Here is a 55790-nt window from a genome sequence, read left to right on the forward strand (position 1 = left end):
AGGAACGGCCCGTTCATTGCACGCCCGGGGCGATCAAGGTGCCACCGGCCGTGCACCGGGCTACGTTCGGTCCATGGTGCTGCACAAGGGAACCGCGTCCGATCCGGACCGCAAGACCGGGGGCAATCCGCTGTACGCCGGGGCGTATCCCGCGCTCGCCGCGAACATCCGTCTCCCGCACGACAGCCTCGCCGAAGACCCGCTCCCGCCCGACACCGCGCTCCAGCTGGTACGCGACGAGCTGATGCTCGACGGGAACGCCCGGCTCAATCTCGCCACGTTCGTCACCACGTGGATGGAGCCGCAGGCCCGCGAGCTGATGGCCGAATGCGTCGACAAGAACATGATCGACAAGGACGAGTACCCGCAGACCGCGGAACTCGAGCGGCGCTGCGTCAACATCCTCGCCGATCTGTGGCACGCGCCCGATCCCACCGCGATCATGGGCTGCTCCACCACCGGTTCGTCGGAAGCCTGCATGCTCGCCGGCATGGCGCTGAAGCGCCGCTGGTCGAAGCTGGGCCGCACCGGCGGGCCGAATCTGGTGATGGGCGCGAACGTCCAGGTCTGCTGGGAGAAGTTCTGCGAATACTGGGAGGTCGAGCCGCGGCTGGTGCCGATGGACGGCGACCGCTTCCATCTCACCGCCGACGAGGCGATCGCCCGCTGCGACGAGAACACGATCGGCGTCGTCGCGATCCTCGGGTCCACCTTCGACGGCAGCTACGAGCCGGTCGCCGAGATCGCCGCCGCGCTCGACGGATTGCAGGAACGCTCCGGCTGGGACATCCCGGTGCACGTCGACGGCGCTTCGGGCGCGATGATCGCGCCCTTCCTCGATCCGGAGCTGAGCTGGGACTTCCGCCTGCCGAGGGTGGCGTCGATCAACACCTCGGGGCACAAGTACGGGCTCGTCTACCCAGGCGTCGGCTGGGTGCTGTGGCGTGACAAGGAGGCGCTGCCCGACGAACTCGTCTTCAACGTCAACTACCTCGGTGGCGACATGCCGACTTTCGCGCTGAACTTCTCCCGTCCCGGCGCCGAGGTGGCCGCGCAGTACTACACGTTCGTCCGGCTCGGCCGCGAAGGTTTCCGTGCCGTGCAACAGGCTTCGCGTGACGTCGCGACCCAGCTGGCGGACGGGATCGCCGAGCTGGGCCCGTTCCGGCTGCTGACGCGCGGCGATCAGCTGCCCGTGTTCGCCTTCACGACGAAGCCGGACGTCGAGGGCTTCGACGTCTTCGACGTGTCACGGCGGCTTCGCGAGCGCGGCTGGCTCGTCCCGGCGTACACGTTCCCGGAGAACCGGACCGACCTCGCCGTGCTGAGGATCGTGGTGCGCAACGGTTTCACCCACGACCTCGCCGATCTGCTGCTCGCCGACCTCCGCCGCCTGCTGCCCGAGCTCGATCACGGCCCGCGACCGCGGACCGCGTTCCATCACTGAGCCGGGTGCCCTGCGTCACGCCGGATTTCCCCGGGCCCTACCGGCGCGTAACGTCGGGGGCTATGGGAGTCGCCGGAGACGAACGTCGTGCGTTGAGCGAGCTTTTCGAAGAGGTCGGCCCGGACGCGCCGACCTTGTGCGCGGGCTGGAAGACGCGGGATCTCGCGGCGCATCTGCTGGTCCGCGAGCGGCGGCCCGACGCGGCGCCCGGCATCCTGGTGCCCGCGCTCGCTTCGTACACGCAGCGGGTGCAGGACTCCTACGCCGCACGGCCGTGGTCCGAGGTCGTCGGCAAGGTCCGGTCCGGCCCCGCCTGGTACTGGCCGACGTCGATCGGTGCGGTCGACGAGCTGGCGAACAGCGCGGAGTTCCTGATCCACCACGAGGACGTCCGCCGCGGACAGCCCGGCTGGGAGCCGCGTCCGGCGGACTCCGCGCGGGACGCGGCGGCGTGGAAGTCGGCGAAGCAGGCCTCGAAGTTGAACCTGCGGAAATCACCGGTCGGCGTCATCCTGAAGACCCCCGAAGGCCGCGAAGCGCGGGTGAAGGAAGGCCCGGACACGGTGACCGTGATCGGCGCGCCGATCGAGCTGCTGCTGTTCGTCTTCGGCCGTGACGCCGCCCGGATCACCTTCGAAGGTGACGCCTACGCCGTCGACCGTCTGCGGAAGCACGACCGCGGGCTTTAGAGTTCCGGCCATGCCGATGATCAGTGTTTCGATGTTCCCCGGCCGCACGGCCGAGCAGAAGCAGGCCCTCGTGCGCGAGGTGACCGACGCCTTCGTCCGCACCTGTGGCGGCAATCCCGAAGGCGTCTGGGTGACCATCAACGAGATTCCCGCCGAACACTGGGCGTCCGGCGGGACTCTCTTCTCGGAGCGCTGACCCCGTTCGCCGGGGTCAGCGAAGCCCGACGGCCCGCAGCGCGAAGAACACCTCGATCGCGGTCTGCTTGATCGTCTCGGCGATCACCAGCGACCCGTGGCCCGCGTCGAACCGGTAGAACTCGAACGGGATCTCCCGTTTCGCGAGCCTGTCGAGGTAGTTCTCGACCTGCCGGATCGGGCAGCGCGGGTCGTTGTCCCCGGCGAGCACCAGCACCGGCGCCGTCACGGCCTCGACGTAGGTGATCGGCGAGCATTCCCGGTACACCGCCGGCACCGTCTCCGGCGAACCGCCGAACAGTGCCCGGTCGAACGACCGGAGCTGCTCCATCTCGTCCTCGTACGCGGCGACGTAATCCGCCACCGGCACCCCGGCGATCCCCGCCGCCCAGCGCGCGGGCTGGGTGCCCAGCGCCAGCAGGCTCAGGTACCCGCCCCACGAAGCGCCGTTCACGACGCACTTCTCCGGATCTGAAAGTCCACTTTGGACGGCCCAGTCGTGCACGGCGGCGACGTCTTCGAGCTCGGTCAGGCCGGGGCGGCCTTCGATGGCGTCACGCCAGGCCGAGCCGTACCCGGTCGAACCGCGGTAGTTGACCTCGACGACGGCGAATCCGGCGTCGAGCCAGACGGCGCGGTACGCGGAGAAGCGGTCCTCGTCGGCCGAATGCGGCCCGCCGTGCAAGGAGAAGACCGTGGGCAGCGGACCTTCCTGCGCGTCGGCCGGACGTGAGACCAGTGCGTGGATCTGCCCGCCGATACCGTCGACGAACGCGTCGGTGACCGGTACGGATTCCGGGGCCCGATCACCCGGCGGTTCGAGCAGCACGGAGTCTTCGCCGCCCGCTGTCCGCGCGCGCACCGCCGTCGGCCGCGCGGCACTGGACCACGAGTACTCGACCGTGCCGTCGGGCCGCACGCCCGCGCCGCCGATCCGGCCGGGCGGAGTGTCCAAAGAGGACAGCTCGCCGGTCGAGAGGTCGTACCGGTGCAGGGAACTGCGGCCTTGGTGGAAGTGCACGACCAGCAATGCCGTCGCGTCGGGATACCAGCCCGCGACCACCTCGCCGGGCAGATCCAGCTCGATCTCCTGCTCGGTGTCCGCGGCGGTGTCCCAGATCAGGAGCTCTTCGCGGCCGCGCCGCTCGTGCAGCACCAGCAGCCGCTGATCACCGGCGACCGGTGAGTACTCGAGCGCGCCGAGGCCTTTGCCCTCGCCGTCCCATTTGTCGGCGATCGTCGTGAATCCGTCGGTGGACAGGACGCGCAGCGCGGGGTGTCGTGAATCACCGTGCTCGGAGTGGGAGATCGCGAGCAGCGACTCGTCGCGGGACAGCGAGGCGATCCCGGCGTCGTCCTCGTGTTTGTAGAAGGACGTGGTTTCGCCGTCGATATGGGCGAATAGTTCGCTTCCGTCGTCGGTCGAGACGCCGACGGCGACCATCTTGGTGCCGATCTCGAGGCCGGCGGGGTAGCCGTCGTGGACGTCGGGCACCGCGCGCTCGGCGGCGGCTCCCGGCGCGAACGGTTCGCGGACCCAGGAACCGAATTCGTCGCCGTCGGTGTCGTTGAACCACCAGATCCAGCGGCCGTCGGGGGACGGGGTGGCGTGCATGGTGCCGTTGGGTCGATCGGTGACACGGCGGTGCTCGCCGGTCGACCGGTCCCAGGAGTAGACCTCCCACACGCCGCTGGCGTTGGAGACGTAGACGTTGGCGTCGGGGGCGTCGATGGCCCACTCGGGCACCGAGATGCGCGGCGCGTGGAAGCGGGCCCGCCACCTGCTCTCGGCTTCGGCGTCGTCGAACAGGCGGTCCGGGACCGCCGCGGACGGATATTCAGTGCCTGACTGCGTGCTCACCCCTCGATCCTGCCACTCGGGAGCCGTACTGTGTGCGGGGTGCTGGAGGGAAACGCGCCACGCGCGCGGTCCGCGCGTCAGGCGGTCGAACGGGCCGTGTTCGCGCAACCGCTGTTCGGGCCGGGGATGGGGTGCGTCGACGTCGGCTGCGGGCCGGGTTCGATCACCCTCGGTATCGGCGACGGGCACAGAAAGTCCACAGTGGACTTCCTGGTGGCGGAGGCGTGCGCGCTGCCGTTCGCCGACGATGCCGTGGACGTGCTCTTCGCGCACGCCGTTTTCGAGTATCTGAAGGAACCGGGTGCCGCGCTGGCGGAGTTCCGGCGCGTCCTCAGGCCGGGCGGCACCCTCGCACTGTCCACATCGGACTGGAGCCGGGCGCGGCTGCGGCCGAAGACGGCGAACGTCGACGCCGCCCTCCGCGGCCACTATCTGCTGTGGCGCCGCGCGGGCGGTGATCCGTTCGCCGGACGCTCGCTTCCCGCCGCGGTCGCGGCCGCCGGTTTCACCGACGTACGAACGAAAATCCGCTACCGCACGGACACGACGTACCGCGCGCTGGCGACGTCCGTGGAGGCGGGGCTGGTGACGGCGCTGGAAACCGCGACGACTCCGGACCGCGACCAGCTCGCCTCGGCCGCCCGGTCGGCGTGGTCGTGGGCGCGCTCGGGGGATGGGGATTTCGCGCAGTGCTGGACCGAGCTGCTCGCCACCCGCTGAGCGCCTTTCGGCTTTCGGCGCCCCCGATGTGGCATTGGGGACGTTGAGTGTCCCCAATGCCACATCGGGGGCACTCAGCGACTTGGGAACCCTCGGCCTTCGGGCGCGCTGCGGGTTGTCCACAGGCACCCGCCGTTGTGGACCACTGGCCCCGCCGCCCCCTCATCAGCCCAGTCCCGACGCCCCTCGGCGATACGCTGGAGCCGGGGTCGCCCCCCTGGGAGTGGCGGGGGCTGTCCGGGGCGCGGTGACTTGGGCATCGTCCTGGTCGGTGGGCTTCTGAAGGAAGGCGTCATGCCGCAACGCGAAAGGGCCTTGCTCGCGAAGGCGAGCAAGGCCCTTTCGATCTTGCGTCGGGGTGGCGGGATTCGAACCCACGACCTCCTCGACCCGAACGAGGCACGCTACCAAGCTGCGCCACACCCCGGATACTTCTTAGCGGGTCGAGGAGAAGTTTAGCGGACGGTGTTTCGGGCTTTGCGGGGGGCTGCTTTCCGGTGGTTCTCGCTGGTCGTGCCCCGTGGCACGAGGGTCAGCAGGCTCGCCTCGGGCGGGCACGCGAAGCGGACCGGGGCGTACGGCGAGGTGCCCAGTCCGGCGGAGACGTGCAGCCACATCTGGGCGCCCCAGCGGGACGCGCCGCGGGCGCGGGTGCGGTCCAGCTCGCAGTTGGTGACGAGCGCGCCGTAGCCGGGGACCCGGAGCTGCCCGCCGTGCGTGTGGCCCGCGAGGACGAGGTCGTAGCCGTCGCCGGCGAACTCGTCGAGCACGCGGGGCTCCGGCGAATGTGTGACGCCGATGCGGACGGCGGCCGCGGTGTCCACGGGGCCGGCAATGTCGGCATAGCGGTCGCGGTGGAGGTGCGCGTCGTCGACGCCGGCGGTGAACACGTACTGGTCGGCGACCTCGATGGTGCGCCGGACGTGGGTGAGGTCGTGCCACCCGTGTTCGACGAAGGCCGCGCGGAGGTCGCGCCACGGCAGGTGCTCGCCGTGGATCCGCTTCTTCTTGCCCTTCGGCATGAGATAGCGCGCGGGGTTCTTCGGCTTCGGCGCGTAGTAGTCGTTGCTGCCGAAGATGAACACGCCGGGCCGGTCCAGCAAGGGGCCGAGTGCGCGCAGCACGGACGGGACGGCTTGGTGATGTGACAGGTTGTCACCGGTGTTGACGACGAGATCCGGTTCGAGTTCGTCGAGCGCCGCTACCCAGCGTTGTTTGCTCACGTGTCCGGGCAGCATGTGCAGGTCCGAGATGTGGAGGATCGTGAAGGGCTTCGCCCCTGCCGCGAGGACCGGGAGCTCCGCGGTGCGAAGCGTCCACCGGCGCCTTTCGATACCGACCGCGTAACCGAGGGTCGCGGCTCCCAGGGCGACGGTTCCCACGGCCAAGCGCCGTACCGTCGCCCCCGAAGTGCTTTCGTTACTGAGCGTGCTCACAATGTCCAGTTTACGTGCTCTCCGGTGGTGATCGTTCGCCCCCATTCCGGCGATCTCGGTAAATCGCTGGAATGGCCTCTTTTCTTCACCTTCCGTGGCCGGCGCGGAGTGTCGCGATCGACCGACATGGTCTTGTCGACCGCTGTTCCCCGTTAGGCCGCCAGGCAGTCACTCAAAGTTAGCGGTATGTGACAGATTGTGACTTGCGCCGGTGAAAGAGCATCAGTTCTGCCCATCGTCTTTCGGTGTGCTGTTCCATGCTCGCTGCTCGGTGCCGGCAAGTTGGTGCCACAGTAGGACGAGGAGGCGGCCCAGGGCGATGGCTGCGCCCGGGCCGAAGATCGCCAACCAGAGCCCGATGATGCCGGGCTCCTTGGGGCTGACCGTCGCCACGCTCAGCGCCGTCACCGTAATTGCGGATAGCAGCATATGGACTGATAGTGCGACGAGCTTGGTTCGTGGTGTCGGGTACGCCCTGCTGGCGAGGTAGGTGGACACAGTGAACGCGAGGATGTAGACGAGCCATGCTCCGGCCACGGCAACTCCTTCGTGCTGATTGTCGGTGGTAGTTAACCGGAGCAAGGCTCGGCATATCACCTACCTTCCGCTGTGCGAGGGATCCGGCGTGATTTTCGAATCAAGACAGAACGTGGCTGACTCAGGGTCTATCCCGGGGTTCTCCGGGATGGGGACGGGTGTCATGCCCCAAGGGTTACCGTTTTGTCCCGTTCCAACGTCGCACCTGCCATGTGCGCTTCCCCAGGGGGCGGGGCCGCCGGTAGGGTCTGGCAACGAGCTGAATGCTACGAAGTCTCCTCTGATGACCGGTTCTGCGCTGCGTGAAGGTGTTCCATCGAGATTTATCGCAACGCTGTTATGGTAGAGGTACTGACTCGGCATGTGGCTGCTTCTGAGTAGTGGATTCCCGCCGAGCTTGCGCATAGAGCCATCAGTGCAGGCCAGGAAATTCAGTTCCTGCCAGATCGGTGGCGCTTGCGTAAATATACTGGCGTCAACGCTGGGTGCCAAGCCGTTGTTGAAGAACATATCTCGGACAGTAACCCCTAGCTTGCGTAGTCCCTCTGGAAGTCGTATGTCGGTACCGACCTGCTCCGACCAGCTCTTCATCGCGCTAACCGGTCCTGACTGGCTGAGCATCGGGCGGTAGCCGATCGAGCCTCCCCCATTCGTCAACGCAGCAACACAGGTGGCACTGGTTCTCGTGGGTGTGCCCTGAGAATCGGTCAGTACGGGTGCTTTGCCGGCGCTAACATAGGACCGTCCGGGGAGTATGCCGGTGTTGGTGGGATCAGTTCTTCGCCACACTCCATCGTGCTTGAGAAGATTTGGCATGGAATAGCTTAGGTTGGGTGCATTGATGTCATAATCTGCTTGCAGATTCTTTATCAGTTCCAAAAAGAACTTGGGCAGGTGAGTATTTCCTGTCTGGTGTTCATAACTCGTGAACTCGGATCCGTCGACAACTTTCCCTGAAGGATCACTGACAAACATGGCTGTTGCTTTAATTTTTATTTTGAATCGGTTGAAATCGTCGAAGTGAGCCGGCCGTCTGTCACTGGAGGGTCGGTCGTTATAGGGTTGGGCGAAGGCGATCCATGTGCCAATACTGTTGCCGTCTGGATGGTTTACCGGGTCCATGCCTGCTTCCAGTATCTGACGTCGCCAGATTTCAAGCCCTGAGCGGGTATGTTGGCCGACGCAGCCGGAGTTTGCTGCACCTTGACATACGGGAAATGTTAGGATCCGGTTGGTTATTCCGCTCGCCCATTCATAGAGTGATTTCCTGTTCGCTAATGGCCCACTTAGCCAGGATGCGCCGCCAGAAGTGTCAATGTCCTGGTCCTCGTCGAACTGGGCTACTGCCTCAACGGATTCTTCATGATAGGTTCCGTTGATGGGTACGAACGCCACAGCATCGAATGCGATGTCCTGACTCCCATCGCCGTCTTCCGTTACTGAGCTCAGTGTCACCTGGGGGACAGTGTTTTCGAACATGTATGTGCCGATCGGGACCCAGCGGTTTCCGCTGCCTGGCTGGGAGGTGGTCTGCGTTCGTGTGCCGCGAGCCGTGTTGACTGAGTACGCGGCCAGCTTGGTGTGCGCTCCGTGGTCGGGCAGTGCCACAAGCACCTTCATTGGGCCAGTATGCTGGCGGTTGAGTTTCCAGGTCGCGTTGACCTGGAGTTTCCCGGACTCTGCAGCTCGAGTTCGGGTGTGGGTGAACCAGAAATGGCCGCCAAAGCCGCCGCCGATCTGATGGGTGTCGACCTTGCCGGGGAAATGCCCGGTTCCGTCGTCGGAATAGTTGAGTGTAAATGTGCCCGCGTTGCTCCATGGTCTGCCACAGTCGGGACGCACTGCTGGCACTCCATCGGGCACGTCATCGATGATCAAGGCTCCGGAAGGAAGCCCGCTGAGGCCGCAGTTCGGTGCGTAGTTTGTGGCATCTTCTTGATAGGCAAAACCAGGATCGAATCGGAGCACTTCGCGGCCACATGAGTAAGAGCAGTCAGATTTCCAGGTGCTGGGCTGGTGGTACCAGCATCTTAGGTCAAATAGGCCGGAAGTGTTTTTGTGCGCGCAGGGGCCAGCAGGTTCGCCGATGACGTCAGGGTCATTGGGGGTGTGCTTGGATCCTGGCTCGCAATTGTTGCTGGTATCGCAGAATTGGGTGACCGGTGGTTTGACTTTTTGCCGGTTGACTGGGCCGGCGGTGTCGCCGCCGTTCCAGTAGGCGGCACGGTAGCCGTGTACGAAATTGCCGGGAGATTCGAGGGATTCGATAGGATGTCCGGCCCAGCCCATGACCTTTTCGGGATAAGGCCAGTCCTGAGGATGGGAGGCATCCTCGTAGGTGAATTCGAGGAAGGGGAGACGGTTGGCTGGATAGCGGGGGTTTACGGGATTGTTGAGCCAGCCGACTCCCCATGGGGAGCCGTCGTTCTTGTTTGGATAGAAGCCGGAGTTGTAGGCCCAAATAGCGAAGAACCAGTTCTCGAGCTTCGCTGGGTCGCCGTTATTTACCAGCAGCCCAGCTTCACGTGTTTGGTTCCACTTGCTCTGGAGAATCTGTAGTCCGGCGGCCACGTTGGCCGCGAAGTCAAGTGCGATGGCTCGTTGATGACCGTACGGACGTGCTACCTCTCCGGGCTTCTCCTTGCCGGCGAGGCGCATCCCATCGGTTACCTGCGTTATGCCGTACCCGCAGTCCGCATCTGGCCAGTTGATGGTCCAGTCGTCAGCTGCGGTGTCGTTGTAGTAGTCGATGCCATAGTAATTTCCGATCAGTGGGTTCGCAGTCACCCCGGGGAGGGCAAAGCGTGCTGCCTGCCATAGGTTCGATTCTTGTGCGGCTACACCGAGCATGATCTGGGCGGGTACGTACCCGCCGCCGGACAGTGGGATGGAGGGGAAGAGTCCCTGAGGGGTGTAGGCGGGCATTCCGAGGTTCTTCCAGTTGGCGGGGCGCTGAACATTCAGCACTCCACGGACCGCCTGGTCAACCGCCCATTCAACCTGTCGTGGCTTGGGCTGCATGGTCTGGTTGCGCGGATCACCACGCGGCACGGAGCAGAACCTCTCGGCGAAATCCGCCGGATTGTTCGGATCAGCGGATTGTGGTCGGATGCCACTTCTACCGGAGAGCGACGGGTGAAGGACCTTGTCGTCTGCCGGGCTGAACCTGCTCGACTGGCCGGGGATCGTCGTGAGCTCGATCTGTTTGCCGGTCTTGAGGGCGATTGCGGACACATTCACGGGCTGAGCCGCGAGTGGGTCCTGAGCAGGAAGCCGCGGATCGTCCTGCCGGGTTTTACGAACGGAGGTCACTGCGAGGTGGCCCTCGGTCGAAACCTTGGCGCCTGCCGGTGCTGCTACGACGGATACGCTGGACACCGACTTGGCGACGGAGTCGGCCTTCCCGGTGATGAAGACCCTCCCCCCACGTGCGGAGGCGATATCCAATGCGGCCAGCTCGCCGGTGGCGACGGTGTTCACGCGTCCGCCCGCAGCCCGTTTGACAGTCGCGCGATTCTGGTCGCGCTCGATGAACATGACGCCGCCATCGGCGTCGACTGCCAGCCGGAACGGCACGCCGGTCGCCGGCGCGACAACGCGACGTTCTCCGGAAGCGGACACCCGGACTAGGGCGCCGGAGTCCGCGCCCACGATGCCTTCGTGAGTTGGTACTGCCGAGGTGAGTTGGCCCGCTACCTCGATCGGCTTGCTGAAGGTGCCCGCCGCTGCGTCGAGGCGATGGAGGCGAGTTTTCCCGAGTGATTCGTGGCCTTCCTGGGTCAGAACCGCGGATTCGCCGTCTCCGCAGCCTGGATTGAAATAGGCAAGGCTGGAGCGTAATGGCAACTTCTGCACTGCCCCGGTTTCGAGATTCACGGTCGCGGTGAACCCGCCTCGTCCCGCCAGAGCTTCCTTGTTGGTGAACGTCCGCGGCGCATAGACCACAACGGCACGTTTTCCGGATGCCGTGACGCAGGCGTTTCCGATCCATTGATCGGTGTCGAATCCGATTTCCGACAGCGTGGCCGCCGTTCGCCACTGATATCCGTCAGACTGTTTGGCGACGAGGAGGTGAAACCCCTGTGCGTCGCCACTCGTGGTCCAGGCTGTGTCAGTGGACTCCTTCCAGCCGGGCCCGAGCTGGGAAGTGCGCTGTTCAGTTGGGATCTGCCGCGGTGCGGTTAGAGGTCGAGGCGCGACCTCTACGTCCTTGTCTGGAAGCACTTCTTGCCGTGCCTCAGCGGGGGTGCTGGCTAGAGCCGAAGTCAGAACGGCGGCCAGAACTGCGGCAAGCCATCTTCGACGGTAGGTGTACGTGGGTCGAACCTTCATGGAAGCCTTCATTTTGCCGCCTCGAAGTGTAGGTGCAACCGAGGAAGTTGTTTGCAGGCGAGAGAGGTGATTCGTAAACAGTCGTGCAAGAAGCTACGAATAGCGTGGTAGATACCATGGGTTGAAGCGGTATATGTAAGACATCCGGCTCCCTCCCCGGAGCGCGATGATGTGCCAAGAACAGTGATCACTTGGAAGTAGATCGAACTTCCCGAGGTGGCGCAATAGGCCGCTCGGAGGTCCGCCTGCTGGCGCGTCGGTCTTCGGTGATCGCTCGTCACTCGAACGGTCGATTGATCGACACTGGTTGGACGCGGCATTGTCTTCGTGGGGAACAAATGCCAAAGATTCTCGGCTTCGCGTCTGTCGAGAGTCCGTGACGTTCGTATCGATTCCCGTATCGTGCGGCAAAGTTTGACGCGAACTGATTGTCGTTGCGCGATAATTATTTGAATGGATTAGTTGACTAGAGCTGCGGCTCGAACTTCTCGTGGCCGATTGCTGCTTTCGATATTTATTTTCAGGGAGTGATGAGTATGAAGGTGAAGCGTACCTTTGCCGTCTTAGGTCTGTCAGTGTTGGCTTCATTGGGTGCTGTGCAGGTCGCGGAGGCATCGCCCGATTCGACGGAGGAGGTCTTCACTTGTGCATACCAGGCGTATAGCGTGTGGTGTTCCTCTACGCTCGCCAATTTGAACGTGCGAACTCAGCCGAACTCGCAGTCTGGCCGCGTGGTAACGCTCCCGAAGAACGAGACGTTCGAATTGCAGTGCTGGAGGCGTGGCGAGTCCATCAATGGCGATGACGTTTGGTACTACGGCAGCGGGAATTATGTGGACCCGTGGGAGCGGGGCAATGGATTCGTGTCTGGTTACTGGCTTGCTACCGGCAAGGACCCCGCTCCGCAGATTCGAGCATGCTAGCTGTGGGGATGGTCGATTCGAGGACGTGTCCGGCTTTGATTGAGCAATCCACACAATTGATCGTCGGTGTCGGCTGCTGATGCTTCAAGTTTGACCGTTGCAATCCGACAATTCCCGGTCTTCTTGTTGTCGGTACGGTGGTTTCATGAAGGCTTTATGGGAATCGATTAAATGCCTCGATTTACGTCTGGGCAAGATTTGAGGAAATCCAATGTCAAATTGCTTGTCCCGTAGATCTGTATATGTCGTCAGCGCGCTTGTGGCGGCCATCGTCACAGTAGGTGGGCCGGCCTTCGCTACAGCCGGCCCGGATTTGAAGGTAACGGCGACAGTGGCACAAGGCCCGTACCTGGCCGACGAGGAAATCCCGGTCGAGCTGACCATCACCAACAACGGAGATGCCCCGGCGACCGAGGTCAAGGCAACCGGTCTCTCCCAGTTCGGCGCGTTTCTAACTTGGGAGTACCAGACGTGGCGTGACCTCGACGTTCATGGCCACGGCGCCACCTTTGCCCCTGGGGAGAGTCGGACCTACCACTTGGTCGGCAATGTCCCCAGCTTGGTTGGGGGCAGTCCTGTGGTGCGGATCAACGCGACGGGGCTGGCCGAGGCCAACCCTGCGGACAACTTCCAAGATGTCACCGTGAATCTTGTCCCGGCCGGAACGACGGATCGTGTCGCCGGCCAGGTTTTCGCCGATGCGAACGGCGATGGCCTACCCACTCCGGGCGAGGAACTGGCTGGTGTGAAAGCCATCGCCTACGTCTGGGATCCAGGAGCCAACCATGTTGTGACGACGACTGACGCAAACGGTCGTTTCTCACTTGACGGGATCCCCGTCGGAGCGGCGCAGCGTCATATCGGTTTCGAAGACGTACCGGCTGGTTGGGAGCTCGGTATCCAACCGGCCATGCGCCTTGACGGAACCGGGCAGTACACCTCGTTGACCATCATGGCAAAGCGGGTTAGCGGCTAGAGCCGTCAGGTAGTCCGTGAAGGCCTTCTTCCGTGCGCCACGGCCGGAAGGATGCCTTCACGGACGTATGAGAGAAATCAGCGGCCGCCGCCCATGTACTTCGGGTCCGGCTGCGGTAGCGGCAACGCCTCCTGGCCTTCGAGGATCTTCGACATCGCCCCGAACCAGGTCTGCGCCGGCGTCTTCCCGCCCCACATGTTTTCGCAGCCCCGAGTGGAGACGTTGCCCGGGCCGAGGTAACAGAGGCCGCCACTTCCACCCTTCGGCCGGAACACCATCGCCGCGCCTGCGAGCTGGGGAGTCGCCCCAAGGTAAGAACCTGCGCCGTTGTTCTGTGTTGTTCCGGTCTTGCCGATCACCGGTCGGTTCCACTTGGCACCGCTCGCGGCGCCGAACGACGTCCCACCAGGTTGGCTGTCCTTGCTCATACCGACTGCGAGTGTGTTAGCGAGGCCCTCTGGCACCACCTGTTCGCAAGCGGCTTCCTTGACCGGGACCGGCTTCCCATCCCGGTCGGTGACACTCGCCAGCGGGGTCGGCGGGCACCAGACGCCACCGCTCATGATCGTGGCGCCGACATTCGCCAGTTCCAGGCCTGACAGTGGGCTCACGCCGAGGGTGAACGCACCGGACCCGGCCCAGCCCGGCTTCGGTCCGTACGCCTGGAGTTGGTTGACGTTTACGCCGTCGTCTTTGGAGTTCGGGTCGACGGTCCCGCCGCCCCGGTTGCTGGCCATGGTGTCGCGCATGCCGAGCTTGCGAGCCATCTCCACGACCGGACCGGTGCTCCCAAGCCTGTCCTCGAGATGCACAAACGCGGTGTTCGGCGAAGTCGCCAGCGCCTGCTGCATCGACATGGTCCCGCCCGCCGGGTTGTAGTCACCCGCGTTGCCGACGCAGTACCAGTTACCACCTGGTCCAGCGGGGGGCCGGGGAGCCGCAGGACACCGCTTCGGGCCACCGGCGAACACATGAGACACGTAGAGGTCGGGTACTGGGAGTGAGCTGTTGATCCCTGCTACGCCGGCTTCCAGGGCCGCGGCGGCGGTGAAGACCTTGTAGGCGGAACCGGCGCCTGCGGTGTTGTAGACGCCGGAAGGCAACGCGAACGTCGTCTGCCCCTGGTCTTCGTGCAGCCCGTAGTCGCGGTTCGCCGCCAGCGCGACGACCTCATGCCGCTGTTTGCCCGGCTTCACCAGGGAAAGCGTGTTCGCGACGTTGTCCTGCGTCTTCTTGACCTGGGCTTCGGCCGACATCTTGGCCTCGTGGTTCGCCCGTTCGTCCAAAGTGGTCTTGATCTGGTAGCCGCCGGTGTAGAGGTCGTCCTTCGTCATCCCGGACTTGAGGAGATAGTCCTCGACGTACTGGCAGAAGAAACCGTTCTCCGGGCCGGCGCCGGTGCAGTTCGACGCGGGCTTCTGCGGGCCGCCTTCGACGACGCCGAGCGGCTCGGCCTTGAAGCGTTCGGCGTCCACCTTCGCGAGCTTCTGGTTGTCGACCATGCGGTCCAGCACCAGGTTGCGGCGTTCGGTCGCCTTCGCGGGGCTCTTCCACGGGTCGTTGACGATCGGGTTGTTCACCAGGCCGGCCAGCAGCGCCGCCTGCGGCACCGTGAGCTTCTCGACGGACGTGTTGAAGTACGCGTTCGCGGCCGCGCCGACCCCGTAGATCTCGCGCGAGAACTCGACGACGTTCAGGTAGCCGGTCAGGATCTGCATCTTGTTCAGCTTGGTTTCCAGCTGGATCGCGATCCGGGCTTCCTTCAGCTTCCGGGCGACCGACTGTTCCTGTGCGCGCTTCTGGCCCGGCTTGTCGTCCCGGTAGACGACGTTGATCAGGTAGTTCTTGACGTACTGCTGGGTCAGCGTCGACGCGCCCTGCGTGTCCCCGCCGGTGCTGTTGCTGACCGCCGCGCGCAGCGTGCCCTTCCAGTCCACCCCGTTGTGCTCGTAGAAGCGCTTGTCCTCGACCGAGATCAGCGCCCACTTCATGGCGTCGTTGATCTGGGTCTCGGTGGTCGGGATGCGGTACTGCTTGTACAGCGTCGCGATCTGCTTGCCGGTGTTGTCCGTGATCGTCGTCACCAACGGCGGCGGGATGTCCGCCAAGTCCGAAGATGTCTTGTCGACGGTCTCGCTCGCCTGGTTCGACAGCACCCCCGCGGCACCCGCCACCGGGAACAACATCCCCGCGACCAGCACCCCCGCGAGCACACACAGGCCAATGAGCTTCAGCAGACCGTCCGTTTTGCGCACGCGGACCAGGGTACGCGGATGCCGTTAGCCCACCGTGACGTCACCTCGCGGTAAGTGTGGATTCGGTTACGAAATCGACCCCATGAGGTGACGGCCGGTAACGGCAGGCATTCTAGGGCTTGGCGGGGGGAACCGAGGGCCCCTACAGTCCGTCAACGTCTCACGTATGAAAAAGCCGACAGACGGGTGAGTGCGAGCGGCAGTCGCATTCGGCCGAACGGAGGCACCGGCACCGGGGAGGTGTCGGCTCAACCGACGTGAGCACACAGGGAGACACGCTCATGGGGGCAGGAGCGCAGGCTTTTCGTCCTCCCGTGGTGTGTCGAACACCAGGGTAGGGAGCTGGGGGTATGGAAACCAACCAGTCGAGCTGGCGAGTCAATGCGTCGTGCCGCGACACCGATCCGGACGGCTTGTTCGTCCGGGGGGCGGAACAGAACCGGGCCAAGGCGGTCTGCCTCGGTTGCCCGGTCAGGACGGAATGCCTCGCCGAAGCGCTCGATGGCCGGATCAACTTCGGCATCTGGGGAGGTATGACCGAACGGGAACGGCGGGCGCTGCTGCGGCGGCGGCCGGACGTTTCCAGCTGGGCGGACCTGCTCGAAGCGGCGAAGCGCAGCTTCACCGGGATCGACGAAGAGGAAGACGTGCGCGTCCGAGTCTCGTGATCATGGTTTCGTGAAAAGGCCCCTTCCCTGAGTCCAAGGTAGGGAAGGGGCCCTTCGCGGAGCCTCAGGACTGGGTGGCGAGCTTGGTTCCGATGTCGCGCAGGCCTTCGAGATCGTGCACGTCACTGGGGAGCGCGGGCACCCGCACCAGCGGGACCTCGGGATGTGCCCGCGTGAACCTGGCGAGCAGCCGCGTCTCTCGATCGGCCAGCGCGACCCGGTCCGCGTGCAGGCGAAGGACGGCTTCGGCCAGCGGAGCGCTGGTCTCGCCCTTCGCGAGCTGCTCGGCGGCCGCGACGGCTTCGGCACTGGACAGCGGGGCGAGCACCGGATGCGTCCGGTTCGCGACCAGCCCCGCCAGCGGCATGCTCTCCTCCGAAAGCCGCTCCACGAAATAGGACGCCTCGCGCAGCGCGTCCGGCTCCGGCGCGGCCACCACGAGGAACGACGTCCCGCCGGACCGCAGCAGTTCGGAGGTCTTGCGCGCGCGTTCGCGGAAGCCGCCGAACATGCTGTCGAAGGCTTGCATGAACGCCGAAGCGTCGGTCAGCAGCTGGCCGCCGATGATCGTCGAGACGGCCTTCGCGAACATCGAGAATCCGGCGTTGACCACCTTGCGCAAGCCCCAGCCGCCCGCCTTGGCCGGGCCGGTGAGCAGTCGGATCATCCGGCCGTCGAGCGCGGTCGAGAGCCGCGTCGGCGCGTCGAGGAAGTCCAGCGCGGACCGGCTCGGCGGCGTGTCGACGATGATCAGATCCCACTCGTCGGTGGCCGCGAGCTGCCCCAGCTTCTCCATCGCCATGTACTCCTGCGTGCCGGAGAACGACGTGGAAATGGTCTGGTAGAAGGGGTTCTGCAGCAGCTGCTCGGCGCGTTCCGGGCCGGCGTGCACGCGCACCATGTCGTCGAAGGTGCGGCGCATGTCGAGCATCATCGCCCACAGCTCGCCCTTGGGCTCGAAGCCTTCGACCTGCACCTGCTTCGGGTGATTGCCCAGCTCGCGCAGGCCGAGCGCCTGCGCCAGCCGCCGGGCCGGGTCGATGGTGAGCACCACCGTCTGCCGTCCGCGTTCGGCCGCGCGCAACGCGAGCGCCGCCGCGGTGGTCGTCTTGCCGACCCCGCCGGAACCGCAGCACACGATGACCCGGCTCTCCGGATCGTCGATCAGCTTGTCGACCTCCAGGACGTCCGACATCAGCGCACCCCCTGCTCGGTCAGCGCTTCGGCGAGGTCGTAGAGCGCCGCGACGTCGACGCCGTCGGTCAGATCCGGCAGTTCGAGACCCGGCAAGTCCGCTTCGGAAAGTTGCTCGCGGGCACGCTGCTCGGCCGCGACCCGCACGGCGTGTTCGACGGTCTCCTCGACGAGCGCGTCGAGAGTGCTTTCGGGCAGGTCGAGACCGGCCGACGCGAGGCCGGCGCGGACACGCGAGGCGTCGACACGGCCGTCCGCGGCGGCGGTCACCGAGCGGGCGGGCAGCCGCGGCGGGCGGACCCGGTTCACCAGCACGGCGCCGGGGCGCAGATCGGCGCCGTCGAGTTCGGCGACCGCTTCGACGGTCTCCCGCACCGGCATCTCTTCCAGCAGAGTCACCAGGTGGACCGCGGTCTCACCGGAATGCAGCAGCCGCACGACGCCGTCGGCCTGGCCGCGGATCGGGCCGGTCTTGGCGAGATCGGTCAGCGCCTTGGTGACGTCGAGGAACTTCACGACCCGGCCGGTGGGCGGCGAGTCGACGACGACGGCGTCGTAGGTGTGGCGGCCGTCCGATTCGGTGCGGCCGACGCATTCCTTGATCTTCCCGGTGAGCAGGACGTCGCGCAGGCCCGGCGCGAGCGTAGTCGCGAACTCGATCGCGCCCATCCGCCGCAGCGTCCGCCCCGCGAAGCCGAGGTTGTAGAACATCTCGAAGTATTCGAGCAGCGCGGCCTCGACGTCGATGTGCAGGGCGCGCAGTTCGCCGCCGCCGGGGACGGCCGCGATGCGCTGCTCCGCGTACGGGAGAGGCTCGGTGTCGAAGAGCTGGGCGATGCCCTGGCGGCCTTCGACCTCGATCAGCAGCACTCGGCGTCCGCCCTTGGCGAGCGCGAGGCCCAGCGAGGCGGCGAGCGTGGTCTTGCCCGTCCCGCCCTTACCGGTGACGAAATGCAGCCTGGCTCTCGCGAGTTCGTCGGTCCAGCCGGCAAGGGGTGTGCTCACCGGTCCCACCCTAATTGAGCGATCAGCTCGCCAGCATCATGACGCCGAGCGCGGCCACGACCAGTCCTGCGACGCACCAGGTCAGGACGCCGGGCAGCACCGTGAGCATCACCACACCGAGCAGCAGGAGGGCGACGAAGGCCACCGCGCCGGTGACCGCGACCGTCGCCGAGCTGTCCGTGCGGTCCCGTGCCTTCGCCATCAGGACCAGCACCAGCGGCAGCCCGGCGGCGGCGAGCAGGACGGTCGCGATCACACGCCAGGTCTCCACGGGCCCACCGTAGCGCCGCCGAACGCGCGTGAAGGCCCCCTTCCCTCGGCTCAGCAGAGGGAAGGGGGCCTTCACGCGCTTCCGTCAGCTCCCGATGGGGGTCGCGGGCACGCAGGGGACCGGCTTCGCGTGCGCCGGGTCCAGCGCGTTGAGGACGTGCCCGGCGGCGTTGCGGTCGGCGGCGACCCCGGCGTGCTCGGCCAGGTCCAGCAGGCAGCTGTCCTGCAGCACGATGTTCTTCACGTTCGGGCCGGAGCCCATGCCGCTCGTGTACGGGACGACGGCTTCGTCGTAGCGGGTCATGATGTTCGTGTAGGTCACGCCAGGCTGGAAGACGCCGTTGCCCGACCGCAGCTTCGTGAGGAACTCCGAACCGCGCAGGAACTGTCGGCACGAACCGCAGAGCGGGTCGAGGATGCCGTTGAACCCGGGTGCGAGCCCCAGCGCGCCGGCGAGCGCGTACAGATGCGACGCGCCGAACAACGTCGTGCCGTTCCAGAGCGGGGTCAGGCTGACGTACTTGTCCACTTTGGACGCTCCGCCGAGGAACTTCACATAGTAAGAAGGCATCAGCGTGCCTTCGGAATGCCCGAGGATGTCCACCTTGGCCGCGCCGGTCGCGCCGCGCACCTTGTCGATGAACGCGGAAAGCTCCTTCGCGCTCTGCTCCATCGGCAGCAGCCCGCCGGGCTGGTAGATCGGCAGCGGCTCCCCTGGGACGCCATAGGTGAGGGAGAAGACGCAATACCCCTGGTTCTTGAGAAGCGGGCCGAACGTCTGCCAGTTCACCGTCTGGTTGGCGCTGAGGCCGTGGGTGAGCACCACCGGATTCGGATGGGCCGTGCTCGGACGGCAGTCGAAGTCGTTCGCGCCGGGTGGCGGGCCGCCGGGGTTCGCCGCCTGTGCGGGCAGTGCCGCGGCCAGCGTCCACGGGACGGGGAGTTCCTCGTCGGCGGTCGCGGGTGCAGTGCAGATCAGGGCAAGGGCCGCGGCCAGGAAGGTGGCGGCGAGGGACTTCGTCGTCCGCATGTCGGCGTCCTATCTACTCCCGAGTAGGTGTGAAGTGAACCACATCGGCGGGAAATCGGCGAACCGGTCGCGAGAGGGTTTTCCGCATGTGTGTCGGGCGCCCTTGCCGGTTTGGCTACGCTCCCGGGCATGAGCGCCACCAAGTGGGAGTACGCGACCGTCCCCCTGTTGATCCACGCCACCAAGCAGATCCTCGACCAGTGGGGCGAGGACGGCTGGGAGCTCGTCACCGTGCTCCCGAACCCGACCGGCGAGCAGCACGTCGCCTACCTCAAACGACCGAAGAACTGAGGGCCTGAAGCCATGACCTGGAGCGATCGCCTCGCCGAGCTCGGTATCGAACTGCCGGCCGTCGCCGCCCCGCTGGCGGCGTATGTGCCCGCCGTCCGCACCGGTTCGCACGTCTACACGGCCGGGCAGCTGCCCTTCGTGAAGGGTGAGCTCGAAGCGACCGGCAAGGTCGGCGCCGAGGTCAGCCCCGAAGAGGCGAAGCAGTACGCGCGGACGTCGATCCTCAACGCCCTCGCCGCGGTCGACTCGGTCGCCGGTATCGACAACGTCGTGCGGGTGGTCAAGGTCGTCGGGTTCGTGGCGTCCGCGGAGGGCTTCACCGGCCAGCCCGCGGTGATCAACGGCGCGTCCGAGCTGCTCGGCGAGATCTTCGGCGAGGCGGGTATCCACGCCCGCTCGGCCGTCGGCGTCGCCGAGCTGCCGATCGGGGCGCCGGTCGAGATCGAACTGATCGTGGAGGTGAAGTGATGGACCCGGACATCGAACGGTCCTCGCACGAGCTCCTGCTCCGGCTGGCCGGACGGCTGCCGGACCAGCTCTTGTGGCGGTTCCGTGACTGGCTGGGCGAAGGCGCGATGGGCACGCTCGCGCGCACCCTGCCCAGGTCTTTGCTTAAGCACAGGATCGACCTGGATCAAACCGAGTATCGCCTGCTAGTCGCCGGACTCATCCCTCACGGGGCCGACTGGCATCAGGTGAGTTCCACCCTGGGGGTAGACGACGTCACCGAGACCAGGTACACATTCACGCAGAGTGCGCCCGAATGGGTGAACTCCGTCGACTCTGTGTCCGTATTGATCCACGCGACGTTGCGGGGACGGCCGGATGTGGGTGAAGTGCGGCAAAGCTGGCGACACCTCGGTGTGGTCGGCGAGGGTGGGGCGAAACGAGTCCTCCTGGTCACGGCGACGAACGGCCTGCCGAGGCTGACCGGCGAACTGCAGCGCGTCCTGCGCGTGCTGGGTGACGAGGAGCCCGGCGTCGAGGTTCTCCCGCCGAGCATCGACCTCACCGGCTATCACCGCACCGCGCTCGCCAACTCCGAGCTGGTCTGTGTGGGCGCGGTGGACACCGGAAGTCGGCTGGTCGCCGCTTAACGCTCGCTCCACCAGGCGAGCCGGGAGGGAGCAGAGCAATGGTGGAGGTCCACGACGGCCCGCCCATGGACGGGTTCTCGGTGCCCCTGCGCCTGCACAACCTGTTACTGGCCCTGGCGGGTCGTATCGACGACAGTGCTTTGACCGAAGCGCGTGAGCTGATCGCGCGTGCGCACATCGACGAAGCGGTGGAGCTCACCACCGGCACCCTGATCGCGGGGAAGATCCCGGTGAGCTCCTCCGAACAGCGCGAACTCGCGCTCGTCCTCGAGATGAGCCGGTCCGACGCCACCCTCGCGAACGACCTGCTGGTCGTCGAGGAGGACGAGCCGGTGCTCACCCACCGGTTCACCGGGGAGAACCAGCCCGAATTCGGCCTCGCCGAGGCGCTCGACCGCACCCTGCAGGTGCTGCCGGACGTCCGGTCGGTGCACGCGGTGTGGCGGAACACGCCGGCGGGCAGTGTGCCCGGCGCGCTGCCGCAGCGGGTGGTCCTGGTCGAGATCGGGCCCGAGGGCAACCCGCCCGCGGTCGCGTTCCGCGTGGACACCGCGCTTCGCCGCGCGGGTATCCGCTCGGTCGTCGAGGTCGCGGGTCCCGGCGTCGCACGGTCCGCGTACCACCAGGCCGCGTCTTCGGCCGCGAGTCCTGTCTGGGTCACCGGGAGTACCCACTCCAGTGACTTTCGATCCGAACCGGTGACCCCGCCGCCCGCTCCCTCCCCGGCTCCCGAGCCGGTCAAGGAGCAGCCGAGCAGGCACGGGCTGCGGCCGGTGAGCGCCGGGAGCCACGAACCGGCCGAGCCGATCGCGCCGGTGGTGCCGATCGTGCAGCAGGCGCCCGCGACGACGTCGTCCTCGTCTTCGTCGGAGTCGGCACCGCCGCGCAAGTCGCGGGCGGAGACCCGCGCCGAGCGCACGGCCGACCTGACCCCGGCCGAGGTGGCGCAGCTTCGCCAGGCGCTCAAGGAGGACCCCGAAAAGGGCCGCGAGATCGCCACGGGCAAGCCGAGCATGCACGAGGTCGTCGAGCTGCCCGCTCTCGACCTCGACGATCCCAGCCTGAGCGAGCGCGACCGCGCGCTCCTGCGCGAGCTGCACGCCGAGCTCGCCGAACGGGAGCGTGCCGAAGCTGCGAAGATCCGGCTGAACGGCGCTTCGCGCAGCAGCGGCTGGTCCTCCTGACGAGTCCCACGCGTTTCGTCCTCTGAATGCGGTAGTTGCACGCGCAACGATCGCAACCAGAGGACGAAACGCGGTGTTAGGTTGCGGGTGTGGCTGAAGAACTGACATTCGACATCCCGGTGGGGGCCGGGGTGGGCACCCGCGCCAACGCCGACGGCGAGCCCGTGACGCCCAAGGACGCGGCGACCGTGATCCTCCTCCGCGACGGCGCCGAAGGCGTCGAGGTCTTCCTGCAGCACCGGGTGAAGGGCATGCCCTTCGCGGGCGGCATGACGGTCTTCCCCGGCGGCGGCGTGGATTCCCGCGATGTCGACACCTCCGTGAGCTGGGCGGGCCCGGAGCCCGCCTGGTGGGCGGAGCGCTTCGGCTGCGACGAGTCGCTGGCCCGCGCCCTGGTGTGCGCGGCCGTGCGGGAGACGTTCGAGGAGTCGGGCGTGCTGCTCGCGAGCACCGGCGACACGGTCGTCACCGACACGACGCCGTACCACGACGCCCGCGAAAAGCTGGTCTCCCGCGAGCTCTCGCTCGCCGCGTTCCTCGAAGCGAACGGTCTGACACTGCGCGCGGATCTCTTGCGCCCGTGGGCGAACTGGGTCACCCCGCCGCAGGAACCGCGCCGCTACGACACCTGCTTCTTCGTCGCCGTGCTGCCCGAGGGCCAGGAGGCGGACGGCGCCACCTCCGAGGCCGTCAGCTCCGGCTGGCAGCGGCCGGAAGAGGCCATCGCCGATGCCAAGGAAGGCCGCCGCATGCTCATGCCACCCACCTGGATCACGCTCGCGGAACTCGGCGAATTCGACTCGTCGGCCGCGGCCCAGGCCGCCGAGCGCGAGATCTCGAAGATCATGCCGACGCTGGTGCGCGACGGCGACAAGGTCCGCGTCATCCTGGACCCGGCGTGAGCGCCCCCGCGTACGGCGTGCTGCGCCGGATCACGCCGACGGCTTCCGTGCTGCTGGAGAACAATCCTTCGTCGATGACGTTGGAGGGCACCAATTCCTGGGTGCTGCGCGGGCCCGGCGCGTCCGGTTCCGTGGTCGTCGACCCCGGTCACGAGGACATCGAGCATCTGACGCTGCTCGCGGAAACCGGCGACGTCGAGCTGATCGTGCTCACCCACCATCACCCCGACCACGCCGAGGGCGCGCCCTGGTTCGCCGAGCGCGTCGATGCTCCCGTGCGGGCCTTCGACGAGAAGCTCTGCATCGGCGGGAAGTCCCTTGTGGACGGTGAGGTGATCGAGGCCGGCGGTGTCCGGCTGTCGGTGCTGCACACGCCCGGGCACACCGGCGACTCGATCTGCCTGGTGTCCGACGGCCAGATCCTGACCGGTGACACCATCCTCGGCCGCGGCACCACCGTGCTGCACGACCTCGGCGACTACCTGCGCTCGCTGCGGAAACTCATCGGGCTGCCCGACGGCACCGTCGGCCTGCCGGGACACGGCCCGGAACTGCCCGATCTGGCCGCGACCGCGCGCGAATACCTGGCACACCGGGAAGAACGGCTCGACCAGGTGCGTTCGGCACTGGAGACGCTCGGCGCGGACGCCACCCCGCGCCAGGTGGTCGAGGTCGTCTACGCCGACGTCGACAAGGCTTTGTGGGCGCCCGCCGAATGGAGCGTGCGGGCGCAGTTGGACTACCTGAGGTCGGAGGACGGCGAATGAGTGACGTCGAGGTCGAGTTCTACTGGCGCCCCGGATGCGGGTTCTGCGCCGCGCTGGAGCGGCCGCTGTCGAAGAGCGGCTTCAAGGTGAAGCGGGTCAACATCTGGGAGGACCCGGAGGCCGCCGCGCGGGTGCGTTCCGTGGCCAATGGGAACGAGGTCGTGCCGACGGTGTTCGTGGGCTCGAAGGCGATGGTGAACCCTTCGTTCGGGGAGATCGAGGCCGCCGTGAAGGCCGCCTCAGCCTGACCCGCAGCGTGCTATGAACGGTCCGTTCCTTGCAAAATTTGCAAGGAACGGACCGTTCATAGCGTTCAGTGCCGGATGACGCGTCGAGCAACCGGGGTGCGAAAGCCACTTTCGCAACACGTCGCCGAGCCGCCCGGCCACGCACGAAAGCGGACGTCAGCGCGCCAGCATCGGCATCACGTAGTACGTCAGCTCCACATCGCCCGGCTCGACCGCGCGGATGACGCAGGCCCGCATCCCGGGCTGGATGTCGAGCCGCACCCGTTCCCCGGCGAAACCCTGCAGCGCGTCCAGCAGGTAGCGCGCCTGGAACGAGGGCGACGTCCGGCCGCCGGAGACCTGCGCCTTCAGCGTTTCCTCGGCCTCCCCGGTGTCGCGCTTCGAGCTGGCCAGCCGAAGGTGTGCGTCGCCGACCTCCAGCGTCAGCACCCGGCGATCGTCCGCGTAGACGCCGACGCGGCGCACGGCGGCGGCCAGCGCGTCGGCGGCGACCTCGACCGTCGTGTCCACAGTGGACGATTCGATCAGCTTCTCCGACAGGAAACCCGCGTCGAGAACGGCGGTGGTGACGGCGACGCCCGCCCAGCTCAGCCCGAACCGGGTGCCGTCGCCGTGCAGGCCGACGGGGCCGCGTGCCTGCTTCGCCGTCTCCGCGAGCAGGCCCGCCGGGACGAGCGCGTCGATCGGCTCGCCTGCGGAGCGCAGGGGCAGGGTCGCCACGGCCATCCGATACCGGTCGGACGCCGTCAGCCGCAGCTCCCGGCTGAAGCTCTGCACGCGGACGCCGGTGAACATCGGCAGCGCGTCGTCCTTCGCCGCCGTGCCCGCGACCGTGCGCAAGGCGGTGACGAGCGCGTGACCGTCCACTTCGGACACCTTCGGCGGCATGTCCGGAAGGTTCAGCTCGCGGCTCAGCAACGGCAGCGCGTAACGCCCGCCCTCCACCCGCACGGCCAGCCGCGAACCCTCGACGACCAAACGCACCAAGTCGTCTTCGAGCATGCGCAGCGTCTCCGCGAGGGGCCCGGCGGGGACGAGGACCTCACCATCGGTGTGGACCATGGCCTCGGCGGTCAGGCGGACGGCTCGTTCACTGTCGTTGCCGCCGACGGCCAGCCCTTCCTTCCCGGCGCGCAGGAGCAGGCCGGAGCGGGCCGGCAGCAGCCGGGCGGCGGCGGAGACGGCGGACGAAAGCGGGCGGGTGGCGGCGGTCAGGTCCATGCCCGCAAGCTAGCGGGTGGCACCGACAAGTTCGGGCGCTTCGGTGGCGGCCGCGGCGGGCTGGGGGCGGAAGGTGCCGCGCAGCAGCCACACCACCGCGGCGAGCGCGAACCCGACCCCACCGGCGGCGAGGAACGCCGCTTCGTGCCCGGCGTGCTCGACGAGGTAGCCGCTGATCGACTGCCCGAACGCGAGACCGAGGGTCACCGCGGTGAGCACCCAGCCGAACGCCTCGGCAGCCGTACCCTTCGGCGCGGCGATCTCGATGGCAGCCGAGTGCGTCGTCGACTGCGGCGTGATGAGCGCGCCCGCGGCGAGCATGGCGAGCGCGAGGCCCCAAAGCGAACCCGGCAGCGCGAGCAGCGCCACCAGCGCGCCGAACCCGGCCAGCAGCACCGGCAGCCGCAGGCCCATCTGACGCGGCCACGGGCGCAGGCTGTACGCCACGCCGAACGCGACCGAGCTGACCGACCAGGCCGAGAGCAGCAGACCGCCGATGGAGGTGTTCCCCGCCTCGGTGGCGGCCGCCGGGACGGCGACCTCGACGAATCCGATCACCGCGCCGAAACCCAGCGCGGCGATCGCGAGTGTGCGCATCCCGGGGCTGGCCAGCGCGCCGAGCAGTTTCCCGCCCGTCGACGGCGACGGCCCCCACGCGCGCACGGTCGGGCTCAGCGCGAACAGCACCGCGCCCGCGATCATGGTCAGCGAACCGGTCACGATGCCGGTGCCCGCCCACGGCGCGGCGATCAGCAGCCCCGCGAACCCGGGGCCGAGGATGAAGAAGACCTCCATGCTGATCGCCTCGTAGGAGAACGCGGCGTTCCGCGTCGGCCCGGCGGGCAGCAGCCGTGTCCACAGCGCCCGCGAGGCCGAGCCGACCATCGGTTCGGTGATCCCGGTGCCGAAGGCCAGCGGGACCAGCACGAGCGTCGGGGCGTGCGCCTCGATCGCGAACACCAGCCCGGTCATCGCCAGTGCGAAGAGCACCGTGGTGGTCAGCAGCGGGCGGGTCGGCCCGAAGCGGTCGATGAGCCGCCCCTGTACGACCGCGCCCACGGAGACGCCCACCAGCGACCCGGCCGACACCAGTCCGGCCGCGGCGAAGGAGCCCGTCTCACGCTGGACGTAGAGCAGCGCGGAGATACCGATCATCGCGATCGGCAGGCGGGCGAGCAGCGACGCGATCACCGCCCCGCGGGATCCGGGCGCGGTCAGCGCGGCGCGGTAGTCGGCGAGGGAGGTGCGGTGACTCTCGGCGGAAGCGGACACAGACTGGGACACGCGTACCAGTATGAACACTTTGGTACGCGAGTACCAGATCTTCGACGGTAAGTTTGGTCACCACCGGATCCGGGTACTACGGACCAGGAATCGGCCGGGTTCATCACGATCGGGTAACAGTCAGGTGATTCTGGGTCATTCGGGGCAACAAATCGACGCAGATGGCGTCCTTGAGAGTGAAAGAACTTGAGTTCACGGCCGATGGCCGTGGATGGTTGTACGACAAACACACAGCTTCCAGCTCCCTCCGGCGTACGGGTCGGGGCCTTGTTCCGGAGGGCGGGGAGCGCGGATCGTCGGGGGATGGTCCGCGCACAGCGAAGAGCCGGTGCGCCACGTCGGGGGTGGCGCCCGGCTCTTCGTTGTGTCGAGCGTTGTGTTCAGGCTCAGATGTCATGAAAGGGTCGTTCAGGACGAAAAACGTCCTGAACGACCCTTTCATGACACTTCTGAAGTGCGGGGGGGGCTAGCGCGCGCGGCGGGCCAGACGCTCCGGGTCCAGGATCAGGACGCTCTTGCCTTCGAGCCGCAGCCAGCCGCGGTGCGCGAAGTCGGCGAGAGCCTTGTTGACGGTCTCGCGCGAGGCGCCGACGTACTGGGCGATCTCTTCCTGCGTCAGGTCGTGGGTGACCCGCAGCAGGCCTGCCTCCTGGCTGCCGAAGCGCTGCGCGAGCTGCAGCAGCGCCCGCGCCACGCGGCCGGGGACGTCGGTGAAGATCAGCTCGGCGACCATGTTGTTCGTCCGGCGCAGCCTGCGGGCGACCACGCGGAGCAGCTGCTCGGCGATCTCCGGGCGGGTGGAGATCCACTGCCGCAGCGCCGGGCGGTCCATCGTCACCGCGCGGACCTCGGTCACCGTCGTCGCGCTGGACGTCCGGGGGCCGGGGTCGAAAATGGACAGCTCTCCGAACATGTCGGACGGGCCGAAGATGCCAAGCAGGTTCTCGCGGCCGTCGGGTGACTTGCGGCCGATCTTCACCTTGCCGGACTGGATGATGTAAAGCTTGTCGCCGGGTTCACCCTCGTTGAAGATGACATGCCCGCGAGGGAACTCCACGGATTCCAAGGTCTGTGCCAGCGCCTCGGCGGCTGCCGGCTCAACACCCTGGAAAATGCCCGCTCGGGCCAGGGTTTCGTCCACCTCGGGTGCCTCCTCATCGAGATACGACGTCGATCCTCATTCTGCCGAGGGCCGTGTCGTCGATCACTTTTCGCGTCAGTCTAGGTCGTGCGCGCGAGATCGCTCGTCGGCACGCCGAACGCGCGCGCGGGCCGGGAACGATCTCGCTCGAACGTGGAGCCTAACTCCGCACGCGTCGCGCGCGAAGCCTGGCCGCCTTCCCGCCCAGCCTGCGCAGCCGGAAAAGCTCGAGAGCGCGCCCGATGCCGTGCCCGTAAAGGGCCCTGACCTCGTTGGGCTGAGCCTGCTCGAGGAACTCCTCGACCTCGTTCTCCTGCACCGCGACGTGCTTGAGCCTGGTCTCCACGCGTTCCATGAACAGCGCGAAGAACATGATCACCAAGGGGACGAGGATGACGAACCAGACGGTCATGCGCCCTGCCCAGGGAATTCCGAAAAGTTGTGCATTACTCCAGATCCTCGCTCATGGCGTCCTCGATCGAAGCGCCGAGGTGGTGCTCTGGCGTGTCGGCCGTCGACCGGCGGGATGCTCCCACTGGCTCGTCCGATGGCGCCCGTAGGCTATCGGGGTGCCTCCTGCCCCCACCAATGCCCCCCGCGCGGGGGGTAAGGGTGAAAGCCGGCTCGCGTTGGTGAGACGCGCCAGGCGGATGAAGCGTTGCCTCGACGACGAGTTCCCCGACGCGCACTGTGAGCTCGATTTCACCACTCCGCTCGAACTGCTGGTCGCGGTCGTGCTTTCGGCACAGACCACCGACGTCCGCGTGAATCAGGTCACGCCCGCGCTCTTCGCGCGCTACCGGACCGCCGCGGACTACGCCGGCGCCGACCGCGCCGAACTCGAGGAGTACCTCCGCCCGACGGGCTTCTACCGCGCCAAGGCGAACTCGGTGCTGGGACTGGGTGCCGCGCTGGTGGAGCGCTACGACGGCGAGGTGCCCGGCAAGCTGAAGGACCTCGTGACGCTGCCCGGCGTCGGCCGCAAGACGGCCAACGTCGTGCTCGGCGACGCCTTCGGGGTCCCCGGGATCACCGTCGACACGCATTTCGGCCGCCTGGTCCGCCGCTGGGGCTGGACCGAGGAGGAGGACCCGGTCAAGGTCGAGCACGCCGTCGGCGAGCTGATCCCGCGCAAGGAGTGGACGCTCCTCTCGCATCGGACGATCTTCCACGGCCGCCGCGTCTGCCATGCCCGCAAACCGGCCTGCGGCGCCTGTCCGCTGGCCAAGATGTGCCCCTCGTACGGAACCGGCCCGACGGGTTTCGAAGAGGCCGCGAAGCTCGTCAAGGGCGAAGAGCGCGACCACATCTTGGATCTGGCGGCCCGCCGGTGACCAGGGTCACCAAACTGGCCCTCGGTGCCGCCGTGCTGGTGGTGGCCCTGATCGTCGCGTTGCTCACGACCCGTGACGACCAGGCACCCGCCAAGACGTCGGGGGATCTCACGGCCGCGCGCGCGAAGGCCGCGCTCGCGCCCTGCCCGCCGCCTGGGCCGGGTGAGGTGGCGAAGCTGGCCGGTGTCGACGTCGAGTGCCTTGGCGACGGCTCCCGGGTCGACCTCGCCAAGGCGGTCTCGGGCGGGCCCGTGCTGGTCAACCTGTGGGCGTCGTGGTGCGAGCCGTGCCGCGCCGAACTGCCGCTGCTCCAGGAGTACGCGGCGTCGCCCGGGGCCGCGCGCGTGCTCCTCGTCCAGGTCGCGAGCTCCGGCGCCGACGGGCTGGCGATGCTGGCCGAACTGGGTGTCCGGTTGCCGTCCGTGTTCGACGGTGACGGACGGACCGGGCCGGTGCGGACGGCACTGAAGGTCCCCTCCTCCCTGCCAGCGACGTACCTGGTCACGGCGGGCGGCGACGTCCGGCTCATCGAGAACCCACGCGTCTTCCTGAACACTGACCAGGTGCGCGCCGCTGTGGAAGGGACACCATGACCGGCCCCCTCGTGGACCCGGAGGCCGTGCCCGCCTGGCTGCAACCGCTGGTCAAGATCAGCGGCGAAGTCGACGCGGCGACCTTCAGCCGGTTCAGCGTGCCACCGGACGCGAGCTACCGGTCCGCGTCCGTCCTGATGCTCTTCGGCGAGGGCCCGCAGGGGCCCGACGTCCTGCTCCAGCGCCGCGCGGACACCCTCGGCTCGCACGCGGGCCAGGTCAGCTTCCCCGGCGGGGGAGCCGAGCCGGAGGACGGCGGGCCGGTCGGCACCGCGTTGCGCGAGGCGGAGGAGGAGACCGGCGTCGAGCCCGCGGGGGTGTTGCCGGTGGCGGTCTTCCCGGAGCTGTTCGTGCCGGTGTCGAGCTTCGCGGTGACGCCGGTGCTCGCCTACTGGCGGACGCCATCGCCGGTGCACGCCGTCGACCCGGGCGAGACGGCGGCCGTGGCCAGGGTGCCGGTCAGCGAGCTCACCGACCCGGCCAACCGGTTCCAGGTCACGCGCAAGGGCTACGACTGGAAGGGTCCGGCGTTCGACGTCGGGGGGATGTTCGTCTGGGGCTTCACGGGCGGCCTGCTGGCGATGACGCTGGCGCTCGGCGGCTGGGAACGGGACTGGGACCACGGCGACGTCCGGGACCTTGACGTAGCGTTGGCCGAACATCAGGCGCGGGTCGACGGGCGGCAAGTGCCGGAGAAGGAGTAGGCGCCGGTGAACTGGGTCGACGTACTGGTGATCCTGCTCGCGCTGCTGGCGGGCGTGTCCGGCGCGTTCCAGGGGGTGATCATCGCCCTCCCCTCGCTGGTCGGGGTGGTGCTCGGCGCGCTCGCGGGGATCAAGATCGCGCCGCTGGTCGTGGAACTCTTCCAGCATCCGGCGGCGAAGGTCGCCTTCGCGGTGGCGACCGTGGTGTTCCTGGTCGCGCTCGGCGAGACCCTCGGGGTCTGGGCAGGCCGGAGGCTGCGGCAGAAGATCAACCCGGACAAGCTTTCCGGCGTCGACAAGACGCTCGGCGCGGTGGTGCAGGCCGCCGTGGTGTTCGTGGTCGCGTGGCTGATCGCGACCCCGCTCACCGCCGTCTCGGGCGTGCCGGGGCTGGCGAAGTCGATCAACGGCTCGGTCGTGCTCGGCGGCGTCAACGACGTCATGCCCGAAGCGGCGCAAGGCTTCCCGAGCGAACTGCGCAAACTGCTGGACGCATCGGGCTTCCCGTCCATTGTGGACCCGTTCCAGAAGCCGAACGTCGAGGACACCAGCCCGCCGGACACCGCGCTGCAGGCGAGCGCGATCGTCAAACAGGTGCACCGCAGTGTGGTGAAGATCCGCGGCAACGCGACCTCGTGCTCGCGGGCGCTGGAGGGCAGCGGTTTCGTCGTCGCGCCGCAGCGGGTGATGACGAACGCGCACGTCGTCGCGGGCACCGACGAGGTCGCCATCGAGTCGACCTCGGGCAAGTTCCCGGCCAGGGTCGTCTACTTCGACCCCGAGGCCGACGTGGCCGTGCTCGCGGTGCCGAGGTTCCAGGCCCCGGTGCTCCCGTTCACGCCGCGGGTCGCGCGGGCCGGCGACAACGCGATCGTGCTCGGTTACCCGCTCGACGGCCCGTACACCGCGACGCCCGCCAGAGTGCGCGGCCGGATCAACCTGCGCGGACCGGACATCTACGAGTCCAACACCGTGCAGCGCGACGTGTTCACCGTGCGCGGGCAGGTCCGCAGCGGGAACTCGGGCGGGCCGATGATCAACCCGGAAGGCGAGGTCATCGGGGTCGTGTTCGGTGCGGCCGTCGAGGATCCGGAGACCGGCTTCACGCTGACTTCGGAGCAGGTGCGGCCGGTGGTGGAGACGGCTCCGGCGCTGAGCGCGAATACCTCGACGGGGCCGTGCGCTAACTGAGCCCACTCACTCACCAGCCGATGCAATGAACGGTCCGTTCCTTGCAAAATTTGCAAGGAACGGACCGTTCATAGCACGCGCGGGAGGTGGGTCAGGAGGAAGGCGAGAGGCCTTCGCGCCACGAAGCGACCGTCTCCTCCACGTCCAGCGGCCGTGCCCGCAGCACCGGACCGCCCGCCGGACGCCGGTGCTCGGCGCGGATCCGCTCGTTCAGGTCCTCGACGATCTCCCGCACCCGCGCCTCCCGGCGCACCTTCGCCAGGGTGTCCGGCAGATCGTCGAGCTCCTTCGCGATCGCCAGCGAAGGCGGCAGCAGCGCCGAAACGTCGTGCCCCTCGGCGCGGACCTTGTTCACCACCCAGGCCAGCGCGGTGTCCTTGCCGTCACTCTTCGGCAGCGGTTTCCCCGCGCCGGGAAGGTCGTCGAACTCGCCCTTCGCCGCGGCGGCACTGACCTGCCTGTCCACCCAGGACTCGAACGACACGCCCGTCGGTTTGCGCTCGGTCATGCGTCCAGGGTACGGAAAAACTCCAGCAACGCGGCCGACGTGCGGTCCGGGGCCTCCAGATGGGGGAAGTGCCCGATGCCCGGCCAGCGCTCGAGGCGGGCGTCCGGGGCCCAGCGACGGGACGTTGCCGCGGTGTCGGGAAGGACGCATCGATCCTCTTCACCGTGCAGCTGCAGCACGCGGGGAGCGAAGCGGCCTCGCAGCGCTTCGCCGAACCGGCGTCCTTCGCCGCGGAACTGTGCCCGGAACGCCCATCGGTAGTACTCGAGCGCGCTGTGCGGCACTCCCGGCACGAGCATCGCCTGCCGAAACGCCCGCACGGCGTCGGTGAACTCCGCCGTGTCCGTCCACTGTGGACCGGACCAGGCGCGGAACAACTCTTCGACGGCGAGCGCGTCGTCCCTGACCAGCCATTTCTCCGGCGCCATCGGCAACTGGAAGCGGAACAGATGCCCCGAAGCCCGCAGCTGCCCCGGCCGCCGGACGGCCCGGCGCAACGCCAGCGGATGCGCGCCGCCCAGCACGCTCACCGACGAGACCAGCCGCGGATGCAGCGCGCCGACCGTCCACGCGAGCATGCCGCCCCAGGCATGCCCGACGAGATGGGCCTTGCGCGCGCCGAGCGACTTGATCAGCCCGCCGACGTCGCCCGCGAGGGTCCAGGCGTCGTAGCCGCGCGGGGGTTTGTCGGAGTCGCCGTAGCCGCGCAGATCCACCGCGACCGCGCGGAAACCGGCGTCGGCGAGCGCGGTCAGCTGGCGGTGCCAGGTCCACCAGAACTCGGCGAACCCGTGCAGCAGTACCACCAGCGGTCCGTCGCCGAGCTCGGCGACGTGCAGCCGGATGCCGTTCGCCGAGACGTCACGATGGGTCCACGGACCGTCGATCCGGACGATCGACGGATCCGGTGTCGCCTGCACCGACTCGAAGACTTCTCAGTCGCGGTCCGCGGGCGCGTCGTCATGACGCGGCTTGAACGCGGCGGCGGTGTCCTTGAAGCTGTTGATCGTGCGCTCGGGCGCCTTGATCTTCTTCACCTTGCGGTAGCCGAGGAAGCCCGCGACCGCCGTCGTGGCGAGCATCAGCCCGAACACGATCGCGAACGCCGCCCAGCGCATCAGCCACTCCGACAGCAGCTCGCCGAGGAAGAAAAAGAAGAAGAACGAGCTGTACAGCCCGACGACCAGCGCGACCAGGAAGAAGATGGCGCCCTTGAGGCCCTTCTTCGCCTCCGCGACGACCTCGGATTTGGCCAGCTCGACCTCGGCGCGGATCAGCGTCGAGACGTGTTGTGTGGCATCGCCGACGAGTTTCCCGAGGGACTGCTCGCTCGCTACCACGTCGTCATCGCTCGACAGGGGGAGGTAGGGCACGGCCCCCACGCCGTCGGGGCCGGTACGTTCGTGCTTGGGGCTGCTCACACCGGTCATCGTGCCACGTGCCCCGATCACGGGCGCGACGGACCGGCGAGTGTCGCCGGTTCAATCCTCGCGCGCGTGCACGCGACTGCGGTGCAGCAGCATCCCGGCGCCCGCCAGCGAGGCGACCGCCGAGGCGATCAAGACCGCCATCTTGGCTTGGTCCACGGCTTCGCCGTCGAGCGCGAGATCGGCGATCAGCAGGCTGACGGTGAACCCCACGCCGCCGAGCATCGACAGCGCCCCGATGTCACGCCAGCCCATGCCCCTGGGTTTCTCCGCGAGCTTGAACTTCACCGCGAGCAGGCTGGCGCCGAAGATCCCGAGCAGCTTCCCGCCGACCAGCCCGATCAGCACGGCCAGCGGCAACGCCGTGGTGAACACCGCGCTGAGCGATTCGCTGTCCACTTTGATCCCCGCGGCGAACAGCGCGAACAACGGCACCGCGACCGCGGCCGACCACGGCTGCAACCGGTGTTCGAGCCGGATCGCGGGCGCGTGCTCCTCGCCCTCGTCGGCGCGGACGCGGGTGAGCAGGCCGAGCGCGACGCCGGCGATGGTGGCGTGGATGCCCGCCGAATGCACCGCGACCCAGGTGATCAAGGCCAGCGGCACGTAGATCCAGGCGCTGCGGACGCGGCGGTGCTGCAGGTACGCGTACAGCGCGAGCGCGACGACGGCGACACCCGCGGCGACGAGGTCGAACTTCGCGGTGAACAGGATCGCGATGAGCAGGATCGCGCCGAGGTCGTCGACCACCGCGAGCGAGAGCAGGAAGACCCGGGCGCTGCTCGGCAGATTCGACGCGGTCAGCGCGAGCACGCCCAGCGCGAACGCGATGTCCGTGGCGACGGGGATGGCCCACGCCCGTTCGATACCCGGCGCTCCCCAGCCGACGGCAAGCGCGACCAGCGCCGGGACGACCATGCCGCCGATCGCGGCGACCACCGGCAGGATCGCCTGCTTGAACCGCGAAAGTTCACCGACCACGAGTTCACGTTTGAGTTCGAGCCCCGCGACGAAGAAGAAGAGCGCGAGCAGGCCGTCTTTCGCCCAGTCACCGATCGTCAGATTCAGGTGGAGCACTTCGGGGCCGAGCCGGAAATCGCGGATGGTGCGATAAAGGTCGTCGATGGGCGAATTCGCCCACAGGAGGGCGATCGCGGTGGCGCCGAGCAGGATCATTCCGCCGGTGGTCTCCGTGCGGAGATAGCGGGCGAAGTCCGCGACGACGGCTTTCGCGGGGCGGTTCGGGCCGGACAAGGCAACCTCCGGTTTTCGGCGACGATGAATACTGTTGCCGACCAGGCTTCCCGGCGCACCTTGACGCGACTTTAACGCCCGGAGCTGCGGAAATCATGCCTTCATGACGGTTGACACAAGATCCATGCGGACGTCGGTGTCCCGTCCACATGCTGGGCTTCTAGCATGTCAACTGAAAACCGACAACGATGTCTTCGATAAGGACGGCATGGTGAGTACCTCTACCGAGGTCCAGCAAGACACGAGGTTCTTCGGGCACCCACGAGGGCTGGCGAACCTCTTCGGCGTCGAGATGTGGGAACGGTTCTCGTTCTACGGGATGCTCGGCATCCTCCCCATCTACCTCTACTACGAAGTCAGTCAGGGTGGCCTCGCGCTGCCGAAGGCCTCCGCGCTCGGCATCGTCGGCGCGTACGGCGGCATGGTCTACCTGTCGGCGGTGATCGGCGCCTGGGTCGCGGACCGCGTCCTCGGCTCCGAACGGACGCTGTTCTACAGCGCCATCCTGATCATGATCGGGCACATCAGTCTCGCCGTGCTGCCGGGGCTGGCGGGTATCGGCGTCGGTCTCGTCTGCGTCGCGGTGGGCAGTGGTGGGCTGAAGTCCAACGCCACGGCCATCGTCGGGACGCTGTACGCGCCGGGTGACGAACGCCGCGACGGTGGTTTCACCATCTTCTACATGGGCGTCAACATCGGCGGTTTCGTCGGGCCGCTGCTGACCGGCCTCGCGCAGAGCGAGATCGGTTTCCACGTCGGCTTCGGGCTCGCCGCCGTCGGGATGGCGCTCGGCCTGATCCAGTACACGATCGGCCGCAAGAACCTCGGCGAGAAGGCGAGCGAGGTCCCCAACCCGCTGCCCGCGTCGCAGCGGCCGCTGGTCTTCGGCGGCACCCTGGTGGGTGTCGTGGCGATCGTGCTGCTCGTGGTCTTCGGCGTGATCAACCCGGGCAACCTCGTCGACGTCGTAGTCTGGGCCGTCGCGGTCATCTCGGTGATCTACTTCGTGGTGATCATCAGCAGCAAGAAGATCACCTCCGACGAACGCAGCCGGGTGTACTCGTTCATCCCGATGTTCATCGCGAGCGCCGCGTTCTTCTCGCTGTACCAGCAGCAGTTCACCGTCGTCGCGGCCTACACCGACGAGCGGCTGAACCGGACGATCTTCGGCTGGGAGATGCCGGTCGCGTGGGTCAACTCGATCAACCCGGTGTTCATCATCCTGTTCGCGCCGGTGATCGCGGCGATCTGGACGAAGCTCGGCTCGCGGCAGCCGTCCTCGCCGATCAAGTTCGTGCTCGGCACGGTCACCATGGGCGTGGCGTTCCTGCTGTTCCTCCCGATGGTCGGCAGCGGCAAGAACGCGAGCCCGCTGCTCGCGCTGGCCGGCATCCTGTTCGTGTTCACCATGGCGGAGCTGATGCTTTCGCCGGTCGGTCTCTCGCTGTCGACCAAACTCGCGCCGGAGGCGTTCAGGACGCAGATGGTGGCGCTGAACTTCCTGTCGATCTCGCTCGGTACGGCGATGTCCGGGAAGCTCGCCGAGTACTACACGGTCGACGACGAAGCGCCGTACTTCAGCATCGTCGGCGGTGTGGCCATCGTGGTCGGTGTAGCGCTCCTGGTGGCGACGCCGATGATCCGCAAGCTGATGAAGGGCGTTCACTGACGCACTTCTTCCCGCGCTGACGAGCGACCCTCGGAGGTGCTGAAAGGGCCCTTCACCGCATAGGAAGCGGTGAAGGGCCCTTTCGCTACCTGGGACCGCCGTTAGCCCACGGTGGTCCCGAACAGCACACCGACGTAGTACGTCACCACCATCGTCAGCGCGCCCACGCCGACGTTCCGCGCGATCGCGCGGCCGGCCCGGGCGTCGCCGAGTTTCGCGCTGATGAACCCGGTCAGCGCCAGCCCGACCACGACGGCCGCCGCGCACGCCCAGACGCGTGCCGAGGTCGACGTCCACACGATCGCCAGCAACGGCAGCAGCGCGCCGACGGTGAACGCCACCAGCGAGGCCCATGCCGCCTGCCACGGGCTGGTCAGGTTGTCCGGATCGATGCCGAGTTCGGCCTCGGCGTGCGCCTGCAGCGCGTCCTTTTCGGTCAGTTCGCGGGCGACCTCGGCGGCCAGTTCCGGGGAAAGGCCCTTGCCTTCGTAGATCTGCGCGAGTTCCCGTTCTTCGGCTTCGGGCATCTCTTTCAGTTCGCGCTTTTCCAGCCGCAACTGTGCGCGTTCGGTGTCGCGCTGGGTGCTCACGGAGACGTATTCGCCACCCGCCATCGAAAGCGCGCCCGCGACGAGCCCCGCGATTCCCGCGGTGGCGATCATTGTGGAGTCGGTGGTCGCGCCCGCGACGCCGACCACGATGCCCGCCACCGACACGATCCCGTCGTTCGCGCCGAGCACCCCGGCGCGCAACCAGTTCAGTTTGCCGCCCAGATCCGCGTGCGGTTCGTGGGGATGTTCGGTCGATACCGTATCGGTCACCGTTTCAGTGAAACACGGAAAACGGCACGATGCGAGCGGAAAGCGTTTCGGTCAATTGAGGCAATCCTTATTCATTATTGCCTTACCTAAGTCGTCGGATAGATTGCCGGACATGGCCGAGGTGATGATCCTGATCGGGTTGCAGGCGTCCGGGAAGTCGACGTTCTTCCGGCGGGCGTTCGCGGGCACGCACGTCCACCTCAGCAAGGACCACTTCCCGAACGCCAAACGACGGCAGCGGCGGCAGCTGCGGATGCTGGCCGAGGCGCTCGAAGAGGGCCGTTCGGTGGTCGTGGACAACACCAATCCGTCGCCGGAGGAGTGGACGCCGCTGATCGAAGTCGCGAGACGGCACGGCGCGCGCGTCTGCGGGTACTGGTTCCCGCCGGATCTCGAAGGCTCCCAAGAGCGCAACGCGCTCCGGAGCGGCAAAACCCGGGTGCCCGACGTCGGTCTGTATGCGACTCTCAAGCGGCTGCGGCGTCCGAGCGCCGAAGACGGTTTCGACGAGCTGTACACCGTCGGTTTCGACGGCGAAGGCGGTTTCGTCGTGGAGCGGGGGTGAGGCATGGACGCCGGTGATTTCGAGGCACGGCAACGGGAACGCGAGTGGTTCCACGGGCTGACCGTGCCACCGGGAGCCTGGACGGTGCTCCGCGTCGACGGCCGGGGTTTCTCCAAGTTCACCGAAGCGCGGTTCGAGAAACCGTTCGATCCCCGGTTCGCCGACTGCATGGCCGAAGCGGCGAGCGCGTTGCTGGCGGAGTTCGCCTCGCCTTACGTGTACACGGAAAGCGACGAGATCTCGCTGGTGCTCCCGCCGTCCGCCGCTCTGTTCGGCCGGGGCGTGGAGAAGCTCGTGTCGATCTCCGCCGGCGTCGCGTCGGCCGCGTTCACTCACGCGGCCGGGGTGCCCGCGCACTTCGACGGCCGGGTCTGGCTCGGCACGACCGCGGACGACGTCGTCGACTACTTCTCCTGGCGTCAGGCGGACGCGGCCCGCTGCGCGCTCAACGGCTGGTGCTACTGGATCCTGCGCAAGGCGGGGAAATCGCCGAGTGAGGCCGGCGCGGCTCTCGAAGGCACTGGCGTCTCCGAGAAGAACGAATTGCTCTTCGCGCACGGCGTCAATTTCGCCGAAGTCCCCGCCTGGCAGCGCCGCGGCGTCGGGCTGTACCGGGAGTCCTACGAGCGCACCGGTTTCGACCCGGTGCGAGAGGTCGAGGTCTCCGCGATCCGCCGCCGCGTCCGCGTCGACCGCGAGTTGCCGATGAAGGGCGAATATCGCGCCTTCCTCGGCGAGTTGCTTCAGCCGATCGGCTCGGGCAGCCGCCGCACGGAGTAGGCGAGTTCGATCGTCTCGCCGGTCGCCGGGTCGCCCAGTTCGACGCGCCAGGAGCCGGCGAACTGGTCGACGCCGTGCACCATCGGGATCGTCCCGGAGATCAGCACGGTCCCCGGGGCGTAGAGGTCACGCTCGCGCAGCACGTCCAGCCAGTACGACGGCGGGAGCAGCTCGGCGAGTTTCCCTTGCTGGATCAGGGTTTCCCCGGCCCAGGCGGACAACGTGAGGTCGTCGAGCCGGTCCTGGACGTCCACGAGCCGCCACGCCTTGGTGGCGAGGACGTCGGGGCCGGCGTTCTTGCTCCACGCGACGCCGTGCGCTTCGAGCGCGCGGTCGGTGTGGTCGCAGGCGGCGGTCAGGAGGACGTCCTCCGGCTCGGGACCGGTGATGACGATGGCCCATTCGGCCTCGCCGGAGGTCCGCTCGTGCTGCACCGGGACCTCGTCGGTCTGACTCGCCAGGTACGGCGCGACCGGGTAGAGCGCCGGGATCACCGAAGGCGCGGGGACGCCGAGTTCGGCCAGTTCGGCCACGTGGGCGGCGACGTCCTCCTGGCTGCGACCGGCGTATCCGGCGTTCAGCAGCGTGTGGACCTCGGTCCGCCGCTCCTGGCCGTCGGGAAGGGTGAAACGCAGCTCAGGCATCTATCCTCCGAGATTGGGGGTTGCGCATACAGCTTGTATACAAGGAGTATATCCGCAATTCAACCCCTCCCGGCGGGGTTGCGGATCTCCTACGGACGGATGTGGACATGACCTCACCAGCCGGTGACCGGCGTTCGTTGCACAAGGCCTTCGCGGCCAGCCTCTCGGGGACAGCGCTCGAGTGGTACGACTTCGCGGCCTACTCGGTGGCGGCCGCGACGATCTTCGGGCATCTCTTCTTTCCCTCGGAAGACCAGCTCGCGAGCACGATGGCGGCGTTCTCGACCTACGCCGTCGGCTACCTCGCCCGGCCGCTCGGCGGGTTCCTCTTCGGCCGCCTCGGCGACGTGCTCGGCCGCAAACGCATCCTGGTCATGACGCTCGTGCTCACCGGCGTGGCGACGTTCCTCATCGGCGTCCTGCCCACGTACGAGACCATCGGCGGCTTCGCGGCGGTGCTGCTCGTGGCGCTGCGGTTCGCGCAGGGCGTCGGCATCGGCGGCGAATGGGGTGGCGCCGTCCTGCTGTCGAGTGAGTTCGGCGATCCCGGCAAACGAGGCTTCTGGGCGTCGGCCGCGCAGATCGGCCCGCCCGCGGGCAACCTGCTCGCCAACGGTGTCCTCGCCGTCCTGGCCGCGCTGCTCACCGAGGACCAGTTCAACAGCTGGGGCTGGCGGATCGCGTTCCTGCTGTCCGGCGCGCTCGTCGGGTTCGGGCTGTGGATCCGGCTCAAGCTGGAGGAGACGCCGGTCTTCAAGCAGATCCAGGAGCGGGGCGAACGTTCGTCGGCGCCGATCTCCGAGGTCTTCCGCACCGAACGCCGCGCGCTCGTGGCGGCCGTCCTGATCCGCGTCTGCCCGGACGTGCTCTACGCGCTGTTCACCGTCTTCGTCCTCACCTACGTCACCACGCACACCGACCTCTCGCGCGGCGCCGGGCTGGCCGCGGTGATGATCGGTTCCGCGTTCCAGCTGATCCTGATGCCGCTGTTCGGCGCGCTCTCGGACCGGGTCTCCCGGCGCAAGATGTACCTGTTCGCGACCATCGCCGCCGGGATCTGGCCGTTCGTGTTCTTCCCGATGGTCAGCGGCGGCTCGTTCGCGATGCTGGCGATCGGGATCGTGCTCGCGCTGGTCATCCACGCCGCGCTCTACGGCCCGCAGGCCGCCCTCGTCACCGAGCAGTTCTCGCCGCGCCTGCGCTACACCGGCAGCTCGCTGGCGTACACGCTGGCCGGCGTGATCGGCGGGGCGCCCGCGCCGCTGCTGTTCACCGCGCTGCTGGCCGGTTTCGACACCTGGCTCGCGATCGGGGGCTACTTGCTCGTGACCGCGGTGGTGACCATCATCGGTGTCGTGCTCGCCCGTGACCCGGACCGCGAGGAGGCCGCTGCCATGGAGCCCGTGCGATGACCTGGGCTCGGATGTCCACTGTGGAGGGTCTGCCGCTGATCGGCGGACAGGGCCGGTTCCGGACGCTCGCGACGGCGGAAGGCGGCCTGGCGTACGAGATCTGTTATCCGGCGGGCGTCGCTTCGCCCGTGCACAGCCACGATCACGACAGCATCGTGTACCTGATTTCGGGTTCGCTGCGCGGCACGCTCGACGGCCGGGAAGTGACGCTCGAAGCGGGCGGGACCATCGTCCATCCGCGCGGAGTCCCGCACAGCGTCGAGGCCATTGTGGACAGTCAGTGGGTCGAGTTCAAGACGCCGCCGCCTTCGCGGCCACCGATCGCGGAATGAAGAAACCGGGGCGGACACTGATATCCAGCGTCCGCCCCGGTCGGGAGGAAAGTCTCAGGCGTCCAGCTCGGCCAGCGCCAGCTTCGCCTTCTCCAGCTCGGCTTCGAGCTGGGCCACCTTCGCTGCCTGCAGCTCGCGGGCTGCGTTGATGACCTCGTCGATCGGGCCCGACAGGTCCGCGTGCAGCTCCTTGGCGGCGCGGGACACGGCGGCGGCCGGGATCTCCAGGCCCTTCGCGACCCACTTGGCGCCGTTCTTGAGCTCGGCCTGCCACTCGCCGTCGGCGGTGCCGGTGACCGTGAGGGTCAGCTCGACGGTGCGGGTCTTCTTCGCCGTCGTGGCGACCTTCGGACGGCCACGCTTCGGCTTGGGGGACTCGACCGCCGCCTCTTCGGCAGCGGGTTCCGGGTTCTCCGGAGTCTCGGTCTTCGCCTCGGCCGGGGCTTCGGCCGTCTCCGCCTGCGGCGTCGAGTCGACGGGCGCTTCGGTAGCCGCTTCTTCGGACACGGCGTCAGTGCGTGTCAAGGCATCCACGGTCATCGTCGGTGTCGTCTCCTTGCCCGGGTATGGGGTGGTACCCGGCACATCCTAGAACAGGCGTTCGACTCGTGCCCGGCGGGGTGTGGTAAGCGTGCCGGATGTCATGAAAGGGTCGTTCAGGACAAAAAGTGTCCTGAACGACCCTTTCATGACGTTTGGGACGGCTACTCCTCGGACTTGCCGGACTTCAGGCCCGAAGAGATCAGGTCCATCACCGACGAGTCGGCCAGCGTCGTCACGTCGCCGACCTGGCGGTTCTCCGCGACGTCACGCAGCAGGCGGCGCATGATCTTGCCGGACCGCGTCTTCGGCAGTTCCTGCACGACCAGGATCTGCCGCGGCTTCGCGATCGGGCCGATCTCCTTGGCGACGTGATCGCGCAGCTCCTGGACCGCCTCGTCGCCGCCATCCACGGCGTTGCCGCGCAGGATGACGAACGCGACGATGCCCTGCCCGGTGGTCGGGTCGGTCGCGCCGACGACGGCGGCCTCGGCGACCGTCGGGTGCGAGACCAGCGCCGACTCGACCTCGGTGGTCGAGATGCGGTGCCCGGACACGTTCATCACGTCGTCGACCCGGCCCAGCAGCCAGACGTCGCCGTCGGCGTCGTACTTCGCGCCGTCTCCGGCGAAGTAGTAGCCCTGGTCGGCGAAGCGGGACCAGTAGGTCTCACGGAACCGCTGCTCGTCGCCCCAGATGCCGCGCAGCATGCCCGGCCACGGCTTGTCGAGCACCAGGTATCCGCCGCCGCCCTTGCCGACCTCGACGCCCTGGTCGTCGACGACCTTCGCCGAGATGCCCGGCAGCGCCTTCTGCGCGGAGCCCGGCTTCGTGGCGGTGACGCCCGGCAGCGGCGAGATCATGATCCCGCCGGTCTCGGTCTGCCACCAGGTGTCCACGATCGGCGCGGAGTTCGCGCCGATGTTCTCGCGGTACCAGATCCACGCCTCGGGGTTGATCGGCTCGCCGACGCTGCCCAGCACACGCAGCGACGAGAGGTCGTACTTCTGCGGGATCTCGTTGCCCCACTTCATGAACGTCCGGATCAGCGTGGGTGCGGTGTAGTAGATGGAGACCTTGTGCTGCTGCACGATCTCCCAGTGCCTGCCCTCGTGCGGGGTGTTCGGGGTGCCTTCGTAGACGACCTGCGTCGTCCTGTTCGCCAGCGGCCCGTAAACGATGTACGTGTGCCCGGTGATCCAGCCGATGTCGGCGGTGCACCAGTAGACGTCTTCGCCCGCCTTGTGGTCGAAGACGTTGTGGTGCGTGTACGCGGCCTGGGTCAGGTAGCCGCCGGAGGTGTGCAGGATGCCCTTCGGCTTCCCGGTGGTGCCGGACGTGTAGAGGATGAAGAGCGGGTGCTCGGAGTCGAACGCCTGCGGGGCGTGCTCCGCGGACTGGCCGTCGACCAGTTCGTGCCACCAGATGTCGCGGCCTTCGGTGATCGGCACCTCTTCGCCGGTGCGGCGCACGACGATGACCTTCTCGACCGATTCGGCGCCTTCGAGCGCTTCGTCGACATTGGCCTTCATCGGGGCGGCCTTGCCGCGGCGGTACTGGCCGTCGGTGGTGATGACGATCCGCGCCGCCTGGTCGTCCACCCGGGAACGCAGTGCTGTCGGGGAAAAACCACCGAAGACGACACTGTGCAGGACGCCGATGCGGGCACACGCGAGCATCGCGACGATCGCTTCGGGCACCATCGGCATCTGGATGGCGACGCGGTCGCCCGCCTCGAGGCCGAGGGATTCGAGGGCGTTCGCCGCGCGGGAAACGTCGTCCTTCAACTGCGCGTAGGTGATGTCACGGCTGTCGCCGGGCTCGCCGACCCAGTGGATGGCGACCTGGTCGCCGTGCCCGGAATCGACATGGCGGTCCACGCAGTTGTACGCGACGTTCAGCTTCCCGCCCACGAACCACTTCGCGACCGGCGCATTGGTCCAGTCCAGTACCTGCGACCACTTCGTTTCCCAGTGCAGGCGCTCGGCCTGCTTGGCCCAGAACGCTTCCCGGTCGGTGTCGGCTTCGGCGTAGAAGTCGGCGGTGGCATTCGCTTGCGCGCTGAAAGCCTCACTCGGGGGGAAGGTCCTGCTCTCCGTGAGCAAATTGTCCAGCGCCGGCGACTGCTCGGTCATGGTGCGATGCCTCCTGTGATTCGCGTGTCTTCACGCCCGTTGGCACGCTATCGACGTTACGACGCGAAGTAAAAGGTTGCATCGTGGTTGCGCGCGGCATTCACACGCTTGAGGACAAGGCGGTACGGACCGCCGGCCATTCTGGTCCGGTCAGCGAGTAGACGACGGTGTCGCGGATGGTCCCGTCCGGCCGGACGCGATGCGCGCGCAGCACCCCTTCCCGTTGTGCGCCGAGACGTTCGATCGCCTTCTGCGACTTGAGGTTGCGGATATCGGTCTCCCACGAGACGCGGTTCGCGCCGAGGTCGTCGAAAGCGTGGCGCAGCAACAGGAGTTTCGACGCGCGGTTGAGCCCGGTCCGCTGCCATTCGGAACCGATCCAGGTGTAGCCGACGGAAACGATCTTGTGGCGCGCGTTCATCGCGTAGAACGACGTCGTGCCCGCGACCTCGCCGGTACGCGCGTCGATCTGCGCCCAGGCGCGGCGGTCGGGGTCGGCGAGGATGTCTTCGACCATCGCTTCGGCGGCGGCGAGATCCCGCGGTTGCCGGAGGCTGAGCCAGGTCCAGATCGCCGGGTCGGAGCCCGCCGCGAAGAGGCCCTTGGTGTGGTCGCGGGTGAGGGGTTCGAGGCGGACGCGTTCACCGGTCAGGGTCGCGTGGTCGTTCCAGTCGGTCACGATCTTGACGGTACGACCGGCAATGGCCTTACTGGATAGCCAGTTTTGAAGCATTCGAGAAGGCCACTGCGGCGTTGCCTATGCTCGCGGGAACGATCGACGAAGGCGAGGCACCATGGCCGAAGAGCGGGAAGAGCTCACCTGGGAGTTGTTCGGGACGGCCGGCAGGGATCTGGCACAGGCCGTCGCCGACGACGGCTTCGAGCCGGACCTGATCCTGTCGATCGCGCGCGGCGGGCTGTTCGTCGCCGGAGCGCTCGGCTACGCGCTGGACGTCAAGAACCTGCACGTGATGAACGTCGAGTTCTACACCGGCGTCGACCAGCGTCTCGACCTGCCGGTGATGCTGCCGCCGGTGCCGAACGTCGTCGACCTGACGAAGAAGAAGGTGCTCGTCGCCGACGACGTCGCGGACACGGGCGCGACCCTGAAGCTGGTCCGCGACTTCTGCGCCGACCACGTCGCCGAGGTGCGCTGCGCGGTCGTCTACGAGAAGCCGCGCTCCGAGGTCGAATGCGAGTACGTCTGGAAGCACACGGACCGGTGGATCAACTTCCCGTGGTCGGTGCAGGCGCCTGTGGTGCGGCGCGAGGGCCAGGTGCTGGACGCGTGACGGATCCGCTGAAGCCACTGCTGGACCTCGAAGGGGTCGCGGCGGCCGCGAAATCGGCTCAGGACGCGGTGTTCGCCGTCCACCGGCTGCCCGCCAACCTGCGCGGCGGCGCGGCGACGGCCGCCGAAGCGTCCGTGCGGTCGGCGCGGGCGTCGGCGGGGATCGAAGGCGCCGCGCCCGAACTGCCGGAATCCGGCGAGGTGACCGATCCGGTGCTGGCTGGCGCGTTGCGGGTCGCGGAAGCGCTCGAAGGCCTGCTCCCGACGTGGCGGCGGGCGCCGCTGCAGGCGTTGGCGCGCCTGCACGTTCTCGCCGCGTCGGATCTGGTGACGGATCTCGACGCGCTGGGGCGGCCGCGGTCGTCCGGTGACGTCGGGCCGCGGCTGGAGATGCTGGCGCAACTGGTCACCGGCGCGACGTCGGTGCCGGGGCCGGTGCTGACCGCCGTCGTGCACGGGGAACTGTTGGCGCTCAAGCCTTTCGGCTCCGCGGACGGGGTCGTCGCGCGGGCGGCGGCACGGCTTTCGGCGGTGGCGACCGGGCTGGACCCGAAGGCGCTGACGGTGCCGGAGGTCGCGTACTTCCGGCGTGTACCGAAGTACCTCGAAGCCGCTTCAGGCTTCTCCAGCGGGTCTCCTGAAGGCGTTCGCGCTTGGCTGCTCTTCTCGTGCGAAGCGTTCGAGGCGGGCGCTCGTGAGGCGAAGTCCATCTCCGACGCCGCCGGCTGACCTCTGGCGAGATCCCACATGGGATCTTGCCCAGGTGTAGTGCGTGACCACATGGTCTAAGCGCCCCGGGCGACCTAACGTCGTCCGGCATGAGTGGTGCGTATCACAGCGATCTGGCCGGTAAGTCCGCGCTGGTCACCGGCGCGGCGGGCGGGATCGGCCTGGCCTGCGCCGAAGCGCTCGCCGAGGCCGGGGCCAAGGTCCATCTCGTCGACATCGACGACGCCGTCGAGAAGGCGGCGGCCGGAGTCGACGGCATCGCGCACGTCGTCGACCTCACCGACGCCAAGGCCGTCGAGACCCTCCCCACCGAGATCGACATCCTCGTCAACAACGCCGGTTTCCAGCACATCGCGCCGATCCACGAGTTCCCGCCGGAGACGTTCACCCGCGTCCAGTCGCTCATGGTCACCGCGCCGTTCCTGCTCATCCGCCGTGCGCTGCCGAGCATGTACGAACGCGGCTGGGGGCGCGTGGTCAACATGTCCAGCGTCCACGGCCTCCGCGCGAGCCCGTTCAAATCCGCGTACGTCACCGCGAAACACGCACTCGAAGGCCTCTCCAAGGTCACCGCGCTCGAAGGCGCCGAACACGGCGTGACCAGCAACTGTGTCAACCCGGGCTACGTCCGGACGCCGCTGGTCACCGGCCAGCTCCAGGCGCAGGCCGAAGAGCACGGGCTCGAACGCGACGCCGTCATCGAGCAGGTCCTGTTGCGGCGGTCGGCGATCAAACGGCTCATCGAACCGGCGGACGTCGCCGCGTGCGTGCTCTGGCTGTCCGGCGACCACGCCGCCCACGTCACCGGCACCTCCATCCCCCTCGACGGCGGCTGGACCGCCGCGTGAACCCCTCCCCGGAAAGGACCTCCTCGGTGACCACCCAGAACCGCGGCTCGATCGCGAAGGTCGTCAGCGCCAGCCTGATCGGCACGACGATCGAGTGGTACGACTTCTTCCTCTACACCTCCGCCGCGGCGCTGGTGTTCGGCAAATTGTTCTTTCCCTCCAACGATCCGCTCACCGGCACGCTGCTGGCGTTCCTCACCTACGCCGTCGGCTTCCTCGCGCGGCCGATCGGCGGGCTGGTGTTCGGGCATTTCGGCGACCGCGTCGGCCGCAAGAAGCTGCTGGTGCTGAGCCTGCTGCTGATGGGCGGGTCGACCTGCGCGATGGGCATCCTCCCGACCTACGCGACCGTCGGTGTGGTGGCGCCGATCCTGCTGACGCTGCTGCGGCTCGTGCAGGGTTTCGCGCTCGGCGGCGAATGGGGCGGCGCGGTGCTGATCGTCTCCGAACACGGCGACGACAAGCGCCGCGGGTTCTGGGCGTCGTGGCCGCAATGCGGTGCTCCCGGCGGCAACCTGCTCGCGACGGCGGTCTTGGCGATCCTCGCCGCGACGCAATCCGACGAAGCGTTCCTCAGCTGGGGCTGGCGCATTCCGTTCCTGCTGTCCGGTGTGCTCGTGGTGATCGGGCTGTGGATCCGGCTCGTGGTCAGCGAATCGCCGGTGTTCCTCGCGGCGCAGAAGAACGACAAGACCACGCACGCGCCGGTCGTCGAGGTGTTCCGCAAGAGCTGGCGCGCGGTGCTGATCACGATCGGCTCCCGGATGGCGGAGAACGTCTCGTACTACGTGATCACCGCGTTCATCCTCGTCTACGTGACCACCGGGCTGAGCCTGCCGAAATCCGCCGGTCTCAACGCGGTGCTCATCGGCTCGGCGGTGCACTTCGTGACGATTCCCTTGTGGGGCAAGCTTTCCGACCGGATCGGCCGCCGCCCCGTCTACCTGTTCGGCGCGATCGGCATGGCGGTGTGGAGCTTCGTGTTCTTCGCGATGCTCGACACGAAGAACTCCGGCGTCATCATCCTCGCGGCGACCATCGGTCTGGTGCTGCACGGCGCGATGTACGGCCCGCAGGCCGCGTTCTTCTCCGAACAGTTCCCGACGCGGGTGCGCTACACCGGGCTTTCGGTCGGTGGGCAGCTGTCTTCGATCGCGGCGGGCGCGGTGGCTCCGCTCATCGCGGTGGCACTGTTCAAGGAGTTCGGCAGCACGGTCCCGGTGTCGCTCTACGTGGTCTCGATGTGCGCGCTGACCGTGATCGCCCTGCTCGCCGCCCGCGAGACCAAGGGTGAATCCCTGCACTCCGAAGTTCTCACGGAGCGCGGTCACGTGTCAGCATGACCGCTGTGGACGGAGCCGCGGAATTGCGCCGGCTGCTCGAACTGCTCGCCTCCGGCGCGGGCAGCGAGCAGCTGGCGCACGTCCCCGTGGACCCGAAGGCCACCGAGCTGGCGCTGCGGATCCGGGACACCGTCGCCGAGCACCGGCGGCGCGAGGCGGAGCTGGCCGCGTTGTTCGACACCGCCAGCGACCTCGCCCGGCTGGACGATCCGGACGCCGTCCTCCGGTCGATCGTGCGGCGGGCGCGGGCGTTGCTCGGCGTGGACGTCTCGTATCTCAGTCTCAACGACGAGACCGAGGGCAAGACCTACGTTCGCGTCACCGATGGGTCGGTTTCCGCGCTGTTCCAGGACATCGTGCTCGGCATGGGCGAGGGGCTCGGCGGGCTGGTCGCGCAGACCGCGCGGCCGTACGCGACGGCGGATTACTTCAACGACAAGCGGTTCCGCCACACGTCGTCGATCGACACCGGAGTGCTCGACGAAGGACTGACCGCGATCCTCGGGGTGCCGCTGGCGATCGGCAGCAAGGTCATCGGGGTGCTGTTCGCCTCGGACCGGACCACCCGCGAGTTCTCGCCCGACGAGGTCGCGCTGCTGTCGTCGCTGGCCGACCACGCGGCGATCGCGCTGGACAACGCGCATCTGCTCGACGAGACGCGTCGCGCGGTCGCCGAGCTGAACGCCGCGAACGCGACGATCAGCGCGCACAACGACGCGATGCGCCGGGCCGAGGACGCGCACGACCGGCTGATGGATCTCGTGCTGCGCGGCGGTGATCTGGCCGAGGTCGCCGCCGCGGTCGCGGACGTGCTCGGCGGCGCCATCGCCGTCTATGACGCGGACGGCGCGGTCCTCGCCAGGACCGACGGTGAGCTGAGTCTTTCGCGCACCGCGGTTTCCGCGTCCAGGGCGAGCGGGCGCGCGGTGTCCACTGAGGACGGTTGGCTGTGCGCGGTCCAGGCAGGTCAGGAGTTCCTCGGCAGTCTGGTGCTGGGCGGCGGGCACTCGCTCGGCGAGGCCGACCGGCGGCTGTTCGAGCGGGCGGGCGTGGTCACCGCCGTGCTGCTGATGCAACGGCGGTCCGTCGCGCGCGCCGAGGACGAGGTGCGCGGCGAGCTGCTGTCGGACCTGCTCACCGCGCCCGGCCGCAATCCGGCCGCGCTACTGGCACGCGGTCGGCGACTGGGGGTCGATTTGTCGACATCGCACGCGGTGCTGGTCGCGCATTCCGACGACGTCTCCCGGCGTCGGCTGGCCGCGGCGGCTTCGCGGCACGCGGACCTGGTCGGGGTGCACGCCGACGAGGTAGTGCTTCTCGTCCGTGGCGCGGATCCCGGTGTGCTGGCGCGATCGGTCGCCGCCGAACTGACGTCCACAATGGACTGCCCGGTGACGGTGGGCGCGGCGGGGCCGGCTGCGTCACCGAAGGCGCTGGCCGTGGCGCACGCCGAAGCCGCGCGATGTGTCGCGTCGCTGCTGGCGCTGGGCCGGGCGGGGGAAGGCGCGAGCATGGCCGACCTCGGCTTCGTCGGGCTGCTCCTCGGCGAGCACGCCGACCTCGGCGCGTACGTGGCCGCCACGATCGGCCCGGTGCTCGACTACGACGAACGCCGCGGCACGGACCTGATCGGCACGCTCCGCGCGTATTTCGCCTGTGGCGGCAACTTGACGCGGGCGAAGGACCTGCTCCACGTGCACGTCAACACCGTCGTCCAGCGACTGGACCGCATCGCGTCGCTGCTGGGCGAGCAATGGCAGGCGCCCGAGCGCGCGCTGGAACTCCAGCTCGCGCTCAGGCTGCATCGCCTCACCAGTGACCGAAACGGATGACGTCGTCGAAGTCGCGTCGGGCGATCGTGGTCGCCGACGAGCCGGGCGACGGACCGGATTCGGCGCCGTGCCCGAGCGCCACGACACCGATCGGGTCGTGATCCTCCGGCACGCCGAACTCGCTGTGAAGCCTCTCCACGCTTTCCGGTGCCAGCCCGAAGAACACTGCGCCGAGACCTTCGTCGACGACCGTCTGCAGGATGAGCAACGTCGCCATCCCGGTGTCGACGTCCCAGTACGGCACGCGCCACCACGACTCGTCCCGATCTGCGACACCCTTGTCCGGCTTGGCATAGCGGTCGAGGTACGCGTTCTTGACCGAAAGCGGGACGATCGCGACCGGGGCCGTGGTCACGGTTTCCGGCGCCCAGCTCGCCCCGAACTCCCAGAATTTCGCGAGTTCTTCGCCGGTGAGGACGAGAAATCCTTGTCCCTGGGAGAATCCGGCCGATGGACCCTTCAGCGCGTTGCGCAGGATGCGCTGAAGGCTCGCCTCGGCGACGGGCTCGTCGGTGAACTTCCGGACCATGCGACGGCGTCGTACGACGTCCTGGAATTCCATGCGATCAGCTTAGTGCGCAAGACGTCGCCAGGTCACCGCTCGCGCGCGGGATGGTCGCCGAAGCGGGTGGGCGGACGCCGTCGAGCCAGCCTTCGAGCGCGGTGAACGCCGTACGGAAACACGGGCCGATGGGCCGCAGCTTGTCCGGATACGCGTCGTACAGCCCGTCGACGTGGGTGCCGTCGACGATCCGGTAGTAACGCTGGAGCCCGGCGCGGCCCTGCTCGGCGATCATCCGCTGATAGACATCGGAGTCACGGGTGATCGGCAGGAGCGTGTCGAGGGTGCCGTGCAGGGTGATCAGCGGTTTGCCGATCCGGCCGGTCAGCGAGATCCGTTCGACCGCGCGGTGCACCGACGGCGGGCGAGTGGCGTAGTCGTAGTCGGTTCCGGCGAACGACGGATCGAATTCGGCCTGATAGATGCGCTGGGTCAGGCCCCAATAGACGTCGTTGTGGTACGGCCAGAGGAATTCCGAACCCGGCGCGAAACCGGCGTCGAGGATCTCTTGATGGGCTTGCGCGGAACCGGCGGCGTACGCGGGATAGGCCTTGATCGCGGGCGGCAGGAAGGTGAACAGGTTCGGGCCGTCTTCGTGCCAAAGCGTGCCCTCCCAGTCGATTCCGCCGTCGTAGAGCCACGGCCGGTTCTCGAGCTGCCAGCGGACGAGGTAGCCGCCGTTCGACATCCCGGCCGCGAGGGTGCGGCTCGGCAGGCGTCCGTAGCGGTGCGCGACGGCCGCCTTCGCGGCGATGGTCAGCTGCGTGACCCGCGAGTTCCACTCGGCGATCGCGTCACCGGGGCGGCGTCCATCGGTGTGGAAGTCGGCTCCGGTGTTGCCCTTGTCGGTGGCGGCGAACGCGTAGCCGGCGGCGAGGACCTGGTCGCCGATCGCGCGGTCGTTCGCGTACTGCCGTCGCACGCCGGGCGATCCCGACACCACGAGGCCGCCGTTCCAGCGGTCGGGCAGCCGGAGCACGAACTGCGCGTCGTGGTGCCAGCCGTGCGTCGGGTTGGACGTCGACGAATCCGGGAAGTAGCCGTCGATCTGGATACCGGGAACGCCCTTGGGAGCGGGGAACCCCGCCGAGGTGAGCCCGGCCCAGTCCGCCTGGATGGTGTGCCCGGTGACCAGGGTGCCGATGGTCGTCAGATCGTCCAAACAGGACAGTCGTTGGGTCGCGGCGCCGGGAACGCGCACGTTCCCGCAACTGCTCGCCGCATGGGCGGGGGTGGCCAGGGCCAGCATCATCGCGAGGACCAGGAAGAGCCGCATCGGCCGACGATAAGCGGGTGTTTCGCGGATCGGTACCCGGCGCGACCACACAAAACGGGCCGTCGCTGTGGTGGTCTTCCACGTGGAAACCCCGCGGGCGCCGTCCGGTGACCGGGTTCGGGAGCAATCCCGGTGCTTTGCAGATGTTCGAATACGTTCCCGACGGTCTGCCGTCCGGACGTCCGGCGGTGGTCGTGCTGCACGGTTGCACGCAGGACGCCGCCGGATACGCGCGTGGCTCCGGCTGGGTCGGGCTCGCGGACAGGCTGCGGTTCAAACTCGTTCTGCCACAACAGGTCTCGGCGAACAACTTCAGCAAATGCTTCAACTGGTTCCAGGCCACGGACATCAAACGAGGGGCCGGAGAAGCCGAATCGATCGCGCAGATGGCGCGGTATTCGGCCGGAAGCCGGACGTACGTGACCGGCTTGTCGGCCGGTGGTGCGATGATTTCGGTGATGCTGGCGGCGTATCCGGAACTGTTCGCGGGCGGCGGTGTCGTCGCGGGGCTGCCCTACGGCTGCGCGGCCTCGATGATCGACGCGTACTCATGCATGAACCCCGGCAAGGATCTGACCCGAAGCAATGGGGCGACAAGGTGCGCGCCGCGGGCACGGGGCCGCGGACTACACGGTCGCCCCGATGAATATGCGTGAGCTTCCGAGCAGTGGACCGATGTCGGCGCGGCCGTCGACACGCACGCCGTCGCCGGGATGGGGCACGGTCAGCCGATCGCATCGGGGTCCGGTTGCGGGCAAGCGGGGCCGTATCTGCTCGATGTCGGCGTATGCGCCGCGGCGGAACTCGCGGCGAAGTGGCGGCTAGGCGAGGACGGCGTCCAGTAGCCCGGGGAAGCGCGCGTGGACGTCCTCGGTCCGTAGCTCGACCCAGCGGGTCCGGCCCTCGACGAACGTCGTCGTGAGGCCGGCCTCGCGCAACACCTTCCAGTGGTGGGAGAGCGTCGGCGCGCTGATGTCGACGTCGTACTCGGTGACGGCGCAGCTTCGCGGCGAAGGGTTGCTTCGCAGGGCGCGGATCAGCTCCAGGCGCACGGGATCCGCGAGCGCCTGGAGCACCGGCACGATCTCGATCTCGTCGATCGACGGCTGCGGCAGCGTGCTGCTCACGGCACTCCAAACTATTTGACAGTCATCGAACAGTCTCGTCACTATACCTCCCATGACGATTCGACGATCATCAAATGATCGGCTCGCTCTGGGGGCTCTGCTGGTACTCGCCGTCGGGACGTTCACCGTCGGCACCGACGGATTCGTCCTGAACGGGCTGCTGCCCGCCATCGCCGCCGACCTGCGGGTTTCCGAGGCCGTCGCGGGCCAGCTGACCACGGTCTTCGCGGTTACCTACGCCATTTCCTCACCGCTGATCGCGGCTTTCACCGGACGGCTCGACCGGCGCTGGGTGCTCGGCGCGGGGATGGTGCTGTTCACGATCGGCATGGCCGGTCAGGCGCTCGGCGAATCCTTCGCCGTGGTCGCCGTCGCGCGGGTGCTGGCCGCCCTCGGCGCCGCCGCGTTCCAATCCAACGCGTATGTGCTCGCCGGTGCGCTGGCGTCGGACGAGCGCCGTGGGCGCGCGCTGGCCACGGTCTCGAACGGGATGAGCGTGTCGATGGTGCTCGGCGTGCCGATCGGGGTGGTGGCGGGCAACTGGTTCGGCTGGCGTGCGGTGATGTGGGGGATCGGCGCGGTGGCGCTGGTCGTGATGCTGCTGGTGCCGCTGCTGCCCGGCGTTCGGATGCCGACGGTGTCGTTGCGCGACAGGCTCGCCGTCGTCGCGCGGCCGCCGATCGCGCGTGTGCTCGGCGTGAGCGTCCTCGGCACCGCCGCGGGCTTCGCGGCCTTCGTGTACCTGCCGGTGCTGGTGGCTCCGGTGGCGGTGGGCGCGACGATCTCGTGGCTGCTCGTCGGTTTCGGGATCGGGCAGATCGCGGGCAACGCCTTCGCGGGCCGGGCGACGGACTCGCTGGGGCCTTCGCGCGTCCGCTCGATTTCGTTGATCGGCACGGTCGTGACGTTCGCGCTGCTGGACGTCGCCGTGCTGAGCCTGCCCGGTTCGCTGGTCCTCGCGCTGGCTTCGGGGGTCTTCGGCGGCATGCTGATGGTTCCGCAGCAGCACCGGCTGTTCTCGCTGGCGCCCGACGCGCCGACGGTCGCCATGGGGCTCAACGGTTCCGCGATCTACGGCGGCGGAGCCCTCGGTGCCGCGCTGGGTGGCGTCGTCCTGTCTTCCGCCGGTGTCTGGTGGATCGGTCCCGTTGCCGCCTTCGTCGCACTGTTGGGCTTCGCGCTTTCGGTGCCTTCGCGGGCGAAGGTGCCCGAGCCTGCGTGACCCAGGGGAGCAAGGGACCTTTGCTACCACTTCTCTCGACATCGAGACAAGTGGTAGCAAAGGTCCCTTGCTCTCTTTCCGCAGGTCAGAGCGGCTACTTGACCGACCAGCGCTCCTCGATACGCGCAAACCGCCACACGAGGAGCGCGAAGAGCCACGTAAACACGAAGAGCGCTACAACCGCGTAGCCCACGTAGTCCAGGCTCAGCGATCCGATAGCCGCGAGCGGTCCGGTCGTGATGCCGAACCGTTCGGTGATGATCGAGACGACTTCGATCGTCCCGATGAGCAAGGCGACCGCGACGGAAAGCGCCGTCACGATGAGGTTGTAGTAGATCTTCCGCACCGGCTTCGCGAGCGCCCAGCCGTACGCGAAGTTCATGAAGCAGCCATCGACGGTGTCGAACAGCGTCATCCCCGCGGCGAACAGGATCGGCAGTACCAGGATCGCGTACCAGGGCAGCGAGAACGCCGCCGCGCCGCCGGCGAGCACCAGCAGGCTGACCTCGGTCGCGGTGTCGAAGCCGAGGCCGAACAGCACGCCGATCGGGTAGATGTGCCAAGGCTTGCGCACCGCTTTGGTGGCGCCGCGGAGCAGGCGGTTCATGAAGCCGCGGTTGTCGAGTTGCCGCTCCAGCGCCGCTTCGTCGAATTCGCCCCGCCGCATACGCCGGAACACCTTCACGATGCCGCCGAGCACCACCAGGTTCATGATCCCGATGAGGTACAGGAACACCGCCGAAACGGAGGTCCCGATCAGCCCGGTCGCCTCGTGCAGCGCCGACGAGTCGTCCTCGACGGCCCCGGCGAGCGCGCGGACGCCGAGCGACAGCAGCAGGCACAGGACGAAGACGATCGTCGAATGGCCGAGGGAGAACCAGAACCCGACCGAAAGCGGCCGTTGCCCGTCGGCCATCAGCTTGCGGGTGGTGTTGTCGATCGCGGCGATGTGGTCCGCGTCGAACGCGTGCCGCATCCCGAGTACGAACGCCGTGACGCCGAGACCGACCCCGAACACGCCCGTGGCGCCGAGCTCGTACTGGCGCGGCGCCACGAAAAGCGTCAGGACCCCCCAGCCGATGACGTTGAGCAGCAGGATGAATCCGGCCATCCCGGCGACGGACACCCGTTCGCGTCGCGTGAGCGCGATGCGTCGGGATGAACGGGTCTGTCCGCCGGTGTTCAGCTCGCGCGCACCCTGAGGGAGTCGAGAGCCTTTCGTACGTGGCCATCGCTGGCCGTCAGCGCCTTCGCCGCACTCGCGACGTCTTCGCCGGACAGCAGATGGACCAGCGCGACCTTGAGGTCGCCGTCGGCCTCGGTGAGCGCGTCGGAACAGTCCGCCATGCTCATGCCGGTGGCCTCGCGCAGGATCCGGATGGTCCGCCCGCGCAGCTTCGCGTTGGTCGCCCGCATGCTCACCATCAGGTTCGAATACGTGCGGCCGAGCTTGATCATCGTCGCGGTGGAGAACGCCGTGAGGATGATCTTCTGCGCCGTGCCCGCCTTCATCCGCGTCGATCCGGCGATCGCCTCGGGGCCGGTGTCCACCGCGATGAGGACGTCGACACCCGGCGGCGTCACCGCTGCCGGATTGCCCGAGACCAGGGCGGTCCGGGCACCGCGACGGCTGGCCGCGGCCAGCGCGCCGAGGACGTAGGGAGTCCGGCCGGAAGCCGTCAGCCCGAGCACGAAGTCGCCGGGTGCGACGGACTCGGCCACCTCGGCGGCTCCGGCCTTCGCGTTGTCCTCGGCGTCTTCGACGGCTTGGCGCAGTGCGCGCGCGCCGCCCGCGTGATGCGCGATGAACCAATCGGAGGGCACGTTGAACGTCGGTACGAGCTCCGCCGCGTCCAACGTCGCCAGCCTGCCGGAAGTACCGGCCCCGAAGTAGTGCACGCGGTGTCCCGACCGCAGCGCTTCCACGGCGAAGTCGACCGCCCGCGCCACCTGCGGCAGCACCGCGGCGACGGCTTCG

General features: G+C 67.9%; 56 protein-coding genes and 1 tRNA gene (1 of these 57 running past the window's edge). 29 read left to right on the forward strand and 28 right to left on the reverse strand.

From position 1 onward, the window contains the following. The first annotated feature begins 73 nt into the window (after positions 1-73). The 3 genes from AVR91_RS31730 (at position 74) to AVR91_RS31740 (ending at position 2332) form a co-directional block, all read left to right on the forward strand. Positions 74-1447, forward strand: coding sequence for a glutamate decarboxylase (locus tag AVR91_RS31730; RefSeq protein WP_063277460.1), 1374 nt, complete (start codon positions 74-76; stop codon positions 1445-1447). 62 nt (positions 1448-1509) lie between these two features. Further along, complete coding sequence (locus tag AVR91_RS31735; RefSeq protein WP_016337899.1) at positions 1510-2136, forward strand: TIGR03085 family metal-binding protein; 627 nt, start codon at positions 1510-1512, stop codon at positions 2134-2136. 10 nt (positions 2137-2146) lie between these two features. Further along, the gene (locus AVR91_RS31740; RefSeq protein WP_016337898.1) at positions 2147-2332 is read left to right on the forward strand and encodes a 2-hydroxymuconate tautomerase; all 186 of its coding nucleotides are present in this window, start codon (positions 2147-2149) and stop codon (positions 2330-2332) included. A 15-nt stretch (positions 2333-2347) separates the two neighbouring features. On the opposite strand, the gene AVR91_RS31745 is transcribed toward AVR91_RS31740, so the two are convergent. Beyond that, entirely contained in the window at positions 2348-4192 is a 1845-nt protein-coding gene (locus tag AVR91_RS31745) for a prolyl oligopeptidase family serine peptidase (protein ID WP_063277461.1), read from the reverse strand. Between the two features lie 39 nt (positions 4193-4231). On the opposite strand from AVR91_RS31745, the gene AVR91_RS31750 reads away from it, so the two are divergent. After that, positions 4232-4912: a methyltransferase domain-containing protein gene (locus AVR91_RS31750; RefSeq protein WP_063277462.1), complete on the forward strand. Its 681-nt coding sequence runs from the start codon at positions 4232-4234 to the stop codon at positions 4910-4912. Between the two features lie 353 nt (positions 4913-5265). Here the strand turns inward: AVR91_RS31750 and AVR91_RS31755 are convergent. The 4 genes from AVR91_RS31755 to AVR91_RS31770 form a co-directional block, all read right to left on the reverse strand. After that, positions 5266-5339, reverse strand: a tRNA-Pro gene (locus AVR91_RS31755). Between the two features lie 28 nt (positions 5340-5367). Beyond that, entirely contained in the window at positions 5368-6294 is a 927-nt protein-coding gene (locus tag AVR91_RS31760; RefSeq protein WP_455577842.1) for a metallophosphoesterase, read from the reverse strand. 276 nt (positions 6295-6570) lie between these two features. Further along, entirely contained in the window at positions 6571-6885 is a 315-nt protein-coding gene (locus AVR91_RS31765; protein ID WP_063277464.1) for a hypothetical protein, read from the reverse strand. 60 nt (positions 6886-6945) lie between these two features. Further along, positions 6946-11229 (reverse strand): golvesin C-terminal-like domain-containing protein, encoded by a 4284-nt coding sequence (locus AVR91_RS31770; protein ID WP_228709398.1) that lies wholly within the window; start codon positions 11227-11229, stop codon positions 6946-6948. 1122 nt (positions 11230-12351) lie between these two features. Between AVR91_RS31770 and AVR91_RS31775 the strand changes: the two genes are divergently transcribed. Beyond that, entirely contained in the window at positions 12352-13116 is a 765-nt protein-coding gene (locus AVR91_RS31775; protein WP_228709399.1) for a COG1361 family protein, read from the forward strand. 77 nt (positions 13117-13193) lie between these two features. Here AVR91_RS31775 and AVR91_RS31780 read toward each other — a convergent pair whose 3' ends face one another. Beyond that, positions 13194-15371, reverse strand: coding sequence for a transglycosylase domain-containing protein (locus AVR91_RS31780; RefSeq protein WP_143254169.1), 2178 nt, complete (start codon positions 15369-15371; stop codon positions 13194-13196). Between the two features lie 350 nt (positions 15372-15721). Between AVR91_RS31780 and AVR91_RS31785 the strand changes: the two genes are divergently transcribed. Then, positions 15722-16039, forward strand: coding sequence for a WhiB family transcriptional regulator (locus AVR91_RS31785; protein ID WP_005166974.1), 318 nt, complete (start codon positions 15722-15724; stop codon positions 16037-16039). A gap of 64 nt (positions 16040-16103) precedes the next feature. Here the strand turns inward: AVR91_RS31785 and AVR91_RS31790 are convergent, their stop codons facing one another. The 4 genes from AVR91_RS31790 to AVR91_RS31805 form a co-directional block, all read right to left on the reverse strand. After that, complete coding sequence (locus tag AVR91_RS31790; RefSeq protein WP_016337893.1) at positions 16104-17234, reverse strand: ArsA family ATPase; 1131 nt, start codon at positions 17232-17234, stop codon at positions 16104-16106. Continuing rightward, positions 17234-18238, reverse strand: coding sequence for an ArsA-related P-loop ATPase (locus tag AVR91_RS31795; protein WP_016337892.1), 1005 nt, complete (start codon positions 18236-18238; stop codon positions 17234-17236). The genes AVR91_RS31790 and AVR91_RS31795 overlap by 1 nt, the downstream gene beginning before the upstream one ends. Before the next feature lie 22 nt (positions 18239-18260). Then, positions 18261-18509: a hypothetical protein gene (locus AVR91_RS31800; RefSeq protein ID WP_063277466.1), complete on the reverse strand. Its 249-nt coding sequence runs from the start codon at positions 18507-18509 to the stop codon at positions 18261-18263. An 84-nt stretch (positions 18510-18593) separates the two neighbouring features. Further along, positions 18594-19538, reverse strand: a complete 945-nt coding sequence (locus AVR91_RS31805; protein WP_063277331.1) for an esterase/lipase family protein — start codon at positions 19536-19538, stop codon at positions 18594-18596. Positions 19539-19667: 129 nt separating this feature from the next. Between AVR91_RS31805 and AVR91_RS42945 the strand changes: the two genes are divergently transcribed. From AVR91_RS42945 to AVR91_RS31840, 7 genes are all read left to right on the forward strand, one after another. Continuing rightward, positions 19668-19829, forward strand: a complete 162-nt coding sequence (locus AVR91_RS42945) for a DUF4177 domain-containing protein (RefSeq protein ID WP_016337889.1) — start codon at positions 19668-19670, stop codon at positions 19827-19829. 12 nt (positions 19830-19841) lie between these two features. Then, positions 19842-20297 carry a RidA family protein gene (locus tag AVR91_RS31815; protein WP_016337888.1) on the forward strand — a complete coding sequence of 152 codons (456 nt, stop codon included), beginning with the start codon at positions 19842-19844 and terminating at the stop codon, positions 20295-20297. Then, on the forward strand, positions 20297-20926 hold the full coding sequence (locus tag AVR91_RS31820) for a hypothetical protein (RefSeq protein WP_016337887.1): 630 nt from the start codon (positions 20297-20299) through the stop codon (positions 20924-20926). Before AVR91_RS31815 ends, AVR91_RS31820 begins: the two co-directional genes overlap by 1 nt. A 38-nt stretch (positions 20927-20964) precedes the next feature. Continuing rightward, entirely contained in the window at positions 20965-22110 is a 1146-nt protein-coding gene (locus AVR91_RS31825; protein ID WP_063277330.1) for a hypothetical protein, read from the forward strand. A gap of 89 nt (positions 22111-22199) precedes the next feature. Further along, on the forward strand, positions 22200-23012 hold the full coding sequence (locus tag AVR91_RS31830; RefSeq protein ID WP_063277329.1) for an NUDIX hydrolase: 813 nt from the start codon (positions 22200-22202) through the stop codon (positions 23010-23012). After that, a complete protein-coding gene (locus tag AVR91_RS31835; RefSeq protein ID WP_063277328.1) occupies positions 23009-23779 on the forward strand; it encodes an MBL fold metallo-hydrolase in 771 nt (256 codons plus the stop codon). The genes AVR91_RS31830 and AVR91_RS31835 overlap by 4 nt, the downstream gene beginning before the upstream one ends. Continuing rightward, positions 23776-24027: a glutaredoxin family protein gene (locus AVR91_RS31840; protein WP_063277327.1), complete on the forward strand. Its 252-nt coding sequence runs from the start codon at positions 23776-23778 to the stop codon at positions 24025-24027. Before AVR91_RS31835 ends, AVR91_RS31840 begins: the two co-directional genes overlap by 4 nt. Before the next feature lie 156 nt (positions 24028-24183). On the opposite strand, the gene AVR91_RS31845 is transcribed toward AVR91_RS31840, so the two are convergent. The 4 genes from AVR91_RS31845 to AVR91_RS31860 all read right to left on the reverse strand — a co-directional run bounded on the left by AVR91_RS31845 (position 24184) and on the right by AVR91_RS31860 (position 28085). Beyond that, a complete protein-coding gene (locus AVR91_RS31845) occupies positions 24184-25248 on the reverse strand; it encodes a DNA polymerase III subunit beta (protein WP_063277326.1) in 1065 nt (354 codons plus the stop codon). A 9-nt stretch (positions 25249-25257) separates the two neighbouring features. Continuing rightward, the gene (locus AVR91_RS31850; protein WP_172843619.1) at positions 25258-26520 is read right to left on the reverse strand and encodes an MFS transporter; all 1263 of its coding nucleotides are present in this window, start codon (positions 26518-26520) and stop codon (positions 25258-25260) included. Positions 26521-26998: 478 nt separating this feature from the next. Then, positions 26999-27673, reverse strand: coding sequence for a Crp/Fnr family transcriptional regulator (locus tag AVR91_RS31855; protein ID WP_003081747.1), 675 nt, complete (start codon positions 27671-27673; stop codon positions 26999-27001). 160 nt (positions 27674-27833) lie between these two features. Next, positions 27834-28085, reverse strand: a complete 252-nt coding sequence (locus AVR91_RS31860; RefSeq protein WP_005166943.1) for a hypothetical protein — start codon at positions 28083-28085, stop codon at positions 27834-27836. Between the two features lie 238 nt (positions 28086-28323). On the opposite strand from AVR91_RS31860, the gene nth reads away from it, so the two are divergent. The 4 genes from nth to AVR91_RS31880 are packed head-to-tail and all read left to right on the forward strand — an operon-like array spanning position 28324 to position 31495. After that, positions 28324-29007: an endonuclease III gene (nth, locus tag AVR91_RS31865; protein ID WP_063277325.1), complete on the forward strand. Its 684-nt coding sequence runs from the start codon at positions 28324-28326 to the stop codon at positions 29005-29007. Beyond that, positions 29004-29600, forward strand: coding sequence for a TlpA family protein disulfide reductase (locus AVR91_RS31870; RefSeq protein ID WP_063277324.1), 597 nt, complete (start codon positions 29004-29006; stop codon positions 29598-29600). The genes nth and AVR91_RS31870 overlap by 4 nt, the downstream gene beginning before the upstream one ends. Then, positions 29597-30304, forward strand: a complete 708-nt coding sequence (locus AVR91_RS31875) for an NUDIX hydrolase (protein WP_063277323.1) — start codon at positions 29597-29599, stop codon at positions 30302-30304. Before AVR91_RS31870 ends, AVR91_RS31875 begins: the two co-directional genes overlap by 4 nt. 6 nt (positions 30305-30310) lie before the next feature. After that, positions 30311-31495, forward strand: coding sequence for a MarP family serine protease (locus AVR91_RS31880; RefSeq protein WP_063277322.1), 1185 nt, complete (start codon positions 30311-30313; stop codon positions 31493-31495). Between the two features lie 91 nt (positions 31496-31586). On the opposite strand, the gene AVR91_RS31885 is transcribed toward AVR91_RS31880, so the two are convergent. From AVR91_RS31885 to nhaA, 4 genes are read right to left on the reverse strand one after another with little or no spacing between them, the layout of a single operon-like run. After that, positions 31587-32003, reverse strand: a complete 417-nt coding sequence (locus AVR91_RS31885; protein WP_063273892.1) for a DnaJ family domain-containing protein — start codon at positions 32001-32003, stop codon at positions 31587-31589. After that, positions 32000-32923: an alpha/beta fold hydrolase gene (locus AVR91_RS31890; RefSeq protein WP_063273891.1), complete on the reverse strand. Its 924-nt coding sequence runs from the start codon at positions 32921-32923 to the stop codon at positions 32000-32002. The genes AVR91_RS31885 and AVR91_RS31890 overlap by 4 nt, the downstream gene beginning before the upstream one ends. A gap of 15 nt (positions 32924-32938) precedes the next feature. Next, on the reverse strand, positions 32939-33433 hold the full coding sequence (locus AVR91_RS31895; RefSeq protein WP_016337874.1) for a phage holin family protein: 495 nt from the start codon (positions 33431-33433) through the stop codon (positions 32939-32941). A gap of 51 nt (positions 33434-33484) precedes the next feature. Further along, positions 33485-34684 carry a Na+/H+ antiporter NhaA gene (gene nhaA / locus AVR91_RS31900; protein WP_063273890.1) on the reverse strand — a complete coding sequence of 400 codons (1200 nt, stop codon included), beginning with the start codon at positions 34682-34684 and terminating at the stop codon, positions 33485-33487. 208 nt (positions 34685-34892) lie between these two features. Here nhaA and AVR91_RS31905 point away from each other — a divergent pair, with 208 nt between their 5' ends. After that, the gene (locus tag AVR91_RS31905; protein ID WP_063273889.1) at positions 34893-36353 is read left to right on the forward strand and encodes a peptide MFS transporter; all 1461 of its coding nucleotides are present in this window, start codon (positions 34893-34895) and stop codon (positions 36351-36353) included. Positions 36354-36454: 101 nt separating this feature from the next. Here the strand turns inward: AVR91_RS31905 and AVR91_RS31910 are convergent, their stop codons facing one another. After that, positions 36455-37174, reverse strand: coding sequence for a VIT1/CCC1 transporter family protein (locus tag AVR91_RS31910; protein ID WP_063273888.1), 720 nt, complete (start codon positions 37172-37174; stop codon positions 36455-36457). A 112-nt stretch (positions 37175-37286) separates the two neighbouring features. Between AVR91_RS31910 and AVR91_RS31915 the strand changes: the two genes are divergently transcribed. Together AVR91_RS31915 and AVR91_RS31920 are read left to right on the forward strand one after the other, a co-directional pair. Continuing rightward, a complete protein-coding gene (locus AVR91_RS31915) occupies positions 37287-37739 on the forward strand; it encodes an ATP-binding protein (RefSeq protein WP_063273887.1) in 453 nt (150 codons plus the stop codon). Between the two features lie 3 nt (positions 37740-37742). Then, the gene (locus AVR91_RS31920) at positions 37743-38519 is read left to right on the forward strand and encodes a tRNA(His) guanylyltransferase Thg1 family protein (protein WP_063273886.1); all 777 of its coding nucleotides are present in this window, start codon (positions 37743-37745) and stop codon (positions 38517-38519) included. Here the strand turns inward: AVR91_RS31920 and AVR91_RS31925 are convergent. Continuing rightward, on the reverse strand, positions 38483-39163 hold the full coding sequence (locus AVR91_RS31925; RefSeq protein ID WP_063273885.1) for a DUF2848 domain-containing protein: 681 nt from the start codon (positions 39161-39163) through the stop codon (positions 38483-38485). The two genes, AVR91_RS31920 and AVR91_RS31925, sit on opposite strands and share 37 nt — an antisense overlap. 107 nt (positions 39164-39270) lie before the next feature. On the opposite strand from AVR91_RS31925, the gene AVR91_RS31930 reads away from it, so the two are divergent. Further along, positions 39271-40575 carry an MFS transporter gene (locus AVR91_RS31930; protein ID WP_063273884.1) on the forward strand — a complete coding sequence of 435 codons (1305 nt, stop codon included), beginning with the start codon at positions 39271-39273 and terminating at the stop codon, positions 40573-40575. After that, positions 40572-40907: a cupin domain-containing protein gene (locus tag AVR91_RS31935; RefSeq protein ID WP_063273883.1), complete on the forward strand. Its 336-nt coding sequence runs from the start codon at positions 40572-40574 to the stop codon at positions 40905-40907. Before AVR91_RS31930 ends, AVR91_RS31935 begins: the two co-directional genes overlap by 4 nt. A gap of 54 nt (positions 40908-40961) precedes the next feature. Here the strand turns inward: AVR91_RS31935 and AVR91_RS31940 are convergent, their stop codons facing one another. The 3 genes from AVR91_RS31940 to AVR91_RS31950 all read right to left on the reverse strand — a co-directional run bounded on the left by AVR91_RS31940 (position 40962) and on the right by AVR91_RS31950 (position 44261). Next, positions 40962-41447 (reverse strand): DUF6319 family protein, encoded by a 486-nt coding sequence (locus tag AVR91_RS31940; RefSeq protein WP_063273882.1) that lies wholly within the window; start codon positions 41445-41447, stop codon positions 40962-40964. 164 nt (positions 41448-41611) lie between these two features. Beyond that, on the reverse strand, positions 41612-43582 hold the full coding sequence (gene acs / locus AVR91_RS31945) for an acetate--CoA ligase (protein ID WP_063273881.1): 1971 nt from the start codon (positions 43580-43582) through the stop codon (positions 41612-41614). A gap of 100 nt (positions 43583-43682) precedes the next feature. After that, on the reverse strand, positions 43683-44261 hold the full coding sequence (locus AVR91_RS31950) for a GNAT family N-acetyltransferase (RefSeq protein WP_063273880.1): 579 nt from the start codon (positions 44259-44261) through the stop codon (positions 43683-43685). Between the two features lie 115 nt (positions 44262-44376). Between AVR91_RS31950 and AVR91_RS31955 the strand changes: the two genes are divergently transcribed. The 5 genes from AVR91_RS31955 to AVR91_RS31975 all read left to right on the forward strand — a co-directional run bounded on the left by AVR91_RS31955 (position 44377) and on the right by AVR91_RS31975 (position 49625). Next, positions 44377-44874, forward strand: a complete 498-nt coding sequence (locus AVR91_RS31955; protein ID WP_063273879.1) for a phosphoribosyltransferase — start codon at positions 44377-44379, stop codon at positions 44872-44874. Further along, a complete protein-coding gene (locus tag AVR91_RS31960) occupies positions 44871-45602 on the forward strand; it encodes a Fic family protein (RefSeq protein WP_063273878.1) in 732 nt (243 codons plus the stop codon). The genes AVR91_RS31955 and AVR91_RS31960 overlap by 4 nt, the downstream gene beginning before the upstream one ends. A gap of 89 nt (positions 45603-45691) precedes the next feature. Beyond that, positions 45692-46450, forward strand: a complete 759-nt coding sequence (locus AVR91_RS31965) for a 3-hydroxybutyrate dehydrogenase (protein ID WP_063273877.1) — start codon at positions 45692-45694, stop codon at positions 46448-46450. Between the two features lie 26 nt (positions 46451-46476). Then, positions 46477-47793 carry an MFS transporter gene (locus AVR91_RS31970; RefSeq protein WP_063273876.1) on the forward strand — a complete coding sequence of 439 codons (1317 nt, stop codon included), beginning with the start codon at positions 46477-46479 and terminating at the stop codon, positions 47791-47793. Beyond that, positions 47790-49625 carry a helix-turn-helix domain-containing protein gene (locus tag AVR91_RS31975; RefSeq protein ID WP_063273875.1) on the forward strand — a complete coding sequence of 612 codons (1836 nt, stop codon included), beginning with the start codon at positions 47790-47792 and terminating at the stop codon, positions 49623-49625. Before AVR91_RS31970 ends, AVR91_RS31975 begins: the two co-directional genes overlap by 4 nt. Here the strand turns inward: AVR91_RS31975 and AVR91_RS31980 are convergent. Both AVR91_RS31980 and AVR91_RS31985 read right to left on the reverse strand, forming a co-directional pair. Then, positions 49603-50187, reverse strand: a complete 585-nt coding sequence (locus tag AVR91_RS31980; RefSeq protein ID WP_063273874.1) for a nitroreductase family protein — start codon at positions 50185-50187, stop codon at positions 49603-49605. The genes AVR91_RS31975 and AVR91_RS31980 overlap by 23 nt on opposite strands. 4 nt (positions 50188-50191) lie before the next feature. Beyond that, positions 50192-51463, reverse strand: coding sequence for a tannase/feruloyl esterase family alpha/beta hydrolase (locus AVR91_RS31985; RefSeq protein WP_211282797.1), 1272 nt, complete (start codon positions 51461-51463; stop codon positions 50192-50194). 107 nt (positions 51464-51570) lie between these two features. On the opposite strand from AVR91_RS31985, the gene AVR91_RS31990 reads away from it, so the two are divergent. Further along, complete coding sequence (locus AVR91_RS31990; RefSeq protein WP_455577841.1) at positions 51571-52119, forward strand: extracellular catalytic domain type 1 short-chain-length polyhydroxyalkanoate depolymerase; 549 nt, start codon at positions 51571-51573, stop codon at positions 52117-52119. Between the two features lie 165 nt (positions 52120-52284). On the opposite strand, the gene AVR91_RS31995 is transcribed toward AVR91_RS31990, so the two are convergent. Continuing rightward, complete coding sequence (locus tag AVR91_RS31995) at positions 52285-52590, reverse strand: ArsR/SmtB family transcription factor (RefSeq protein WP_037335099.1); 306 nt, start codon at positions 52588-52590, stop codon at positions 52285-52287. A gap of 52 nt (positions 52591-52642) precedes the next feature. Here AVR91_RS31995 and AVR91_RS32000 point away from each other — a divergent pair, with 52 nt between their 5' ends. Then, positions 52643-53812 (forward strand): MFS transporter, encoded by a 1170-nt coding sequence (locus AVR91_RS32000; protein ID WP_063273873.1) that lies wholly within the window; start codon positions 52643-52645, stop codon positions 53810-53812. Between the two features lie 94 nt (positions 53813-53906). Here AVR91_RS32000 and nicT read toward each other — a convergent pair whose 3' ends face one another. Further along, a complete protein-coding gene (gene nicT / locus AVR91_RS32005; protein ID WP_063273897.1) occupies positions 53907-54998 on the reverse strand; it encodes a Nickel transporter NicT in 1092 nt (363 codons plus the stop codon). Beyond that, positions 54995-55790, reverse strand: the 3' portion of a protein-coding gene (locus AVR91_RS32010; protein WP_007028475.1) for an N-acetylmuramic acid 6-phosphate etherase. Its footprint extends 134 nt past the window's final position; 796 of the gene's 930 nt are visible here — the last part of the coding sequence; its start codon lies beyond the right edge, outside the window; its stop codon occupies positions 54995-54997. The genes nicT and AVR91_RS32010 overlap by 4 nt, the downstream gene beginning before the upstream one ends.

The sequence above is a fragment of the Amycolatopsis keratiniphila subsp. keratiniphila genome, from assembly GCF_001620365.2.
Classification (GTDB): domain Bacteria; phylum Actinomycetota; class Actinomycetes; order Mycobacteriales; family Pseudonocardiaceae; genus Amycolatopsis; species Amycolatopsis keratiniphila.

Excerpts from the sequence above, each read along its gene's own strand:
- AVR91_RS31730 (WP_063277460.1), top strand. The coding sequence starts at position 74 with ATGGTGCTGCACAAGGGAACCGCGTCCGATCCGGACCGCAAGACCGGG.
- AVR91_RS31735 (WP_016337899.1), top strand. The coding sequence starts at position 1,510 with ATGGGAGTCGCCGGAGACGAACGTCGTGCGTTGAGCGAGCTTTTCGAA.
- AVR91_RS31740 (WP_016337898.1), top strand. The coding sequence starts at position 2,147 with ATGCCGATGATCAGTGTTTCGATGTTCCCCGGCCGCACGGCCGAGCAG.
- AVR91_RS31770 (WP_228709398.1), bottom strand. The coding sequence starts at position 11,229 with ATGAAGGCTTCCATGAAGGTTCGACCCACGTACACCTACCGTCGAAGA.
- AVR91_RS31775 (WP_228709399.1), top strand. The coding sequence starts at position 12,352 with ATGTCAAATTGCTTGTCCCGTAGATCTGTATATGTCGTCAGCGCGCTT.
- AVR91_RS31785 (WP_005166974.1), top strand. The coding sequence starts at position 15,722 with ATGGAAACCAACCAGTCGAGCTGGCGAGTCAATGCGTCGTGCCGCGAC.
- AVR91_RS31790 (WP_016337893.1), bottom strand. The coding sequence starts at position 17,234 with ATGTCGGACGTCCTGGAGGTCGACAAGCTGATCGACGATCCGGAGAGC.
- AVR91_RS31805 (WP_063277331.1), bottom strand. The coding sequence starts at position 19,538 with ATGCGGACGACGAAGTCCCTCGCCGCCACCTTCCTGGCCGCGGCCCTT.
- AVR91_RS42945 (WP_016337889.1), top strand. The coding sequence starts at position 19,668 with ATGAGCGCCACCAAGTGGGAGTACGCGACCGTCCCCCTGTTGATCCAC.
- AVR91_RS31815 (WP_016337888.1), top strand. The coding sequence starts at position 19,842 with ATGACCTGGAGCGATCGCCTCGCCGAGCTCGGTATCGAACTGCCGGCC.
- AVR91_RS31820 (WP_016337887.1), top strand. The coding sequence starts at position 20,297 with ATGGACCCGGACATCGAACGGTCCTCGCACGAGCTCCTGCTCCGGCTG.
- AVR91_RS31825 (WP_063277330.1), top strand. The coding sequence starts at position 20,965 with ATGGTGGAGGTCCACGACGGCCCGCCCATGGACGGGTTCTCGGTGCCC.
- AVR91_RS31840 (WP_063277327.1), top strand. The coding sequence starts at position 23,776 with ATGAGTGACGTCGAGGTCGAGTTCTACTGGCGCCCCGGATGCGGGTTC.
- AVR91_RS31845 (WP_063277326.1), bottom strand. The coding sequence starts at position 25,248 with ATGGACCTGACCGCCGCCACCCGCCCGCTTTCGTCCGCCGTCTCCGCC.
- AVR91_RS31860 (WP_005166943.1), bottom strand. The coding sequence starts at position 28,085 with ATGACCGTCTGGTTCGTCATCCTCGTCCCCTTGGTGATCATGTTCTTC.
- nth (WP_063277325.1), top strand. The coding sequence starts at position 28,324 with ATGAAGCGTTGCCTCGACGACGAGTTCCCCGACGCGCACTGTGAGCTC.
- AVR91_RS31875 (WP_063277323.1), top strand. The coding sequence starts at position 29,597 with ATGACCGGCCCCCTCGTGGACCCGGAGGCCGTGCCCGCCTGGCTGCAA.
- AVR91_RS31885 (WP_063273892.1), bottom strand. The coding sequence starts at position 32,003 with ATGACCGAGCGCAAACCGACGGGCGTGTCGTTCGAGTCCTGGGTGGAC.
- AVR91_RS31895 (WP_016337874.1), bottom strand. The coding sequence starts at position 33,433 with ATGACCGGTGTGAGCAGCCCCAAGCACGAACGTACCGGCCCCGACGGC.
- AVR91_RS31905 (WP_063273889.1), top strand. The coding sequence starts at position 34,893 with ATGGTGAGTACCTCTACCGAGGTCCAGCAAGACACGAGGTTCTTCGGG.
- AVR91_RS31915 (WP_063273887.1), top strand. The coding sequence starts at position 37,287 with ATGGCCGAGGTGATGATCCTGATCGGGTTGCAGGCGTCCGGGAAGTCG.
- AVR91_RS31920 (WP_063273886.1), top strand. The coding sequence starts at position 37,743 with ATGGACGCCGGTGATTTCGAGGCACGGCAACGGGAACGCGAGTGGTTC.
- AVR91_RS31925 (WP_063273885.1), bottom strand. The coding sequence starts at position 39,163 with ATGCCTGAGCTGCGTTTCACCCTTCCCGACGGCCAGGAGCGGCGGACC.
- AVR91_RS31930 (WP_063273884.1), top strand. The coding sequence starts at position 39,271 with ATGACCTCACCAGCCGGTGACCGGCGTTCGTTGCACAAGGCCTTCGCG.
- AVR91_RS31935 (WP_063273883.1), top strand. The coding sequence starts at position 40,572 with ATGACCTGGGCTCGGATGTCCACTGTGGAGGGTCTGCCGCTGATCGGC.
- AVR91_RS31940 (WP_063273882.1), bottom strand. The coding sequence starts at position 41,447 with ATGACCGTGGATGCCTTGACACGCACTGACGCCGTGTCCGAAGAAGCG.
- acs (WP_063273881.1), bottom strand. The coding sequence starts at position 43,582 with ATGACCGAGCAGTCGCCGGCGCTGGACAATTTGCTCACGGAGAGCAGG.
- AVR91_RS31955 (WP_063273879.1), top strand. The coding sequence starts at position 44,377 with ATGGCCGAAGAGCGGGAAGAGCTCACCTGGGAGTTGTTCGGGACGGCC.
- AVR91_RS31965 (WP_063273877.1), top strand. The coding sequence starts at position 45,692 with ATGAGTGGTGCGTATCACAGCGATCTGGCCGGTAAGTCCGCGCTGGTC.
- AVR91_RS31975 (WP_063273875.1), top strand. The coding sequence starts at position 47,790 with ATGACCGCTGTGGACGGAGCCGCGGAATTGCGCCGGCTGCTCGAACTG.
- AVR91_RS31980 (WP_063273874.1), bottom strand. The coding sequence starts at position 50,187 with ATGGAATTCCAGGACGTCGTACGACGCCGTCGCATGGTCCGGAAGTTC.
- AVR91_RS31985 (WP_211282797.1), bottom strand. The coding sequence starts at position 51,463 with ATGCGGCTCTTCCTGGTCCTCGCGATGATGCTGGCCCTGGCCACCCCC.
- AVR91_RS32000 (WP_063273873.1), top strand. The coding sequence starts at position 52,643 with ATGACGATTCGACGATCATCAAATGATCGGCTCGCTCTGGGGGCTCTG.